Raw genomic sequence first — 57,671 nt, 5'->3', positions numbered from 1 at the left:
ATATTTAGATTCTTATTCAATCAAAAATAGACTTTCCTCTTTCCATGTTGGAAGAGGAAAGTCTATTTATTTCTAAATATATTATAGCCCTTGTTTTATTAATAATTGTTACTTATTATTTTCAGCCTTGTTCTTTATCGTTTTTACAAATTCATTTCGCCATATTTTAAAATTATGAGCAAATTTTCCTTCAATAGAATTTTTATACCCTTCAAATTTCACTTCTAAAATATCAAAGTCATTGAATAATTTATATGTCTCTGCCGTCAAACCTACTGGGTGTAATACCCCACCATAATCATAGAAAGTGTCTTCATCGAGAAGTATTCCTCTTGTAGTAATTACATACTCTACATCTTTTTCTTCCTCAGTACTCAACCTCACTACACTTCCTAAAGGCAAAACTTTCTCCATATAATCTTTCATATTAATTCACCGATCCTTTTAATACGATAATTTTCTCTTCTATTTTTTGTCGCCTTTTTTCTAATTGGCGGATACGATCAATAAAAGCATCACGTGTTTTACCTTGCAAACTATTATCAATACTACTTTCTAATCTTCTAATATCTCCTGTCAAAGATACAGCTGCTTTTTCAAGTTGCATAACAACGTTAATAATTTGATCTCGCCCACCACTGTCCGGAAATGTACTATGAACCCTCGACATTATCATATGTAAATCCATCCTCATACCCCCTTCCTTAACATTTATCAATAATAAGAAACCGAAGCTAACTCTTCATCTTTTGCTATCATAGAAATTACCGCATCTGTTACATCTTGACTTAACTCTTTTAAATCATTTGAAAGTTCGTTCACATCTCTGGAAATCTCTACTAATAATGAACGATTTAATCCTCTACTACCATCATTCATAAAATAGTTTAATAATGATTGGCGATGGCTTCTTACATAATCTCCAGCAATTGAAGCAATATTTGTATCAATTTCAAAGTCACCTTTAAATACATCTAAAATATCTTGAACAAGAGAAGATGCTACTTCTTTTGCAATTGCTATAATTTCATCACGGGATAAATAAAGAATGATGCATCCTACTAAAAAATCTACAGCTGCGTTAAATACTGATTCTAACACTTCAAGTACCTTTTCCTTACATTTTGCTAATTTATTCTCTATCCAATCCACAGCCGCATTCACCTGATTTCTAACTTCTTGTATAACTTCCTTACTAAATTTCAAAGCTTTTTTTCCTGTTTCTACACCTATACTTGCTATTTTTGTTGCTAGAGCACTAGTATCTCCCACTACTGTTATTGCAACTAGAATTGCACTGACTGGGGTTCCATTTACCACTAAATCCACTACAACTTCTTCTGTTGTACTTAATGTTTTTTTTCCAGTGATTCCTTTATATAGGTCCCCAGCAGATTCTGATATTTCTAAAAAACCAAATTTCCAATCAAATCCTGTTTCGCTAACCTTTTTCAATTTATCTATTGCTACATTCCCATTCCTAGAATAAAATTTTGGATCATATAAAAAAGAATGCCCTTCCCCATTTTCCATTTTATAAACCTGTCCAGGTATTACAAAATCTGCGGCCTTAATGGCGCCATACAAAGGATCATATTCATTTATAAGACTGCGGCAATTTTTCATATTGGTCCCGTATCCGTACTTAACCACATCTTTATTTAAAACAGGCGCAGGATTTAAAGCTAATACGTTTATATTATCTTCTTGATGTCTTAATGCAACTGTATTCGCTGCTCCGCCACCTAAGGAGTGCCCTAGTAAAGTTATCTTCTTTCCTTTATTCTTCGCCTTGACTTTTTCATAAAATTTTTCTGCTTGACTATACTGAAATTCCGCTAATGACCCCAATATAGGTGAATTAGTTAAATTATGTAGCCCAATTGCTCCATCGGTTGCTAAATCACCTATTTGGCTCGGTTGGGTTCCAACGTATACAATGAAAATTTCATGCGTGTTTCTATCCTCTAAAGCATATGCCCCAAATCCAGTTACTGAATGAATATCATCAGAAGCTATAAGATTAGCATTAAAGTTGTCTTGTAACTTCTGTTTATTTATTATTGGATCAGAATTATTATATTTTTTTTCTTGTGCATTATAATCATAAATATCTTTTGCCGATAATCTTAATTTTCCTACATCACTACTTAATTTATAATCTTCCTCATTCACCATATTCTCCCCCTTATATATTAATGGCTTTCTTTAAATTTCTTTTCATATTGTAAGTAATCTTTTTTTGATTTCCGATTATTTTCTTCTTTATTATGTAAATATGTTGTTATTTCTTGATCATGCCTAATCATATTATTTTCTTCATTTCTTTGTTTATAGCCTATCGAAATTGTTATCTCTGTTATTTCCATCGGATTTTCCTTTGTATCCTTAGCAGAATTAAATTCAATTAGTAGTGTTGCATAACTAAACTTCTCATACTCTAATCCTAAATTCCCATTAAATATCTCTTTAAATTGAATTTCTGATAAATTATAGCTTATCGTAGCTGGTTGGCTGAAGCTTTTTTTATTCACATTTGGTTTCAATTCTTTTATTCCTTGCACTCTATTAAGCATTAATTTTATATTAGACATATCTTTCCCTCGATTTGAAGCTTCTAGCTGTCCATTTTCGTATCTTATATCTGACTTGAATACAACTTCTTCTTTATATTGTGGGTTGTCACTATGTTTTTCATCCTCAACTGGAGTATTGACTTTCTTTTGTGCCTCACCAAAAAGAATATTATCTTTAATACTATAAATACCTTGCGTTGTTTGATAAACTACTCCTATTTGCTTATTATTATCCTCAATAAAAGTGCTATCCCTAACCTCTTCTTTCACATAAGCATACCCATCATCACTTGCAGACATAACAGTCTTCATGTCCCCTTCATCCAATGCCTTTACTAATCTCTCATACTCTATCTTTGTCTCCCCAAAACCACATCCACTTAATAAACTTGCCACTATTGACACGACTATCATCACCTTAGCTTTCTTCTTTAATTTCATACTGTCACCTCGTTAGTTACTCTAGGCATTTTTAGTTTCATTATGTTCCCTTTTTGATAGTAATACACTTCATCTTTACCTAATGGCGCTTCGTTGCTTATATATTTTATGTTGAAGATACTTTGATCATTTAATGGCATTGCGATAATTGCTGCTGTTAGCTTACTTCTCATTTTCATAGGTAGAGCTTCACGATTTCGGTCCATGTAGTCGTGGTGACCTGCTAATACAAAGTAAATGCCTACTGTACGAGATAGATCAATTAAAGTTGCTGCATCCTCCATTTCTAAATAAACAAATTTACTAAACTCTTCAACATTTGTCATGATAATGAGTTGTTTTGTGAATGCAGGAATTTCTCTACCTTCTTGTCTTGCTTGCGCTAATTCAAGAGCTCGTTCGCGAATTACTTCCATCCAATACTTCGCATGCATATTGATTTCATTTTCGTCTACAATGTAGTGCGTCACATTATCTTTATATTGAACGAAACTATACTCTGCTGTATCCACTAACGTCACACTTTCAAAATAATCTTTATTCAATTGAGATAGGATGCTAGATACAATTTGTTTTCTCATACTATCATCTACACTATAAATCATTAAATGATCATTCCCTGCAATATCATGAGCTACAACTTCTACGTTTGCAAAATCAAGCCCCATTGGAATTCTTGCTGCTTGTAGGGCTTTTGTAACCTCTTTATTTTTACGATAAGTAGCAATATCAATAATTTCTGGCATCATTGGAATTGCCTTCGGACGTTCTCCATCCCATTCTCGGTCCATATCATTTGCTTCTTGTTGTAATAATTGAATTTGCTGTAATTCATCTTCTGCTTTCGTAGGTAATGCAACCTGGAATAATGTAGGAGATTCTAGTTTTATTAACGCTCTTCCTGCTGTTTCTTCCACTTTTATATCAGATCTCCCTACAATACTAGCTACTTCACTTTGATCAATCATATATAGACAAGTTTGAATTTTAATATTATTGTACAATTGAATTCTAAGTGCATTTTGTCGCCCTGCACTAATTAAGGTATGAATTCCTAAACTTGCACCATCTCGGACAATTTGCATAATTAGCATTTCAAAGCTTTCATAGAACTTCGCTTCTTTTACTGCATCATAATTGTCGATCGCAATAATAATATGTGGTATTTCTTTCCCACTTGCCTTTTCATACATTTCAATATTTGCAACGTCATATTCACTTAATAATCGTTTACGATTTTTCATTTCTTGAGTTAATCTTTCAACAAACTTTAAACATTTTTCAGATTCATCAATCGTAATCGTATCCGCTACATGAGGTAATCCTTTTAAAGGTAGAAGACCATTTGTTCCAAGGTCCACTAAATACACATGCAAATGCTCCGGACTATGCTGGCGAGCTACATCCATAATGACTGATTGTAAGAATGTTGATTTTCCGTAGCCTGGACTTGAGAAGACCGCTACGTGTCCGTCTTTACTAATATCTAATGTTAATGGTGTTTGTGATTGTAATTCAGGCTGATCTAGTAGACCAACTGTTGCTTGTAATGGTTTCTTTTCTTTCGTCCATGCTTCTTTGAACTGAATAGCGTGTAAGTCTTGTAAATATACGCTTTCTGGAAGTGGTGGTAACCACGGTCTAGCTAACGCTTCAATTTCATTTATTTCTGCGTAATCGTGAATGTAGTCAATAACAGCATCCAGTTCAGATGGTACGCTTATTACTTCTTTACTGCTACCAAGTCCACTTAAGTCTTCACTTAATATTTCATATTGTCCTAGATCATTTATTGCATAGATTGTTGCGTCTAAATGTTCTTTATCCTCTTTGTTTTCTACATAGTCTGCTCCGCTCCAAGCTGATTGGAATAGTTCATAAATTTCATTATTCCCAACTTGTAAGTAAGCACGTCCTGGTAATGTAATTTCAGCAGCATCTGGTGTTTTTAAAATTTCATTACTATCTGATGTATTTTGCACTTTTAATGCTAGTTTGAATTTCGAGTTACTCCAAATTTGATCATCTACAACACCACTCGGTTTTTGCGTAGCTAATATTAAATGGATTCCGAGCGAACGACCGATACGCGCTGTTGAAACTAACTCTTTCATAAATTCTGGTTGTTCTGACTTCAGTTCCGCGAATTCATCACTAATTAAAAATAGATGCGGCATCGGTTCACTTACTAAGCCTTCTTTATACAGTTTTTGATACTGATTAATATGGTTTACATCATTTTCCCCAAATAAGCGTTGTCTTTTTTGCAATTCAGCTTTAATTGATGCGAGCGCTCTCATACTTTGTGCTCCATCTAAGTTCGTAATTGTTCCTAATAAATGCGGTAAGTTTTTGAATAAATTCGCCATTCCGCCGCCTTTATAGTCAATTAGTAAAAAGGCTACTTCGTACGGGTGGAAATTGACTGCTAGAGATAAAATATACGATTGTATAATTTCCGATTTACCTGAACCGGTTGTACCTGCTATTAATCCGTGTGGTCCGTGTGCTTTTTCGTGTAAGTTTAAGTTTACGATATCTTCTTTACCACGTAATCCAAGTGGTACAGCTAAAGATTTATGCGCTGCATTTTTCTCCCAACGACTTGTGATATTCAGTTCTTTTACTTTTTCAACGCCGTACATTTCTAAAAATGTTACGCTTTCTGGAATACTATTTTTTAAGTTTTGCAAATGATTTAATGGTGCTAATGCCCGTGAAATATCTTCTAAATTGAACCCTTTCGGTACGTGATTTAGTTTAAATTGACGGTTAACAAGCTCTCCTTGCTCTAAGATGATGTTCCCTTGTTTTGCATCTCTTATATCTATTACCGTTTTCACATGCTCCGGTAAACTTTGCATAACATCTTGTACAAATACAAGTGATACACCTAATTGACTCGGATCATCATTAAAGAATTCCATAACAACATGGTCTAATATTAGTTTTTCATCTGTAATGAGAACGACATAGTGCGGTGCAAAGTACATTTTTTCATTAGTAGAACTTTTTTCATCTAGTTTTAATTTTCGTTCTTTCAATATTTGATACAAACTATTTAACACTTGATCACGGCTACGATCATGGTATACAAATCCACGTACATTTATATCGCGAACACTTCCATGAGGTAACCAGCGCATCCAATCCCATTTTTCTTTTTCTTCTTCCGGAAAAATAGTAATAAACTGCAAGTCATAATAACTATGGAATAAAGCCGTTTGTGCAACTAATAATTGTAATTGCTCTAACACTAAAGAGCGTTGGCCAATATAACCGACTGGTCCATTCATTAAATCTGTTACAACTGGTACATCTTCCAATGATAGATAACGCTGTCTTAGTTCACGTGCTATATCGATTAATTCATCTTTCGTTTGACTAAATTCTTCTTCATTAAATTGAATTTCAAAACTCGTATTAGCTTGTCCTGTTCCAACGCTAAATGTTAAGAAATCATGATGTAACATTGTTTTTTCATAAATTCTAGGATTTACTTGAACTGCCATATTACGTATTACTTCTACATTTGGATTGTGATAATGTAATGCGTGACGCTGTTTTTCACTTTCTGCATGTAAATCTTTCGTTTTTTGTTTTATATACTCTCTATAGCTTTTATCTCGTTCAACAATGTCGACTTTATATTGCTTCAAATTTTTAATATACGATGTGACAGAAACAATGATTGTTACTAATGTCATCGCAATCGATGCGATAATAAACATTCCATATTTCATGAAAATAGCAAGTAATACAGTTACGACAATCATGACAAGTGAAGGTGCAATGATTCTTGCTAAATGCTCCGTTGGTTTTGATGGCATACTTGAAGGCTTTGCAATTGTCATTTTCTCTTCTGGTTCACGGTAAATAATACGTGGTGAACGATGATAGTCTGGATAACCACTTTGATAATTCGTTTCTGATTCTACTAAAATAGGTAACGCAGATTTCACTTTATCTTCTGAAGAAAGTACTTGAATGTCTTCACTACCAATCTCCAATAAAATACCATCAAAATATAATACGTCTCCTGATTCCAACATAACGCTATCTTTTAACTTCGTATAATTATGAAATACATCCCCGCCATACACGTTCACTTTAAAAGAATCGTACAACGTTTCGCGAGATAGCATTAAATCTACACTAGTCCCGGTAATAGAAATATCATCGTAATCGTTTTGACTCACTGTAAGAGAATGTTTCGTTCCAATATCAAACACTTTAGTTGTGCCAACAATAGATATAAAGATTTTCAAGCTCACATCTCTTGTTTTCCCAATCTCAATTTCCTTATTGAATTCTATTAATTGATCCTGTACCATCCAAGCATTTACTTCATTATTCCACTTTAACTCTACTTCTTGTTCTAAACTTGGATTCGTAATATCATTTGTCCACTCTTTTCCAATCGACACTATTGATTGCTCATTTGGATGTAATGTGCACTTATATATTTTGTCTCCATAAGTCAATACTAATAGTTGCTCCATCCGTGTTCACTGCTCCTTTTCAACTGTCTCATCAAGTGCTTACTCTTTTTTCTCTGTGTCCGACAAATTTTTATCGTTTGATGAATTGCCATATTTCTTTTTATATTCATCTAATTGTTGCTCATATGTTTTTAACTTTTGATCACGTTCTTCCCCTGATAAATCCGGATTATTTTTCAGTGATTCAATTTGTTTAACAAGGCCGTACATAATAAGCTGAGGATCATCAAGTGTCTTAGCTAAATCTAATGATTTATCAAAATTACCTTTTCCGTTATACATCCAATACAGCAAATACTTTTCATCACTTTTCAAACTAATGTTTTTCATAATCGATTTCTTTTGAGCTTCACCTAGTTTTTCAGCTGTAATGTATGCAAATGCTAACTCATATTTAGATGCAATCGGTAATGATTCAAACTCCTCTTCATTCAATTGCGTAATGACTTTGTCATAATCAGTTGCTATGAAACTTGCATTTGCTTCTAACAATTTATTTTGATAAGGAAATTTTATAAAAGTGAAATATATTAAAGGAGCAGCTAAAATAACTGTCGCCGCTATGAAGGAAAAAGCTAAGTATTTAAATGATTTATAGCTTTTTTTAGGTACTAACTGCATATTTTTTTCTGTTTTTGTTTGTTCCTTCTCAAAGCTGTCATCAAGAAACTGCAGTAATGCATCTAAGCTTTCCATTTGAGCAACGGTCTGTTCAAATGTTGTTTCTTTTGCATCTTTTAGTAACCCAGCATACAAATCATCAAAGTTATGTTTTTGGGAGAATAAAGCAATAATTAGACACTTATATTGTGTTAAAAATTGCTCTTCTAATAATGGGGTTGGCGGAACAATATCTCGAATTCCTCTATGTATAATACTTGGTATTAAATTAGCATTAAAAACTATATTGTCTGGATGTAAAAAGAACGTGATTCGTTTATTTAAATATTTACGAAACTGCGCAACATTCCGAAGTAGTCTTAATTTCTCATTTCTTCCAAAACGGCTAAGATCGTCCCACTTATATAATTTTTTATCTACTTGATATAGAAACGTAAACATATCATCCGTTTCTTCTATTGTTAATAGTACAAATTCAGATGATTCGCCCGTAATTATATCGAATTGACGGAAGTCTTTTATACGTGTTTGAGATTTGGTCATCTCCAATTTCCAATTTTCTTTTTCTATTTGAAATTGATAGTTCATTGCATCAATTTGAATTATTTTTTCCGTCATGTTTATCCTCTTCTCCTTTTCTTTATAACCCGTAATAACTTATTTTCAAATAACTAAAAGTAAAAAATATTCTTTATAAAACTTGCAAAATATCTCCATCTGTTATTTGGTGATCAATTAAACGATCATTATCTGTTAAAACAATTGACTTATTTTTCACTTTAATTACAAAATGTGAACCTTCATGATTATCAATCTTTAGCGTATCTAATAAGTTTTTTAATAAATATTTAATAGATTGATGATTCGGAATACGCAAATCATATGTATTTCCATTCCATTTACTAAAATCTACTGTCACATTGATATGTGTTTGTATTGCCATCACTTTACCTCCAACTTTTACGAAGAACCGTATAAATACCGATGCAAATAAGTAGAATGCCGCCGCCAAATAATAATATTATTGTTATACTAATTGGCTCTTCATTCATTGTTTCATTACTCGCTACTTCATCTGCACTTTTTCTGACAATGTATTCACTGCTAAATAAACTATTTTTCGTATCTTTAACACTATTATTCTCTTTTGGTTTTGTAAAAAGAGAATCTCGCAAAGCTTCCATATCTTTTTGTTCTTTCTTTTTCTTTTTCTCAATTTCTTCCTCTATATCTTTGTTAAATAACTCAATCGATGCTTTATCTAATTCTGTTTCCTTATGTTCCTTTTTATTTTTTTCTTGGTCGCTTTCTTCAAGTCGATCCACTTTAAACTTAATCTTCCCATCATCACCAAGATAACTGTCAGCCGCGCTCCTTATCGGTAGCGCGACAAACAGTAAAAGGATAGAGAGAAATGATAACTTAGCCACTATGCTCCATTGTTTGATCATTTACTTCTTTTTCCTCCCATTTCTTATGCCATACAAATAGATTACTAACCAATCCAATAATGGCAATTACAAACAATACGACAAAAATAACTTTCCCAGTATCTTTACCACTAATAAAATCATTTAGAAAACTTTCTATATACTGAAGCGGTGAGAATTGACGTATCTTTCCGACAGACGACATTTGATCTACTTTACTTCCAACTGCCTCAGTTAAAAATAGGTACATGCTTAAAAATACTAATAGTATAAACATTCCTACCATTTTTATTTGTCGTAATAAGTAGGTTGAGACCAATACAAACGCCATCATAATAAATGTGATGAACGCAATCCATAGTAAACTTTGATCCTGACCGAACTTTAAAAGACGCCCAGAAATGATACCTATACTAATCCCTTCCACAATTGATATACCGAAAGCTACTACTGTAGTTGGTACATTCATATCAATTAATGAGAATTTCTCTTCAAAATGATCTGATTGCATTCGTTTCTTTTCTTGATTCGCAATTGCGTATGCTGTAAATAATGCAACAATGAAACAAGTTAATACAATTAAGTACGGTGTAAAAGCATTACCTGCTGCAATTACTCCATCATTTTGCTTTTGAACTGGACTAGCTAAAAAGTCATATAGCATCTCATTTTGACGATCTCCAATACGGCTATTCGCTAAAATTTTCGTAAAGTTTTTGGAGAATGATTTATCATCTTCCATTTTCTTCGTAAAGTCATTTAATAATAGATCAGCTTTTGAAACAATTGTCGTTCCGCTGTCTTGAATTTCTTTTGCTTGTCCATTAATTTGATCAAATGTTTTATATACATCGTCTGAAGTTGCTAAACTATGCTTCGAACTTTCGACCAATGACTGACTTTGCATCATTAATGATTTAATACCAGAATCTAACGATAAAATAGCTGTTTGCTCACCAGCATGATTTGTTGTTAATACTTGCTGCTCTTCAACTAGCTTTAAGCTATTCTCACGCCATTTCGCTAAACCTTTTACATACTCTCCTAAATTTTCATTCATACTAGTTGCTTGTTGCGTCGTTCCATTTAATTTCTCCGCTAGTAGCATAGAATTTTGATCCGCACTAGTAATAGATTGTTGATAAGAGTTTATTTTTTGTTTTAAACCTGACATATCTTGCTTTATTTCTGTAGTAATACTTGATGAAACAAGATTTGAAATTAAATCAATTAAACTTTGTTTATTTAATACGTAGTACAAAGATTGATCCGTCGCAATTGCATCTAAACTTCCCTCTTCTAACTTAGGACCTACATCTTTCGTTCTTAAATCAATCCCATAATACATTTCGTAAAGGCTCATTAAACCTTGATAACTTTCGACTGTATCTACTGCTTCTTTTATTAATACACTAGATATATTTTTTGTTAATACTTCTGCTTTTTGATGTACTACTTGATTCGTTGTACTTTCAGTAACTTTACCGTTATCTGTTCCCGTTTCGCCTCCTGGATTTCCTCCGGTTCCGTTGTCTGTTCCCGTTCCGCCTCCTGGGTTTCCTCCGGTTCCGTTGTCTGTTCCCGTTCCGCCTCCTGGGTTTCCTCCGGTTCCGTTGTCTGTTCCCGTTCCGCCTCCTGGGTTTCCTCCGGTTCCGTTATCTTTCCCCGTTCCGCCTCCTGGGTTTCCTCCGGTTCCGTTGTCTGTTCCCGTTCCGCCTCCTGGGTTTCCTCCGGTTCCGTTATCTTTCCCCGTTCCGCCTCCTGGGTTTCCTCCGGTTCCGTTGTCTGTTCCCGTTCCGCCTCCTGGGTTTCCTCCAGTTTCGTTATCTTTCCCTGTTCCGCCTCCTGGGTTTCCTCCAGTTCCGTTATCTGTTCCCGTTCCGCCTCCTGGGTTTCCTCCAGTTCCGTTATCTTTCCCTGTTCCGCCTCCTTGGCTTCCTTCATTATTGCCTGTTGTGTTTTCCATTTTTTTGATAATAGGCGTTTTAGCATTGTGTACTAACGGCATTATGCCATACTGTGATTTATGAACCACATTTTCCACCTTGCTATTTTCCGTTTGTGTTCCTTTATCTTCTTTGTTAGGTTTTTCTTTTTCAGGACTAGTTTCTTTTTTATGAGTCCCACTCAATTCCCACTGCCACATTACAGGAGAGAAAACATCTATATTGATGTTTGGATCTTTTAACTTCACATGCAGATCAATCTTTATATCCCCTTCATTACGAGGAGCTATTGTAATTTCTCCTGCTTCGCTTTGAAGAAAATCACTTGTACGATCCTCACCATCAATATGTAAGAATCCTGTACTTCCATCTAGTTTAAATTCTTCTGGAATCTTTATCTTCAAAATTTGCGGAGATTCCATTTTAATTACTTTCGCAGTATCACTAAATGTAATTCCCTCTGTATAAAGTCTATCCTTTACTTCTTTAATAGCGTTTCCTAAAGATATTTTATTTACAGGATCATAATAAAAATTATTTTCTTTATTATATTTTTTTGTAAATTGAATTACATTTTGCAGTTGTAATTTCGTTGTATCTGGCAAATCACTTTGACCGATTTCTTCCATGTTTAAACTAGGTAATTTCGCAATTAAATTCTCGATTTGTTTCTTTATTCGAGCATCTGGTTGTTTCATTAATGTATTTATGAAGATTTCTTGCTTTCCATCATTCGACATAGATTGCTTTAACTTCTTAATTACCGTCTCTTGAATATCACTTTCTAACTTTCCTGCAAGTTCTGTATCATATTCAGATACTTGTTTTTTTACATCTGCTAAATATTTTTGAATCGCTGCAGCATCAGTTAAAATATTCGGTTCTTTCTCTGAAAACGTAAATTGATTTGAAATAATTTTATTAGCGGATTCCAATGCACTTAATTGCTTTAAAGCATCGCCTGTATTCATATCATTCATATATTGATTGAATTGATTTGTGAAATTATTCGCTAACAAATTGTTATCAGTTTGCATTTTTTGAAAGTTATTAAAACCATCTAAGTACGTACTGTTAGATTTATTCCCTTCATCTAACGCTTGACCGAAACCTTTTAAAACATCCTGAAATCCTTTGAAACTATTAACAGAAACACCTGTATAATCTTGTACTGTTTTAAATTGATTTGTGTAATTTGCTAACGGACTATGTATATCTTTTTTATACATAGTTGTTTGAACGTTTCCTTTTTCAATTATTTTACCTATATTATCTTGTGCACCTTGTAGCTTACCGATAATACTCGCAAAATAAACGTCGATTATTTGCTTATTGAAATCTTCTAAAATAACAGAAGCTGTATTTTCTGCCTCAGCTTTCAAATCCTTATTCCCAGTTGCATTTACTTTGTAGTTTAACGTTAATTTCTCTGGAATCTCTGAATCAATCGCAACTGCCTTCCTAGAAAAATCATTTGGAATAACAATCATCATATTGTAATTATTATTTTTCAATCCATTTTCCGCTACCCCGCGGCTAACTACGTACCATTCTTGTTTCGTATTTTTATTTACATTTTTAACAAATTGATCTCCAAACGCTATTTTATTGCCCTCAAATACAGTGCCCTGATCTTCATTTACCAACGCAACTGTCATTTTTGGTGTAGTATTCTCATTAGCTTTCTTAACATTTTGATTTAATGCTAAATAGGAGACCCCTGTTGATAGTACAAGAGCTAAAATAATAAACAACAAGATGCTCCATTTGAACTTTTTCACTACTTATCACTCCTGCGACTGCGAGTCTATCTAATGAAAGACTTCGTATCTTACTCTAGTTTTAAAGTAATTTAGCCATACAACGTATGGTTGCATGGCTAAATTATATATTTCTGTTTATCTGTCTTATTGTAGACCGAAATTACGAGAAAGATCTTCGTCATGTCTAGCAACAGCTTCTGCAGTTTTATTAAGCTGCATATTAATTTCTTGTAATAGCTGTGCGAAGTTTTGTACTTTTGGCTTTAATTGATTGAACTGTTGGTCAAAACCTTCGAAAGCACGACCTTCCCATTCTCCTCTTAATTCATTTTGTAAGTTTTGTAGTTGACGTAAAATGTCCTCAATTTGATTTGCACCTTGTCCATATCGAGTCGCTTTCGATTTAAGCTCCTCTGGTGACATACGAATTTGTCCTGCCATTATTAAATCCCCCTTAAAATTAAAAAATAGTAAAATTAACCAATAATCAATTCTACAAATTGATTATATCAATAATTTAAAAATTTCTAAACAAAAAAATGATATTTTTCCAAAATTTCTCTTTTACTATAATAACGATATATTGTATAATACTAATTTATTTGTTTTTTAAGCACACTCTATAAATCTACTATAAAATAAAGGCAAACCATCTATTTTATACTTATTCGCTTTAAATTCCAGCGATAAAGTAGCCACTAAATCATTATTTTCTCTTCTCTCATTCAGACTATTCTACTCACTTCAAAGTCATAATTACCTGCCTTTCAACAAACCCAAACTCTTCGTACATCTTTTTTGCAAAATTCCCAGTAAATACATTCAACCTAATTTCTGAATATTCCTCCTTTAATTCCTTAATACCAGCTTCCATCAGTTCACGCGATAATCCTCTCCCGCGATATTCTGGGAAAACGTACAATTCATATATAAATCCAAGTTTTTCACGAGAAAAATAGTCTGTATTTTCCCCTATTAATATCCATCCCATTACTTTATTTGCTTCTTTAATGATTAAATAATACGCTCCTTTTTCTACAATCGGCTTTGTAATTTCAATCGCTTTCTCTGTACTTAATTGACAATTTCCTCTCGTCCCTTCAAAAAGCGATTGAGCCGTATATTTTAATATTTCATTGGTATCTTCTTGATTCGCCTTAATTATCATTTTTCACAACTCCCCTTGAATAATAGGCATTACTATCGCTTGTTCAAGATTCTCCGCTTCCATAACAATTGCCGTTAATCCTTGTTCTGTACTTGTTTCATGAAGCTCTCCCTTCTCCCAAAACACAGCTTGTCCCGCCTCTACCTTTATCTTTTTTTTATTTGCCCCACATACATATCCTGCTCCGTCCACAATAAGAAGCAGTTGAGATACAACTGCTTCATGATTACCGATGATTCCATTCTCGTGTAAATGCATAGCACCGATATGTATATTCCCTCTATGGTTTACTATTTTCGACATGATGAAATTAGATTGAAATACTGATAGGTGCTTTCCTACTTTTTCACTAAAATCAAAAATTTTCATTGCTAGTCCTCCTTATACATATAAAACCATCCTTACTGTCTGCATCATATGTCCTTCAAAGTCTTCTTCAAATTGCTCTAATTCAGCAAAACCTTTCGCTTCATAAAAGCGTTTTCCTTTTTCATTTGCTGCTTCTACATGTATGTACAATTTACGTATCCCATTTAATTCCTTAATCCCTCTTTGTAATAAAGCACTTCCAATCCCTTTTCCTTGCTGATCTGGTAACAAATAAATCGCACCTAATTCCGCTTCATTTTGTAGTCTAACAGGTGAAAAGTTCGCAAACCCTATTACTTCTCCTTCTTCTTCCGCAACGAATAAATGCGTATTTTTAAGACGATATTTCATTTTTTCATCAGAATATGCCTCGTCTAAAAAACTGTCTTGAATTTCTCTTGGAATAATGCCTTCATATGTATCATGCCAAGCTATTTTTGCTACTGATTGTACAGCATGAATGTCTTCTTGCTTCATTTCTCTAATTATATATGTCATCTCGATGTCTCCATTCTCTTTAAATTATATTCTGCTAATATACTAGAAGAAACGGCAAAACCATTTTCATAATTCACCTTAATTAATTTTAATTTCTCAATTGAAGCTGTTGCAAAATCAAACTTTCCATAAATATATTCCATTACACTTAAAAACTGCTTTGTATGTAATCTATTTGCAATTGTACAATGCGGAACCCATTTTCCCGGTACGTAATATGAATTGGGGTTGTCATGAAAAGTTTTAAAATAATCATGATAAGAATAATGAAGTTTTAACAATTCATCGGTAACGGTCGGCGCTAGAAAGACCGTTCCATTAGTAGGAAAAATTCCAACAGAAAGAAAAGTTACTGCGTCCATATTTTCTTGAATAGCTACAAACTCCCCTAGTTTCTCAGTATACAAATGAACATCTAACTCATTATAATCCGCAATCGTTATATGAGGTTCTACTCCAGCTAGTTGATTTGTTCCAATTACATTTGTTAATTCATTTTGCAGTTCTGTAATTTTATTAGTAAACACACGATCAAATGTAGCAATAATAGCGTACAATCTTTCTCACCCCTTCGTTACACATAGCGCTTCCCATTCTTCACGAATCATGCCCATTCGAATAGAATCATAGTATGTTCCGTTATAATAACGACACTTTCGCATTCTACCTTCTAAGCTCATTCCTATTTTCTCCGCTACTTTCATCATTCGTTCATTACCAGACCAAGTCGTGATTCCTACTCTACCAATCTCCATTTTTTCAAATAGCAAATCTCTATATAATGTCAATGTTTCTGTACCGTATCCACCATTCCAGTATGTTGGGTCATAAATCACAAGCCCCATCTCTAACCAACGCGTCGGTTTGTATTCCCAATAAAACCCAACTGTCCCAATGATTTGACCGTTATTTTCTATAATTAAATTGGATAGCGGTTCTTCTTTTAAACGAGTTTGCATCTTTTCCTTATAGGATGAGTATTCTTGCATTGAAAACGGAAAATACGGTGCATCCCATTTTTTCCATTCTGGATTTTCTTCTTTAAACACGAGATTCCATAATGTTTTTATATCTGATTCTTCAATTGTACGAATTGTTACTTTATCCCCTTTTACTATTACGCTATTCATAATTTCCTCCTACACTCCTCTTTATTTCATATATAATTATAATATTTTTTCTGAAAAATCAAAACAAATATCATTTATTATATTGTATAATTTTGTTATAAGGTACGAATTATTCATGTAGAAAGCTGGTGATTCAATGAATAAACGATTTAGTATTGCTTTATTTCTTACTATTGTTACGACAAATATTATTCTCTATTTCTTCTTACCATTAAGTATTGTTACGAAATGGGACTTTAATGGAACGCCTACATCAACAATGGATAAAACCACTTTTGTAATCGTAAATATAATTATATGTTCCTTCTTATTCTTTGTATTTTTAGCTTTATCTAAAGCAGCGAGTAACCAGAAATTTCTCCATTGGATCGGCAACACAATGTTACTATTCTTATTTTTTGTCGATATTGTCATCGCCCTCATCGCTCTTGGCTTTTCACTTCCTCTTGATCATTTCATATTTTTAGCATTAGGGCTTTTATTTATATTAATAGGTTATTTCAGTTCCAAAATTGATACGACTAAATCAACCGTTTCATTAGAATGGAATGATAAGCACCTTGAAAAAAGAGCTTCAAATATTAGTAGTATTTCAATGATGATAGCAGGTATTTTTTTAGCGATACTTCCTTTTATCGTTTCTGCTCCCTATAGAGGTTATGCTATACTAGCAATTCTTTTAGGAATGACGCTTATCATTCTGCCAAGTACGATTTATTTACTTATTAAAGACAGCAAGCAATCTACTCCTTTAAAAAAATAGGAGGTTATATCCCTCCTATTTCAGCTTAATGTTTTATTTTTCACTTTTTCTATCTCAACTAAAATCCCTTTCTCTATCCAACCCTCTACGCCATCTTTTTTAATTAAATCATATCCTGAACAGCTATCATCAATGAGAGAAACGATATCTCCCTTCCTAACGCTTATTTGCGCACAAGAAATATCGGTTTTCACTGTATATTCACCTGACTTAAGTTGTTTCATATATTCATTTTTTACAGTGAGCACATTATTCGTTTCCTTTTGTTTACATACGGTGTAATCTTGCATCTTCTCGATAGGCTCTATGTAATAATACGGATATGTCACTCCGCCCTGCATTTCTGAATTCGCATTAAAATCCGCTATTACTTCGTACTCTGGAAAATAGTCTACATATGTATAAGAAAACGTATCGCCCGTTTGTTTCCTCTGAATAATAAATACGTTTAATTGCCCTGCTTCTTTAATTGCATTTCCTCCATCAATTGCAATAATTTCTTTCTCCTTATCAATAACTGGATTATTAGACGGTGCTTCTTCAGAATAGTTCACGACAGGCCAATGACCGACTATTACATACTTATTTGCTTTATGTGATTGATTGAAAAACTCCGGCATTGCTATCGCATTTTTGCGCTCAGTTTCTTTCCAATCTACTCTATCTTCTAGACCGGCATGCACAAAAATATAATCTTCTGTTTCAATCGCTGTTGGCAACTCTGTTAGCCAATATAGTTCTTGTGAAAATTCACTTAACAATGCTTCTTTCACTTCACGAATTGAAGTGCCCTCATGAACTGAAAAAACCAATTGCTCTAGCCATTCATTAAAAATTGAATGCTTCCTCGTACATAAATAATTAATAAGACCAGGATTTTCATTTAGAAGAGCATCAACTAAAACTTCACAATTCCCTTCAACAACGTGAACCTTTGAATTGTTCTTTACAAGATTCATAACGTAGTTTACTACGCCTACGCTATCTCGTCCTTTCTCGCAAAGATCTCCATTAATAATTAAATAATCTTCATCTTTAAAGTTAACTTTATGTAGTGCTTCTTTTAAAAGATTTAATTCTCCATGAATATCAGATATGACAATAACTCTAGCATCATTAGGGATTGATAGTTTCTTTATTTTTTTCAAGTATAAGCGCTCCAATCATCCTCTTTATTAAATTAAAACAATTCGACAAAATACACTATATAACCTTTTCAAGTACATATACCATAACTTACAACCTATTTACGGTTCAATAATAACTTAAAAAATAAGAAGAAGCTGTTCCCAACTTTTGCAGGACAGCTTCTTCTTATTTTTTATAATTCTTTATAAAAAGAATAACTCACCTTATCATACCCTTCTCTTTCATAAAAACGATGAGCATCAATTCTTGAAAATGCTGACGTGAGGACGATAGACTCACATCCGTTTTCCTTTCCCCAGTTCTCTATATACGAAAGTAATACTTTCCCATGTCCTTTTGAACGATGTGCTTCTGCTGTTACAAGGTCATATACGAAAACGTGTTTCTTATTATAAAAGTTCGTACAAATCGCTACACCTGCAAGGCTAACAACTTCATCATTCTCATTACGCAGCGAAAATAGTTTATAATTTTCTTCTTTCATATTTCGAAATAAAGAGCTTGTTTCCTCTTTTGAAAGTTTCATTCGTAATTGCTGTAAAACAGGTAATACTTCATGTAATTGCTCTTCTGTTACTACTTCTTTAACATTCATTTTTAACTCTCCTCTAACTATTTATTTAATTTTCTAAATGTTATATCATTATTATAGAAAGTAACTGCCCTTCACTTAAGTGACAGTTTAAGTGTTTTTTATAAGGCCAGTTTTAAAGGAGAGTTTTATATGGATTTTACTATCCCATTGCAATTACAAAGTAACACACCTATTTACTTGCAAATTTACGAATATATAAAAGCTGAAATTATACAAGGGACTATTTCTGTCGGCACACGTCTACCCTCACACAGAAATTTAGCATCACAACTTAATATTAGCCGCATTACTGTTGAATCAGCTTATCAACAATTATTAGCTGAAGGTTATGTAGAAAGTAAACCGAAACGTGGTATTTTTGTAGCAAATTTCGATATTGACGTTATCCCAAATAAAAAGCCAAATGCAGCAAAGAAGACGAGCAATTTGATAGACGAAAAATTTGAATATGATTGTAGCCAAGGACTTATTGATCAAAATGCATTTCCGATTACAAATTGGAAACGAGCATTACAAGAATCCATACTTACATACGAAAATGCACTATTTGCCAAAGAAGACCCTCAAGGTGAATTCGCTCTTCGAGAACATATATCAACATATTTATATCATTCTCGCGGTGTCCATTCTTCACCTGATCAAATTGTGATTGGCGCCGGAACGCAGCCACTTCTCTGGCTACTACTTCAACTGCTTGGCCCTACAAAAGAATACGGCATTGAAAACCCTGGATTTCACCGTATACACGCAATCATTAAAAGCTGTGATAGACAAATTCATCCCATACCATTGGATGAAAAAGGTATTGATATTTCTAGTTTATACAATACAAATTCCAATGTCGCATACGTTACACCATCACACCAATTTCCACTCGGGATTATTATGCCTTTATCTAGAAGATTAGAATTGTTAAAGTGGGCTAATGGTTGCAGCGGATACATTATTGAAGATGACTATGACGGAGAGTTTCGCTACGCTGGTAAGCCGATTCCTTCTTTACAAAGTCTTGATTCAAATGAACGCGTTATTTATATGGGAACTTTCTCAAAATCTTTTTTACCTTCTTTACGAATGGGATATGTTGTTTTACCACCACACCTTTTAAAAACATATCAAGAACTGCATGGAATTTTCAAACAAACAGTCGCTACAATACAACAACTTGCTTTTGCTAACTTTATACAAAGCGGGAATTGGGAACGTCACCTTAATCGGAGTCGTACACTATATAAAAGAAAACATCATGCGTTAGTAAAATCCATTATGAAAGAAATGGGGGCTAATGTTCAAATTCTTGGCGAACAGTCCGGACTTCATATTGTTTTATGTGTCCATAACAGTATGAATGAAAATGAACTGATTGAATCCGCTAAAAAACAAAGCGTTAAATTATACCCACTTTCTCCATATGATTTCGTGAATGATTTACGTAAGGAATCATACGTATTACTCGGCTTTGGTAGTATTCCAGAAAATAAAATTGAAACGTTGGCTAGATTATTAAAAGACGCTTGGTTTCCTAGTTGCAAGGAAACTTTTTAACAGTGGATTTAACTTGTAACATGTTAACAATTCAACAAAATAAAAAAGAAGGCTGTTCCAAAATAACTTTTTGGACAGCCTTCTTCTAGTTATTCACCTGACCTAGCTTTCCTTCCCGGACGTTTCACACCAGTCGTTTCTGTTGAATAGGAAGCTTCGATTATAGCGGCTGGATCTACAGAGAGAACGAGATCTTTCATTTTCGGATAAATGAATCGGTTTGTAATGCAATAAATGATTCTCTTATGCTCCCCTAAAAAACCACCTTCTCCATGTAGATACGTAACAGATAGTTGCAATTCTTTCATAAGTAAATCGCCTATTTCTTTATTCTTACCAGAAATAATCATAACGCTCTTACCTTGATTAATACCATCTAATATAAAATCAATCATCTTCGTAACAATATAGAAAATTGCTAATGAGAACATCGCTTGTTCGATTGAAAATAAAATGGCAACAAAGATGAAAATAACTGCATTTACTGCAAGTAAAAATGTACTAATCGGTACATTAAAGTGTTTATTCATCCAAACTGCTAACATTTCCGAACCGTCAATTGCTCCACCCATTTTAACAACAATCCCAACACCAATTCCAAACAGTACTCCACCATAAAGTACAATTAATAACTCAGAAGTCGTAATTGCTGGAAATGGTTTTAAATAAATTAATCCGAGTGTTGTAACTACATTCGCATAAGATGTACGGATAAAAAATTTCTTTCCCATTACTTTTGCAGTAAATAATAAAATTGGGATATTAATTCCTAAGAACACACCATAAAGCGGCAATCCTGCGACTTTATTTGCCATAATAGCAATAGCCGTTACCCCGCCATCTACTAATCCATTAGGTGCTAAAATAAGCTCTAATGAACCTGCTACTATAATTGAGCCAATTGTTAATAATACGTATTCAAATACTTTCTTCATTCATTACCCCCAAAACTTATATATTTTCTTAGTATTATTTTAACGTAATTTTACTACTAATTCAAAGGTATCGATTTATATACACAAAAGTTTCTCCTTTATCGCTATTTTTATGTAACACATGTAACGCGTAATACTAAAAACACACTTACAAATTAAAAGTAAGTGTGTTTTTAACATCTATTTAATCTTTACGTACGGCTTCATTTTTAATTTGAATATTTCCTCAACTGCCCTTTGATATCCACCGGCATTTCTAAGCGACTCTCCCACTTTACGACTATTCTCCTTAAACGTCACATCATCCATTACTTTCTTTACAGTCTCACGTAACAATTCAGAAGTTAACTCGTTGCGATTAAGTCTTATTCCTGCCCCTACTTCAGTCAATCGTTTTGCAACGAATGGCTGATCTCCTGTTACCGGAATTACAACTAATGGAACACCGTAATATAACGCTTCACTCGAACTATTCATACCACCATGTGTCACGAATACATCAGCATGCTGTAAAACTTCTAATTGCGGGACATAATTATACAACTTAAAGTTTTTCGGGATATTTTCAAATTGACTTATATTTATCTTCTTACCAACGACTAATACGACTGTCGCATCAACATCTTTAAACGCTTCAAAACATTTTTCATACAAAGCAGGTTGTTCATTAAAAACTGTTCCCATAGAAATGAAAATCACTTTTTCATTTTTTAAATCTTCGGTAGGAAAACTCCCCACTTCTTTTCGAGTAGCAATTGATGGACCTACAAATTTATACGATTCATCAAATACCTCTGAACGTGGCTGATATTCTTTTGAAGTATATACAATCGTAATATCACCAGGATGGTTCATAATATCATACATACTATTACATTTCATTCCATACTGCTTATTCCATCTTTCCATTCCCGCTAAACAAGATTGATATAATGGATCCATTTCATCTACTTGTCTCGCTTCTTGCTCATCATGAAAATTAATGTACTGATTAACAGCAAACGTTGTACAGGATGAAACGCTTGGTAATTGTAAAATATTCGCTATAATACGTCCTACTGGAAAATGATTATCATATATTAAATAATCATATTTTTCCTCTTTTGTTTCTTCTACAATTTGAGTAACAATACGCTCTGATGCTTCAATCATATGAGATAGCATCGTCAAAGGGCTCCCACCTTCATTTACTCGTTCCATAATATTAATTTGAGAGAGAAAATTCTCAAACACTCGGAATTCCGCACCTGTTGCTTCAACCTTCTTTCTATAATCTTCAATACAATAAGAAACAACTGTTTCCCCTCGCTGAATTAACTCACTTACAACAGCTAAAGTCGGATTAATATGACCTTCCCCAGGAAAATTTATTACGAGTACATTTGCCATAACATTCTCTCCTATCCAATTAATATAATAAAATTAACAATTAATTATATTAATTAATTTAAGTCTATTATAAATGAATGCATTCTACTTCTTCATGCTTTTCTCTTCATTTTATTATTGAGAAATATTTTCTATAGTCTACATTATTGTGATTCACAATCTTATAAATGAATGCTTAATTTTACTTTTACTCTTCATAGATTTAAAGATACGAGTCTTACATTCAAGTATTACCACCATTATTTTTAGACAATTCATACAAAAATAGAGAAATATAATATTTTTAATGAATTTTCACTATAAATGTAAGTATGCTTTCAATCTTTTTATCTTTATCCTCATAACACATCATCTGTTATATAATGAATTTATAGAATTTACAGAAAAATAAGCACATGCCTTTAAAAGTGGTTACGAATTATGTCTATTCCTCACTTAGAAGAATATAGACAGCCTTATCGTTATTTATACCGACTGTTATCTGTGCAAGGTAATGTGGAATTAAAAAAATGGTTAAGTCACCCATCCTATTTTTAAATACGAATGAGAGGGAATATACAATGGATATTCAGAAAAAGCGTTCTGTAACAGAAAGTGAAATACAGCAAATGAAGGATTTGGCTTATATTTGTGGGCAACAAGACAATCTTGATTACTCTTCAGATTTACATATCAACTTTTTAAAAAATCGAAATGAAGATTATATAAACGATTTTCTTCTTTATAACGGTACTCAATTAATTGGCGCTTTAAATATGTATGATTTCGAAAGACCAACAAAGCTTGAACTAATAGGCTTTGTACATCCTCATTTTAGAAAACAACGCTTCGGAACTATCCTTTTACAAACTGCAATGAAAGAAATACAAAATAGGGAGACAGATGAAGCTCTTCTTATTATTAATGGGGATTCTATTTCTGGGAATGAATTTGTAAAACATATGAAGTTACCATATTTATATAGTGAATATAGTATGGAGTGCAAAACAAACGAAATTCAAAAAACAACAGATAATAATATACAGCTTACTCTTGCACCTTCAGAATCACTTCTTGATCTTATTAAAATTTCTAGTAAAGCTTTTGGTGATTCAGTAGAAAATACGACTACATGGTTACAAAAAATGATGAATTCATCTTCCCATCAAGTTTACAGTGCCCTTATTGCTGAAAAAGTGATAGGAACAATTACAGTTTCTAAACAAGAGCAATCTACTACACTATCAGGATTCGCCGTTCATCCTTCTTATCAAGGTAAAGGATACGGAAAAGATATTCTTTGTAATATAGTACATACCCTTATTACAGAAGGAGTTTCAACAATTGAATTAGACGTCGAAACGAAAAATATCCACGCTTTAAAACTATATACACAATGTGGTTTTGAAATTAACACGAGGCATGACTATTATAATTTAATTAATTTTTAGGTGAATACATATGTTAAAAAAACAATTTATTCTAATTATGATATTTTAGCAGACATCTATAATAAACATTGGGGACATTTTGTTGAATACTCCCATCCAGCCTCGTTTTACAAGATGCTCTTCCCTACTCTCGTATATTAGATCTTTGTTGCGGGACTGGTCATCTCTGCCGGTGATAGTTTAATTTAGTTGAACTAAAAAGTGTGTTTCACAAAGTTTACTCCGTATTACATAACGAGGGTATATTCGCATTTGATATGAATAAAAAAATAAAAAAACTGAATCGAAATGATTCAGTTTTTTCTTAATATATTTACAACTGCAGTTGTTTCGTCATTTTCTTTATAGACACGCGGAATTCTTCTATCTAGCATACATGTAACTTCATAGTTTATTGTACCTAACATATCCGCTATTTCTTCTACTGCGATATTTTCTTCACCTTGTTTACCGTAGAATACTACTTCGTCTCCTACTTGTACTGGCATCGCTTTTGAAACATCCAACATTAACTGATCCATACAAACACGGCCAATAACAGGTACTCGAACCCCATTAATTAACGCATAGCCTTTATTAGATAATTGACGATTATAACCATCAGCATAACCAATTGGTACAGTCGCAATCCATTCTTCACCAGTTGTTACATACGTATTCCCATAACTTACACCACGATTCTTCTTCGCATGTTTAATATGAGCTACTTTTGATTTTAACGACAACGCAGGCTGTAAAGAAACGACTGAATGATCCACTTCTTTTGATGGATACATACCGTACACTCCTATTCCAACGCGTACCATATTTTGAAATGTGTTACTTAATTCCATTGATCCCGCACTATTTGAACTATGAATATATGGTATTTGAATTCCTAATTCTTTCGCTGTATTAACAGCTTTTTCAAATAAACTTGTTTGCATATTCGTATATGATTTATCGATTTCATCTGCCGTAGAGTAATGCGTAAACATCCCTACTACCTCTACATACTCCATACGGTTTAATTCTTCTAAAAATGGTTTAACTTCTTCTTCTTGTAAACCGATACGACTCATTCCTGTATCAATTTTCACTTGAATTTGTACTTTCTTTTGAAGACGGTTTGCAATTTCATTTATACCATGTAAATCTTCTACTCTATAAACAGTCATCATAACGTCATATTGAATTACATCTTCTACAGCCGCTACTGGTGTGTATCCTAAAATTAAAATTGGTACAGTAATTCCTGCTTCTCTTAATTCTATTGCTTCATCTACAAATGCAACTGCAAGTTGATGTATTCCCGCTTCAATTGCAGCTTTGGCAACTTCAACTGCCCCATGGCCATACCCATTCGCTTTTACAGCAGCCATCATCTTAATTTCTTCATCATTTACATGTTTTTTAAATTCTTTTACATTATGTTTTACAGCATTTAAGTCAATTTCTACAATTGTATCTCTTCCATATTTCAAACTCATTGGTCTAACTCCTAACTCAATAATTGCATTCCATTCTATTTCACGTTTCATATGACCTTTTACAATATAATACTTTTCATTATGCTAGTCAAACTACTAGAATTTTCGGAATTTTGAGTATGATATAATATCCTCAAGAAACTATTATATACGGAGACGAGGAGAATTACAATGTTTGTTCAATCTGCATTGCATCAACTAAAAGTTGCTATTGATACTTCTATTTATATGCTTAACCAATATAGTGAAAACGATTTAAAAATACAACCGATTCACTCAAAACGATCATTATTTGAAATGTGTGCACATCTTTCTCTTATTTGTCATGCTGATTTACTCATTTTAAATGGTATTTCAGAAAAAGAATTACATACCTTTTATATAGAACATACACCCGTAACAGTTGCTCACATGCAACAAACGATGATTGAAGGATACAACCTTCTCTCTAAAACATTTCTTTCCTACTCCCAAATAGAATTAGCAAAAGTTATGACTGCCTATTGGGGGATTTCTTATTCGCGCTTTGAATGGTTACTTGAAATCGTTGCACACTTTTATCATCATCGTGGACAAATTCATATTTTATTATGCGAGCATATGAAAGATCCTCGCATTCCTTTATTTGAGTGATTTTCCACTCATTCATTAATTAGCTACAAAACCAATAAAAAGTATCATTCCTAATAAAATAAATGTTTGAGCATAACCTCCTATTTTCATAAGATAAATAGAAATGATAGGTCCTATACTAGTACCTAAAAATAAAATAAAAGTATATTCCCCTTGCTTTCCCTCCTAATTGACCTCCAAGAGAAACTAAAGACGGAACGGATATAGCAATACCTATTACAAAACAGACACTCATCATTACAAGTAGAGATAGATCCGAAACAAAGCCCATTGAACTTAGACTAAAAATAACAATCAACAATCCTCCTTGAAGAACTTTCCTTACTTCAAACCTCTTTGTTAAAAGACCTGCAAGTGGTGACAGCAACATACCAAACAGCCCTGCTAAGCGAAAATAAAGGATTTGTTCTGCAGTTAAATTGTAAGTAGGAGAGCTCAAATAATTCCCTAAAACAGTATACATATTAACAAAAGCCATTATTAAAACAGGATTTTTCACACTGACTAACTATTAGTTTTAAATAATTCGCAACTTCTTTAAGGCATAAGAAATTCCGCCTTCACTCGCCTTCGTTGTAACGAAATCAGCCCTTCTCTTCAACTCCTCTCCACCATTTCCCATCGCAACTCCTAATCCTACATACTGCAACATCTCAATATCATTTCCACCATCGCCAAAAGCAATGGCTTCTAATTTACTAATGTTTAAATGTTCCAATACTTTTTGAATTGCAGTTAGCTTCGATACTTTACTATCTTCCAATACATTTATAACGTAACCATGAAAACGCTCAAACGTAAGTGCTGGATATCTTTCAATGAATTTTTGAGCTTCTGTATCATCAGCATACAGACATATGCAATACATCTCATCTGATAAGTTTCTAACTTTGTCAGGATACCGCTCTAAATTTAAAGTTTCATTTAACGCTCGCATGACACGTTCATCTTTGGAAGCAATATTATTCATTGCAAATTCTTCTGTAAAGTAAGAAACACTGTGACCATCTATTATGTATAAAACTTTAATTTCTTAAAACTGCACAAAATGGCTATATTACGCAGTTTTGTACTGCATCTAATTTTATAAATGGCAACATATTTCTGGTCATTTGTGACCAAATTCGTTACCGAAATAATTCAAAATTAAACTAATAAAAAATAAAAGAGCACAGCGTGTATAAAGAGTGCGTCAACACCCTTTATACCGTCCGCCTACACCAACTAGGCAAACACTTGCTGTAACTCTTTATGTACTTTATTTTACCGTACGTAAGGGTTCTTCCGCAACAGTTTGCTTACATTTTGTGGCATACTGTTGCTTTTTTATTTTCAAAGGAGACGAGCCCTTATGAAAAAGAAACAAGCCATCACCATTCTTGCTAGTATAGAAACATATGAAAACTTAGTATCTTTTCAAAATCTCAAGGAGCTAAATGACACTGTACGCGCATATAAAGAACAATTTGCTGATCGATTAAATAAAAATCAATTGGCTGTACTCAATCACTTACACACCCATTCTTGTAAATATTTTGGCGTTTCTTTTAAATCCAAAAAGAAGATTGCTGAAGTACTTCATATTAGCCGCAGAACAGTTATTCGTGCATGCCAACACTTAGAATCACTTGGTATCATCAAACAACTAGAAATGAAACGTAAAAGTGATATGAGACAAACAAGTAACATTATTGTAATCCAACCAATCTTCACAAAAGACGAGTTTGTCACAGAAGCCCCTACTAAAACTGTGGAAATTTGTCACACCAAGAAAACAACTACTAAAACCTTAAAACAAAAGATAAAAGATATAAATAAACGTAAGGTAGATTCAGCTGACACAACACCTGAAAAGAATGTACAACAAGCAAATTTTATTGCACACTGGGTTCCAGAACGTTTTGCTTCTCTAGCCTCTGCTTATTATTCAAAAGCGAGAACTATTCAAGAATTTTGGAAAGTAGTAAAACAGTGTAATTGTGTAGTAAATCATACAACAGGGGAAACTGCTTTTGATAAAGAACAAGAATTACATATTGGTGTACAGGCCATGAAAGAATTTGTGATGAAAATAAAAGATGGAGCCCGCATGAAAAAAGGATGGTTCTCCTATTTCAATGGTATCGTAAACAACTTGATGAACAAATATTATTTTGACCCCGAATTTGGTATGTGATATCTTCTTTTACACTTCAGGTACCACATATACCTTTGCATATACACTATGCTGCACAGCAAATTGTTCTAGCGTCTTTTGCCTATATGGTGTGATTGTAAAGAAGTGAACAATAGGAACTTTCCCGTTATATTTATTTTTATAATACAAGGTGAATTCACCATACTTATTCATTTTTTCGCTGTTCACATTCATCATTTGTGTACGATCTATTTCAACTGCGTTTAAAATCCCGTCACTATCACGGTACTTTACATCTGGAATAATCGTTCTCTTATTTTCATGCACTTTATAACGTATAGGGGCTTCTATCTGCCAATCTTCAGGACAAAATAGATACAACCACGCTTCGTTCCTCATAAGGCTGTGTGCTAATCGAATGGTAGGTACAACCTTTTCTGTATCATCGAATAGCGCACGTCCTTGTTTATTGAGGTAATATACATGCTCTTTTTTATAAACGGTACTATTCACATATGGGCTCAAATCTTTTAGAATACGATTTGCATTCCGTATTCCTCCCATATCGTGAATGGCCATCAAATGTCTTCTTGTCGCAAATTTCAGCTTTCTAATCGAGGTCAAAATCATCATCTGACGATTCATTTTGATATGTGTCTGCATATGCATCTTTTTTCACCTCGTATTGTTTTAATACGTCCCACATTTGTTCATTTGAGATATAAGGGACTTGAACTTCTGTTAATCGATCTGTTTTAAAAAGCGCACGCCCCGGTATACTTTCAATCAATTCGAGACCAGTTTCATCGATGACAACTTGAGAAGCCGTTTGAGTTGGTAACCGAAATCCTAATTTTGCATCACTGTTTTGTTTGACTTGACGTGGTAAAGTATCGCCAGTAGGGTATTGCGTGCAAAAAATCAATCGAAATCCTAATGCTCCACCAATTCGCGCTATATGAGAAAGCATCTGTTGACAAGCTCCTAATAACTTTTGTTGTTCCCGATTCATACTTTTATCAGGACAAAGTTCTGCCCCTTCATCCACGATAATAAAGTAGCGTTCTCTTATATTTGTTTCCACCACATTGGTATAATGGTGTTCTTTCATAAAAAGCATTTTTTCTTCCATCTTTTTTAGAATCGCCCTTAATACCTGAAAAGCTTCCATTGGCTTTTCTGCAATCGACTCAATCTGTTTTACATTTTTGTATGGTCCGAACTCTAATCCTCCTTTTAAATCAATAATAAACAAGTGCGTATATTCTGCTTGTGCAGTAATAAGAGATGTCATCACATTCTTTAGAAATACAGTCTTTCCCATACGTGTTAAACCACCTAATGTCATATGTGGTGTTTTATCAAAATCGTGATAAATCAATTGTTCTAAACTTTGCCCGATTGGCACAAGCCATTTTCCAACTTTCATTAAATTTTTCGACCATTCCCACTTCTTCGGTATTTCTTGATCGAATACACGAATGTTCAATCTATAATTGTCATACTGAATTCGAACAGGTTTATTTAACCCTTCACTTACAACATCTTCAACCTTTCGAATAATTTTACTTGGCATACCAACAGGCAACTCATACACGTATGTTGTACTTCTATCATCATGAGTTCGTTTCTTAAATTTTGGATAATGAATCTTATCATCTTTTTTGATTGCAATTCCTGACACTTCAAAAAACACTTGTATCTTCTTTTTATCATCTATTTTCCTTTTAAACCGATCACTTACGAATGCAAAAGTTAAAGCTGTCATCGGGACCCATAGTAATTCCAACATAAACATTTCTCCTTTAGATATCCTATAAGGATATCATTGCACTTTATTGGAAGCGAACAGGACTAGCATTTTTGCTTGTGAGGTCTATTGTCCCTCTCTTCCACATCGTATTCCTTCATAGAAACATAACGAGAACGTAACGTAGAAGATATAAGAACGAGCCCGTAAGCGTTGTATACATAGTCATACGTGGAAGCCAATATGGAACACTCTTCCCCATTTTTTCAGCTACACTCATCGCAACTACAGACAAGCCTGTTGCCGTCCAAATAATAACGACTTCTCCTGCAAGTGTCATAGCCATTCCTCGGTCAATTCATCTTTCTCACGAAATTTAATCCCCGATTTGGTAGCTACAATCTGATACCGCTCCATTAAATCTTGCCAATTCAATATATCTTCCTCTTCTCCATATAAATCTTCTTCAATTACTTGTGATAAGCTGAAATATCCTTTGTACTCTTTGTTATCAAATACTTCATGGTTCCTCATGTGAGTAAGAATTGATTCCGTTTCTTTTCTAGATCTAGATTCGTTATACATGTGACGTAGTTCTTTTGATGAATATAAATAAGGCGTTGTATTGAGGTAACTATACTGAGAACGCATGTAACCCTCTCCTCTCTTGATATCTACAATGCCATACGGAAGTCCAAGTAGAATTCTTCGTGGGCTTCCGTATGGAAGTAATATAGGTATATGAACCAGAAGGAGGATTATTGCCTGTACACCTGAAATTTATTTTTTAAGAGGACAAAAATGATTTCACTAGAATATACATACTAGGAGGTGGAATAATGCTTCAAAGTAATTTAAAACAAATTGTAGATAAAAAAGGCTTGCGATATGGATTTATAGCGAAGAAAGTAGGTATAGCAAACTCAACAATGACTAATTTGCTGCAAGGCGGAACACCGACACTTTTAGTAGCAATTAGAATAGCTAAGGTTCTTGATATGCGTGTTGAAAATATTTGGATTGAAAAAAATAAGGAGGATACATAATGAAATTTAAGCTTCGTGTTATTTTATTTTTAGCGACTATTTTTTTAGCAATCATTACCTTTTTCGCATTGACTACTAGGGATGATAATAAAATATCTAAAGATGAATTTAAAAACATCCATCAAGGAATGTCTATCCAGGAAGTTCGAAAAATTATTGGCGGTGATGGAGAAGAAAATAAATTAACTGATACTATTACTGAAATTACATATAAATCAATTGACGGTATAACCAACGGAGAGGTTAAATTTTCATTTAAAGATGATAAATTATTTTCTATTGGAGATTTTGCCTACGCTTCATCTGAAAGTAAAACTTATCAATCTGATCAAAATCAAAACTCAAATAATTCCAATGAAAGTCTTTCCACAACAACACTTCCTACAAATAATAATTTAGAAAAAAGGATTAAGGATATTGTAAAATCGAGCATTGGTTCAAAATCATTAACAAATTTAGAAATCAACAAAAATATGGGGACAGCAACTGAAGATGATAAAATTGCTATACTTACTATCCACGCAAGTGATAACCTTACAGATAATATGTTTAAGCAAGGAATGTGGATGGACACACAAAAAATCTTAAAAGGTATAGCCAATGAAAAAGAAATAAGTGAGATTGCTTTCTTTTGGCAATTTGAAACAGTTGATCCATACGGTACTAAGAAAGTTGATAATGTGATGAAAATAATTTTTAATCGCGAAACAATTGATAAAATTAACTTTAGTAATTTTATCTTTGAAAATATCCCTAAAACAGCGACCACTTATTGGGAACACCCATCTTTAAAAAAAGAATAAATTCAAACAAAAATAAGAGCCGTCAAATGACGGCTTTTATTTTTTATAAAACTATTCTTTTGTAGAAAATCACTTCACATACACATAGGCTTCATTTGTTGTTACATAGTATGTTTTGCCTTTACTATTGTGAACTTTATATTGTGGTGAACCATTTACATTTACTTTTGCATCAATTGTAAATCCTAATCCTGCATCTACAGAACCAGCCACATCTTTATCCTGCCAAGATGGAGCATCATAGAATCGTAGGTTATTAACTTTAGAAACAACACGCTTACCTACAATAGAAGAATCCACTGTACTCTTTTTATTAAACTTCACATAAGATGGGTCGTTCTTAATCCACTGCTCTCCACCAAGATTTAACCAACCATCCTTTTCAGCCCATACAACATAAGATTCTGGTTTGTTTAATTGACGAATCTTAGAATAGCTTGTACCCGGTCCTTTTCGTAAGTTAACGTTGTAACCTTCAATATAAGCAATACCGTCTGTTACAGCTGTTGGTACTTCTGCTGGTTTAGATGGTTTTTCAGGTACAGAAACATCAACACTAGAATTGTTATAAGCTCGTTGTACATCAGCACGGAATTGAGCTTCTGATACGCCATGAGACTTTAAGTAATCAAGTGGATCTTCATGATCTGTTCCGCCAAGATATTTCGTCACATCGTAGTGAGTCCATAATCCTTTTTCCACAGATAAACCACGATCACGTAGGATTTTAGCAAGTAACTTCACATATTTATCATAACTGCGTTTGAATTTATCGTAATCTGCTGTTTCGCAAAGTTCAACATGTACAAAGCGTTTATTTGCTCCTGGTCCACCACCATAAGCAATATACTTTGTATCAGCAATTTGGATTGTTTCATTCCAGTCAACTGCATAGTGAACAAATGCGTTTCTCCATGTACGAGACTCATATTTTTGAATATTGATAGCTGGTGCTTCTGGAGTCGCCGTAGAATGAGCTACAACTCCCTCATAAGCGCCAACACCGTAACGATATGGCTGTTTAGGTAAATCTGGAATAATAAGTGTTCTATCAGCAAAAGCGCTTGTTGCAATGGATAAAACTAAAATAACCGCAAAGATTACAGAAGAAATATGTTTTAATGTCTTTTTCATTTTTCATCACCATTCCCCATGATTTTTTGTTTAATATCTGATACATCTTTTGAAAGTGAACCAAATGCTTTTGCCTGTTCTTCGATGACCGCTTGGTTTTTTTCAATCACTTTTTGGTACTGCTCTTCACGCTGCTCATTCTTTTTTTGCGTAGTAAAAAGCATCCACACGAATAACGCTGCGAATGCTCCTTGTTGAACCATTGAATTAAAAATTGCATCCTCCACTGTTCTCATCTCCTTTTTATCAATAAAAAAAGAAGCATACATATGCTCCTGATTAAGCTGCAAAGCAACTTGGATCCATCCCAAATATCTCTGCAATATCTTCTTCACTTCTATCCTTCAGATAAGATTCCGTTGTAGAAATATCAGAATGATTAGCAAGCGATTTTAATTTTTCGAGTGGTACACCTTGCACCTTTAAATTATCTAATCTGCTATGCCGGAAACAGTGGGGATTGACTTTAAACTCTTTCCCTTCCTTTTCGTTCAGCATCTTAGCAAATATCTTGCACCAATAATTAAATACACTTTTGTTTAATTGTCTTCTCTCACCATTCTTATAAACTCGTACAAACAAATCCGGAATGGCATCCTTACCTCGTTGATCTATATATAAACGAATACATTTCTGTACTCGTGGATTGTAATATAATCTAAACTTCTTACCGCGCTTTCCTCTGACCACATTTGTATAATATTGTTCTGTCAGTCCTTCCTTCTGAACCTGGTAAACTTCATTTTTTCTCGCTGCACTGTAATAAGAAAGAGTTAAATACGTTGCCAACATATATTTCTCTTTTTCCAGTAATTCATCAATTAACCAATTAATTTGGTCATCATTAATAAATGTAATTTCTCTAATTGGATTCTTAGGTAAACCACGTACCCTTGAACCTACATTGAATTCATACTCATAGTCATCATCATCAGCGCAAAATTCAAGAGCTGAACGTAATGCGCTCATTAATCCATTCACACGTGCATTTGACATTCCCATCTCCTGAAAAATAATAGATAAATTTCGGATGTCTTTACGTGTTAACTCAGTCAGATTTTTATTTTCGAAGTGTTGATGTATTAGAAACAAAATAATTCGCAAATCCCAACCATATTGTTTTAAAGTGCTTGCCGCTTTCCCTTGTGCTTTCTTTTCAATAAGAAAATCTTTGACTAGGTTTTTGTTTTCTTGGCTAACATGCTTTTCATAAATTACTTGGTCTACTATTCGTTTCACACTGATCATCTCCTCAAAATAAAAAGAGAAGCGAAATCACTCCTCTTGATCTATGAATTGAATTGATTCAAAGCCGTATTTTATGCAAAATAAAAAACAGCTTATGGCTGCTCTGGTTTCTCATTTATTAATTGTTGTACTAATACCTTTAATTCATAAATTTCAGCTTTCATTGAAACTTTCTCAAGTTTTTCTGCTTCAAGTTGTTCTTTAAGAGTGTCAACTTCCTGCTTCCACATACCGTGGTCAAATTGAAGATTTTTAACTTTAAAGTCAACTTCTTGTATTGCTTGAATAGAAATTGCAAACGAGCTATAAAGTGTTACAGCGTCTTTCTGTGGTGTGGTGAATACATCGTCAGAGTCCTCCGCAATCATACCGTAATTAATTGGAAGTGTAATAGACTCCCCTGACTCGAAGCGTTCAACATCTCTTATAAAGTGATACTGTTTGATGTTTACAGAGTTGATTTTATCTAAAGCAGAGAATGGAAGGTCTTCTATGTCCGTTTTAAGCGTACGAGAAGAATTAGGGATAAATTCTTGCGCCCACATACGCCCTGAAGCAGATATATTTTCTTTAGCTCGCAGTGTTCTTAACTCTATATCTCGCCATCCATTACCATACACATCTTTAATTTGTAAATTCATATCATAGCCTGATACAAGACTCGCTCTTAGCATTAATCTTCCCATGTTTAAATCATGATCATTAACGCCATTGGCAAAGTATATACTGTTACCAGTACTTTTTCTATCAAAATGAAACTCACCATAGTCATTTTTAAAATAATGTGGCTCTGTGGTTGTCACTATAAACTTTCCGTATCCTGGAGCCCATCCCACTGAGTTAAAAACAATGTCATTCAAATTATCAAAGTATAATCTTCCGGCTGCATATGCATACAGATGTCCACCGTCATTCTGCATTTGAATATATGATGACCATATATTGGTGCCTTCTGCATTTTCTCCTTTAGAAATCCCAAATTTCGCATACGCTTTAGAAGGTTGATCGACTCCATTAATTCGTGGCATGACTTGATAAATATAAAACGATCCTGTACCAGCGTATTTTCTATTATCAGAACCAAGGACTAATGAAGGTTGAATACTTCCATCATTTGCTTCCATAAATCCTATATAACCACGCGGCCTATCTGCATCGAAAATCTTCATGTCTTGCTTATTTATTTCAACAAATCTGTTTCCACTTGTTTTAAGTGTTACCCCTTCTAAAACCTGTCCTTTAATATGATTCGCTGTAATAAAACCTACTAAGTTAATCCTGTTCGCATTCAAAGTAATGTTTTCTTTACTCATATTGAATGCTGCAATTACATCGTTCTCTTTTACAGATAGACTAACGCCCTTTTCAGTTAACTGAAGACGGGTTTCCATATCTCTTACATAAGAATCTTTTGCAAATTGTCCATTTGCTTGCTCTATTGTGTATACTTCTTTCTTTTTTGCTGCGGCATTGATACCCTCTTCATTTATAGTGAAACGGTTGTCGACCATAGTCATTTTCTGATTAAATTGTTCCGTTGCAAGTTTATTAGCTAGTTCGCCCAGCAAATCTTGTTTATTTTTATCGACTGTTTGCTTCAACTCAGGTATCTTAAATCCAGCAACATAATTCTCTACTTGTTTAAGCTCAACTTTTGCACCGATTGCTGTTGCCTGTTGTTCAATTTTTGTATTTGCATCAGTAAGCTTTTTCCCTTGATCTGATACTACATTATTTAAATTGCCCACTGTGGAAGATAATCCAGTTGCTGTTTGCTCCACTGTAGTCATGCGCTTTTCGAATCCATCTTGACTATTCTTCACCTTAGATACAGTATTTGTTACACCATCCACACTTTTTTCAATCTCGGTTGTTTTTTTAGTGAATTCATCATTCGTTACTTGATTTTCTGGAGCTGGTGTCCAATCCTGTGGCTTATTACCTTTATATAAAGCTACCCATTCTACAATGGCTTTTGTAGTGTTACTTGGAAAGTTATATAGGCTCAACTTCCTTTCATTTCCACTCGTTACTGCTACAGCTTTAAAAGTTACATAGGTAACTCCATTCGCATAAACACTTGTTGCATATCCAACATTACTAGACCCACCATTCATCCAAATACCAAACTTTTGACTTGCAGGTACACTCCCTTTAATTACAAAAGTATATTCTTCACCTGCAACAAAATTTTCAGTTAGCGAAAATACATTGATTAAATAATCCGTTTTTTCGTATTTAGCATTTGAATCTAATAACAGATTACGTCCACCGGCTTTATCGCTATTAACCTTTGTTTCTACAGTTGTTAACTTTTCACTAATCTTTCCTGCTTGTTCTTTAACTTCAGTTGTGGTCTTCTTTAGATCATTAGTTGTTTGCTCCACTTCAGAAATAGTCTTCTTTGTACCTTCTACAGTTTGTTCGACCGTATTTAATTTATTGCTGATATCATTATCTTTTTTTGTTAACGATTCAATAGATGTTTTAAACCCATTAGAATCCTGTTCAAACTTAGTTACTTTTTTATCAATTTCACCTTGTTTATTTTCGATATTAGAAATTGTACGACTGACACCTTGTAAACCTTCCTGTACTTCATTGAATTGTCCTGTAGCTTGATTCTGTGCTTCTTGTACCTTTTGGTTTAATTCTGCTTTTGTGGACTCAATATTTTTATTAACCTGCTCAAGTGTTTCTTTTTTAACGGATTCAACATCTGGCACAACCGATTCCCAAACTGTACCTGTCCATATTTTTAAAATGCCGGGCTTTCCGTTACTCATATCACGCCATAGCGTTTTATTAGGTTTAAGCCCTGTTGTTGGTGGATTCTTAGCTTCTATAATTTCAACAGTATTGTTTTTAATATTCTCTTGTACCTTTTCAGCAAGTGTTTTCGCTGCTTCTGATTCTTTCTTAGCGTTACTTGCTGTTTCATTCGCTTCTTTCACCAATTTATCTAGCTGATCCAGCATTTCTTGTTTCTCGCCGAATTTACTAAGGATTCGATTGTAAATTTTTCGTAATTCTTCGTTCGGATCAGTAATTTCACGATAATCACCAAACACATATTTATCTTGTGTAGGATCCGTAAAAGATTCATCACCGGCAATTACACGTGCTTCAAGGTATAACTTAGGTGTGAAGCCCGTATCTTTAATTCGGATCGTATCGCCCTCGTTAATGAGTTCATGTGCTAGTCCGAAAATACGTCCAATCGATTGTGCCTCTACTTCATACGAAACGGAAGAATTGACACGCTTTTTTAATTCTATTTCCATTAACGTCATTAAACGTTGTGGCGTCATATTTAACTCTTCTGTTTCTGGCGTATAAAAACCAAACTTATGCTTACCACGTTCATTCCATCGTTGAAATGCATCATTATCTACAATATAAGGAAGTCCCCTGTTGATACTTTCGATGGTAATTACATTGTCGCCTTCACCTTTCACAAATCCAACTAACGCTGTACAAATATCTCTTGAATGTTCAATACGTGTAACACCTATCAAATCTTTACCCAACTCTATTTCTTTACCAGTATCTCGGCCACGCCTTTGAATCATATCGACATACCATCCAACTATTTGTGACCCTTGAACCTCAACGCGGTATTGAATTTCTAATTTGAACAAGGAAGCTATTTTCTTTAAAAAAGTTAACGGATCCATAAATTCATCAATGGTCATAGTATGAAAACCCGCATAATCTGTTTTCCCACGTTTCCATTTCATACCTACAAGAGCCATATCAATAAATTCGTTTACTGTTTTGCCTTCTATCCTTTGTGGTTTTATAATGCCTGATTTAGCAATTTGAACCCAAGCTCCTGAAGCATATGTGGTAATAGATCGTTTGGCTGAATTCTTCTCTGTTTCCGTAATAACATATGGTACGATTCTTCCATCACGTACTTCTTTTAGAACAAGATTTTGTTGTTGTAATGTAGCTGAATGTGTAGTTCCATCAAAAACAGTGAAATCCAACATATCAACATTGTTTTTCAGTTCCCAATGCCTTTTGTCATCCCAATAGTCATTTGGCTGGATAGCTGCAACGATTTGATCTGTTTTAAAATCCACAACATGCAAAATGCCGCTTGGTGTTCTCATCTATATCTCTCCCTATAACTAACGGTCGCTTTAAGATCTGGTGGCATTATTTCGATTAAATTTTCGCCACGTATTACAGTTGGAAAATTACTAAAAATGTCTTTTAAATTAATTGCATTCTTACCGTTAATTGTTACAAGACTTTTTTCTGTATCAATAATAATTTTGTCTCTTGCATCAAAAATGTAAGGCGGATCGTTTTTGGTATTTAAATTTACTTTCCAAAACTTTAAATCACTAACTGACATCGCTTCTACGGGCGGAACATCTTGCCATTGCATAATACTAATCTGAATTTGTGCAGCTTTTTCCATATGGTAGTTATTTTCATCTGTCCACCGCGCAAAACGTTCTGAATCATCTTTCTCTGTCCCTGGTAAGAATTTTGAAATATAAGCTTCCCATACATTTCCTGTTCTAGCTATCCACAATCGACCAAAATACTGATTCCATGTATTCGGATAATCACCACTCTCATAAATCAGTCCTGTTTTTCCCGGCTTGTTATCATATCCAATAACCATCGTTCCGAAATTTTGTTCAGCTTGCCAAAAGAGGTCGTTCATAGCAATTTTTGAAAGAACCTTGCTATTTTCATCAAGTATCGCTATCTCCACTCGGCCCATTTCATTAATCTTTTTACTCTTACATGTAACATAAGCTTGCATAATGAAATCTTGTACTGGACCGCCAGGTATATTTTTTTTAACAGCTGCACCATGCCATCCTTTGCTTGTACTGGTACCAAAATCAGAACAATAGAATTGGTATTTATCGGACTTCATTTCACCAACCGGATCACCATCTTCCATTGAACTGACTTTACTCCAACCTACAGTGGTAGCCATTTCATCCCATATAAGCCTTTGATTTCTTTCGACAGGTAGTTGCTCTATTTTTAAGGGATAACCGATTCTGAAGTAATCACGATTATAAGGGGACTCACCAAACCACACATCTAAAAATGTACTTGGTTTCTGTGCTTCGATTTCAATAATTGGAGGTGCTTCTATATTCCCTTGATTAATAAAAGAAGTTGTAACTTCAGTATCACCTTTTTGAGAGAACGTGTGAATATTTTGTTTTCCTAATTTATATGGCATTGGACAAACAAAAGTAATAACGCCTTTACCTCTATTAATTATTTCATCCAAGTCAGCAGAACCATCGATTAATGCTAGATAAGTCCTATCTAATTCATCATCAAAAACAAGTTCAGCAGGTTGCTCTGTATAAAGCCAATCCGCTAAATCTTCTTTTACCTTTTGTAAATCAGCCATATCTTTTTTCGCTTTAATTACAAGAGGAACATCAATACGACGTTCCTCCGTTTCTGTATGAAGAAAAAGAGCCCCTGCGCGATGAGGGACTCTTACTAATTTTCTTTTAACTGGAGCCCAGGAAGGGCGTTTTCTTCCAACTAGCATTTGAATATAATCTTTTCTGATCTTATTAAAAGTAAAACTGAGTTTCCCCACCATGCTCACCACCCTTAAAATTCCGCTCTTCTTTTTTGGTCACGATCTTGAAGCTTTGTCGTATATGCGTAACTTCCGTTCGCTAGTTCTTTTCCATCTAAAACGTTTGTCATATTCACCGTTACATTCAGTTCTTGTTCTCTACCTGATCTATCCGAGAACATAGTTTTTGCTGTAGGTGCGTTGTTATAAGGTGATTGTAGTTGCGTATAACCATTGAAATCAGCAAGTGTATTATGCGGGATACTATAATGCGAAGTTTGGAATCCAAAATCAAAAACAGATGGCATATTCCCCATCTGCTTCTTAACGGTTCCGACTACATTTTTTGCTGCATCGACAACAAATCGTTTCCCTTTATCCATACCAACTCCAACACCCTCTGGAACTGCGCTACCGACTGGAATCATCACTTTAGATGGACTGTTAATTTCTAACGCTCCAGAAATAGTCTTTTTAATCTCTCCAGCAATGCTTTTCGCCTTACTATATAACCCACCTGTCGCATCATCCAAACCTTTTTCAAGACCTTCTATAATTGATTTACCGACGGAACGTAGATTTATAGTGCTGAAGAATTTTTCAACTGTATTCCACTTATCTTCAATATCGCTCTTTATCTCCCGCATTTTATCATTAACAGCTTTTTTCTGCTCTTCAAATTTTCTTGAAACTGTATTTTTTATTTCTTCCACCTTGTTGTCGGCTGAAGTTTTGGTTTCTTCCCACCATTTCGTTATACCTGACCAAGTTTCTTTCATCTTTTGAACGACATCATCTTTCATTACTTGGTATTTGGATTTTATCTGACCAGTTTCCCAATCAACTTGATTTGCATGTTCTCCTGCTTGCGCTTTTGCTTCACTTACAATTTCCTTATGCTTATCTCTTGCTGTAGAAACCGTGCTATTATATTGACGATTTGCTTCTGCGATAGCTGCATCCGCTTCTTCTTTATTAAGTGTTCCTGACTCATCTCGTAGACGTATCGCATATGCGATTTTATCATCTCGAGTCTTTTTCGCATCTTCAATAACCTTATCTCTTGCTTTGGCACTATTTTCAACAACTTCTGCTGCTTGTCTAGCTGTAATTTCACTAGCTTGTACTCGCATATTCTCATAAATAACCTTTTGTTCCATTTGATTTTTAGACATATGTTGGATAGCTGTCCTATCCATTTCGTCTTGTAAAGCTTGTAAAGAAATCCTTTCAGATGTAGTAAATTCACGCTTTTCATTTGCTGCTGTTTGAATGATTTCTTTGATTTTATTTTCTTTTTCTTGTGTTTTTAACTTTTCTTGTTCGTAATGTTGATTCATTTGTTCAATCCGCTTATTTTCTTCTTCCGCGGTTAACACATAAGAATCCGCAAAGAACTTTTTAAGTCCCTCAACTTCTTTTTGTTGTCTTGCGTTTGTTTTTTCTATAATCGTGTTACCTAACTTGTCATATTGGCCAATTAACTTCTGCGACTGTTCTTCTGTTATTACTTCATGGTTCAATCTAATTTCAGTCAACTTTTGTCTAATGCCATCAGACAGCTTGAAATACTCACCAAGAACTTTCTTTGTAGAAGAACTTACTTTCCCTTCTGTATTTGTAGCAAAGCGATCTACAGAAGCAATACTGTCTTCAGTTGCTTTTTGATACCCTTTATATGCTAATACCCCAACACCAACAGCGGCCGCTACCACACCTAAAGCAATTGCTACTGGTCCTAAAGCTGCGGTTAATATTCCTAAAACTGCGCCCGTTACACTAGTAGCCGCTGTAGCTACACCCATTGCTATTGCTAAAGAACCAATGCCAGAAACAACCATACCGATTGCCCCCATTATTACTCCGATAACAGTAGCAACCGCTGTTAGCGCAAGAACAATACCACCTGTAATTGCAATGGCCTTTTGTACTGGCCCTGGTAATGAGTTAAATCCATCTACAAGCTTCTGCAATCCAGCAACAAAAACACTAACCACAGGGGCAAGCGCATCACCAATTGTCTTTTTCATTGTCGAAAACGCTGAATCTAGTAATGTAAGACGTCCCTTTAATGTATCAATCTTAGTGGCTGCAACCTCAGCTGCTGTCACTTTTGACATGGCATCCCACATGCTGTTTACCCCATTCGCACCTTCTTTGAAAAGAATAGTTGCACCACGTACAGCATCCGAACCAAAGAGTGTCTCTAAAGCCATACTACGTTGCTGGTCTGTTAAATCTTTCATCGATTCATGAAGGGTTCCTGAAATATTTTCTAAACTTTGAATATGCCCCTGTTGATCATAGAATTTCGATGATAGGAAAGCGGAGCTTGTTGCTAATTCACGAAATGTTGTTTCACATTTTTTATTCCATTTCTTCGCTCCTTCTGTCTTCATTACATATCCTTCAAGAGCTGTTTCAATGTCTCCCACACTTCTAGACGCTGGTGTAACTCCATTTTTAACCAAGAAATCAAATCCTGCTTGCGCATTATAAGTGATGAGCCCCAGATCTTTCATTTGGTTATATGCTTCTTTAGTAGTGGGGTTCAACCTCATCAGCATCGTTTTTAAAGATGTACCTGCATCTGAACCTTTTAAACCATTCTGCGCAAATACAGCTAGAGTTGTAGCTGTATCTTTAAACGTCATCCCTGCTCCTGCTGCTACTGCCGATGATGCCGCTAAACCATATTTCAGCTCACGTACATCTGTAGCTGAAGCATTAGCGGCTCCAGATAAAATGTTTGCTGCATCCGCAACAGAAAGATGATCTGCTTTAAATGCATTTAAGGCTGTGGATGCAATCTCTGCCGCTTCACCTAATTCTAGTTCTCCTGCTGTCGCTAAGTTAAGAGCACCTTCTAAACCACCATTTATAATATCTGTTAAACTAACTCCAGCTTTTATTAATTCCTCTATACCTTGTCCTGCTTGAACACTAGAGTATTTTGTTGTTTCTCCCATGTTGACAGCTAATTCGCTTAATTTCTTCATTTCTTCTCCAGTAGAGCCAGATACAGCTTTCACATTGGCCATTTGTTGCTCGAAATTCATGGATTCTTCTACAGCTGATTTTAAACCCCGACCTATTGCATAAGTCATTCCGCCAAACACCATACCGATTTGCATTCCTGCATTTTGCAAATGATTACCTAATGTCTCCATACGATTACCAAAATTCAATAAACGATTACCTTGCTGCTCTAATTCACGATTTGACTGCTGTAACCCAGTTTCAAATCTATTAAGTTCAGCTGTAGCACGATGAATTTGTTCAGCATAATGTTGTGCCGATTGACTCGCTTCGCCTTCTTCAGTTTTTGCGCGATTATAGGCTTGTTGAAGTTCCCTAATCTTTTCTTTCTGCTTATCCACCATGCGAGTGAGAACATCAATTTTTGCCCGTGTTTGCTCTGTTGCATTAGAAAAACCGCCCATACCTGTTGTAATAGACTGAAATTCAGCCTGTAAGGATTTCAAAGAGTTATTTAACTTGTCCATCCCTTTTTGTTCAGCTTGACGGTTTACTTGCTTTAATTCATTTTCAAATCTATTTAAATCCGCAACTGCTTTATTCACTTGCGAAGCATATCGCTGGGTTGCTGCATCATTTTCACCTAATTTAGCCTTATTTTGATCGTAGGCTTGTCGCAAAGCTCTAACTTTTTCTTTTTGTGCTTCAATAAGCCTGCTGAGTGTATTCATTTTCGCTTGCGTTTGTTGACTAGCATTTGCGAAGCCACCCATTCCTGTACTTACAGATTTCAGCTCATTCTGTAATGTTCTAACCGCACGTCCTGAGTTTGCTATACCTTGACGAAAATTTACATTATCAAGGGACAGCCTAACGACTAAATTATTCATTTCATTCGCCATCATCTTCCCCCTTATTAGATAATGTTTTCTGCTGGAACTTCAATTTCATTTGAATTCTGATTTCCACTATTTGAAGGATCTTGTTCACGATATTTTTGGTTTAGCCTTAAATAATGCCAGATATCCATTTCGTTATCGATATGATGGTGTTTATACCCCATGCCCATCAACTTAAGGATAGAAACTCTACGGTTTTCCATTAATTGAAATGAACAAACTTTTAAACAGTATAATCCTCTTAAAAATGAGCATACGAAATAAACCCTAACGGGTTTCATTTTTTTCTTATGCAGCTTTCTTTTGTTTTCTCAATCCATTATACTCATAGACAACACCCATAATATCAAAGATAGTTTTCTTCTCATATCGATGGGATTTCCGGCCATTTTTCTTTAGTAGGGTAAACAGGCGGATTAAAACCTTTGTTATTATACGGGTGTTTCTCTGTATCGCTTGATATAACAGGGATAGATGATCTTGAATCATCCCAATTGCTTTATATTCGCTTAGTTCTCTTTTGTGCTTTTGCAACAGAAGTTGGCGCATCTTAAACATCGTGGAAGAACATATAAAAATGGCAATGAGTTTTCCATACACATGGCATTCTAATCGCTCTTGTTTGATAGTTTGCCAATGATGAATTTGAAATAGAGATTTCCACGTTTTAAATATGATTTGTCGGGTAAAAGACTGGCGCGGTATCAGTTGTGATCCGTTTCCAGCCTCTCCCCATAAGAACTGCTCGTGAGGTTTTCCCTCAAGCAGCTCACCCCATAAACTTCATCAAAAGGGTTATGAGACCTATCAAATGGCAGACACTTTCATCGGAAACTCTCTGCACTTTTCAGGGGAAGGACTTTCCAGTCCCAGTAAAGCCCCAGTACACCATAGAGATATTCGTTACTCCATCTCTGCCATCCGATGCTACGCTTTCGTCGTCGTTTCCTTCTCGTTAACAGTGTGCGAATTTTCATCTCCGTATAATCACGTACTTCACTGAAAGCTTGACTAGAGTTCCCAACCCGGAAGTAGTTCACCCATCCAGTCAGTACGGCATTGATTTGTTTTATTAAGTCTTGTGCTGGCTTCGCTCCTGCGTTTTGAATGAGTTCGCGAATTTTTGCTTTCACTGTCGTGCGAGCTTTCTTCTTCGGGATCATGAAAACGAAGAATCCATTCTTATTTCGGTTCGGTATTCGTCTCAGGTCAAATCCTAAAAATCCGAAGGATTCTCCTTTTAGGACATTGACCATCTGAGTCTTCTCCAGATTCAGTTCAACTCCCAAAGGCTTTAACTGTTCCCACAGTCGTCGTAATGCCAGTTCAGCCCATCCACTTTTACTGGAGTGTCCGCTTACAGCGATAACTATATCGTCGGCAAAACGGTGATAGTTTACAGCTTCGTAATTGCCATCAGCTGTTTTACGTCGAATGGTATCAAATGTCCAATCCACTTCATTGAGGTAAATGTTCGCGGCTAGTGGAGAAAATGGTCCCCCTTGCGGGACACCGATCTTTCCTGTTGCCTTAATTACCTGTTTTACAAGATGCATAACCTGTGGGTCTTGGACACGTTTCGCGATTTTCTCCAATAATATGTTGTGTCGGATTGTATCAAAGTAGCGTGACAAATCAACATCAATTATTATGGTCATACGGCGCAATATACTGCGTCGTACTTCTGCCAATGCCTGATGTGGAGAGCGTTTCGGCCGAAACCCATACGAGTTTGGACAGAAATCAGCTTCAAAAATTGCTTCTAATATGAGTTTTAGCGCTCCTTGTACTACACGATCTCGTATACACGGAATTTGCAGAGTTCGCATTTTGCCGTTTGTCTTTGGGATTTCTACTTTTCGATTGGCTTGTGGTTGGTATATTCCAGCTTGTAATTCTTCTTGAATACCCGTTAAGAATGGGATAACTCCTTCTAGTTCTATATCAGCAAAACTTTTTCCATCAATGCCTGGGGCACCATTGTTTTTCCTCGCCTGTTGATATGCTTCGTGAAGGGTTGTAATTTTGGTAATGTGGGTAAATATCCCCCAAAACCGGTGCGTAGGTTCAGACTTCGCCTTTCGATAGATTCGTTGCCTTAGTTCCTGCAAAGTGATGGGTGTTTTTGTCATAGCACCCTTGCCTCCTTTAGTCATACGAAATGTTTACAGGTTCGGATCCTTTCCTCCCCGCGTGTTTTGCTGCACGCAGATCTCTGGTACTACGATCCGTTCCGCCACCCTGACACCTACCGTTCTCACTTCCCGATCGCGGTTATAGAGACGGTCTCCTCGATGAGATTTCTTCATCGGGTGTCGAGGGCTTCTCCAGTTTCCACATTATCTTTCTCTCCATGTCGCCGCTGATACCCCGCCGGTGAGAACTGCCGTTCCAGACTCGTTTCGGTCAGTTCTTGTTGCTTTCGCACGTTATCGACCGTCTCAGCCACCGGAATTGCGTGTAACGAGGCTACATCTACGTTCACTGTACGTTACAACCTGGAGATTTGCCCACATGCCTTTTGCATGTGATGTCAGAGGGCTTCGCCATGTCGCTTTCACTTCATGGCGCCTCTCAGGCTACGGGAGTGGAGTCTATTCTCCCGATTGGACTTTCACCAACTAGATAATGTGTCCTTATCTGGACACGCCGATCTGCCAGCGGAGGGAGTAAAAATCATGGATTTGTTCCATCGGAACCACTTCCCAAGGCGTATTCGTAACATATATGTTGATACCCGTTAATCGTTTACTCTTTTCTGAAAATGTAATCCCCTTTTTACTTTCGGTATAGCTTTGTTTTTTTCTACGTTCCAGTATTTGTTCCTCTGTTAATCGGTAGATAATTACTCTTGTAAATAATCTTTGATTCTTGCCAATATACGACTCTTTTATTTCATACGTTTGTCCTGGTTTTAACGTGTGCATAATGTTCTCTAAATCAACTTGGATATACTGTGACTGTTTTTTGATTGTCCCATTTCGAAAGTATTCTGGAAATGGATTTTTCGTATAGACGGTATGGTTTAACTTAAGTCTTGATATATAGCACACGCCACGTTGATCCATTTGATCTAAGTCTTCCAATGAAAAATATCCTAAATCACGAATACACAGATCACCCGGCCGTAAGGTATCTAAGCAATCTGTTCCAAATGTTTTATCATTATTTTTTCCAGGACCTACCTGGAAGTTTAAAAACTGTCCGCTGTGTAAGTCATATTCTAATTGAATCTTGATACCTGCAGTTTGTGCACAACCACCTGACCCAGGATATACATGTGCTAAATGTTTCGGTACTTGGAAAATCGTCGCATCTAAAATACGGATTCGTTGAAAATACGTGAGTGCTGCACTTGAAATGGCTGATGTTTTACAAAGTTTACTTTTCCATAATGCAGAAAAAATATATTTCAAAAATTCAACCGCTTTTTTATCAAAGCGTTTATTGAGTCCTTCTGGACTCATAAGAGTGCCTGTGGCGGCGTGTAATTGACTGCATAGTCGAACGAGAGAATCACTCGCTGTACGTTGACTGACCCAGATACATATGGTAGCTAATTCATTTCCTGAAAACTTTCGTTTTCTTTTTACAAAACCTAATTCTTTAGCGAGTTCTTCCAAAAGAGAAGGGGTTAAATGACGATACAGCTCTTCAGAAAATAGTTGTAATTCATCTTGAATTGAAAGATTCATAAAAAATGTCATCCTTTCTAGCTAGCTTTTTAGAAAGAATAACGTTTTTTGACACTTGGGGGTAGTGCAAATTCTTAAGTTGATGGGCATGTGTTTATACCCCTGACGTAATAAAGAGAGGTAGAGCTCGTCCATAAACTCACTGAACGTTAGCCCCCCTCCCTCTACGCGTTTGGGTTTGTTTCTTCTCCAGTTCCTGGTGTGCCACCAGCCGCTCCCACAGTTTCATTGATGATCGCATTAATTACATCGGAAGTTGTGGATAAAAATTTACGAGCATCCACACCGTCCCAATATTGATCTAATGTAAATTGTTCCCCGTAAACTTTTACTACATATTGAACCATTTTATCCATATCCTCAGGACCTGGATTATTTGGAATATCAGCAAGTTCAGGTGCTTGACGAATTAAACGTGCTGGAATAAACTCCGGTAAATGAAAATTTTTCTTTTCTTCCTTGATTATTAGTGTTAATTTCATGGCTTTTCCTCCTCGTTAATAAAAAAGAGAGAGAGCTTTTGCTCCCCCTACTTTCCTGTTGGTGGTGTTACTGGTTTTTCATATACCTTTTTGAACCAGTTATCTCCAACAGATTTTGTAAATGTAGGTTCATCTTCATCCGCTGTAAACTTCGATCTGTTATCAAAATCACGTTCAATGAAAGAACCTTTAAGTTTCGTAGTTTGGAAGTTCGGTTTATCCTTTTTAGTTTCAGCTTCTTCCTCTTCTTGTGAAAGCTTCCCTTTTAACAACCAAACGTATCGATATTTACCATTTGCCTTCAAAAAGCGCCATCCGATTGCTACATACGGTTTTTCGCCCTCACGTTTTTCATCTAATACACCGTCTGTAACTTCTGGATACCCTTCAATATCAGCTTTTGTGGATAATGGAAGACCTCGAACCTCAATTTCAACTTCAACTTCACCATCAGACTCAGCGATTTCTGACTTTTTATTATCACTCCACATAATTTCAGAAGACACCTTTTTAGAAGTTTTAACTTTTACAGCACCTTCTAACTTCTTAACGGTTGCATAATCCACTCCAGTTGCATCGTCTTTCACCGATTTCGCATAAACAAGACTATCTACACCGACAGTCGAACTAATTTTAATAACTTCTCCAGCCATCTATAACTCCACTCCTTTCACGAATCGCATCGCGTAATGAAAAATTTGTGTATCATCTTCATATAAATCAGCAACCGCATAGCGTGAAAAACCAATACTTTTCATGATTTCATTCACTTTTTTATGGATTGCTGTTGTACTGCCTTTTGACCAAATATCGATTTGAAATGTAATTTCGCTTTCGCTTTCCTCGTTATCTGCAAAACGATCTGGTCTATTGTCTAGTTCGAAAAACGTAATACGCGGAAACTCTTCAGCATTTTTAGCTTTACGATAATAAACACGTTTTCCACCCAATAAAGAAACAAGCTCCTGATTATTTTCAAGAGCTTGCACAATTTCGGGGCGTAAATTCATCATATATTCAACCTCATTTCATTCTTCAAGATGTCTGTCATAGCACGAATTGCCGCTTCTTTTGAAGAATTAAATCCAGGTTCTATAAATGGCTCTGCTGGCATTTTAGACGTTCCCCATTCTAAGAACTTTCCGTAGAAATAAGGGGAACGATCCGCTTTATCTATACCAATTTTGATCGTTTTTATGCCGCCCTCCATTTTTGCTTTTGTAACCCGTATATTATCAGCCAAATGTTGTCCTGTTCGCCACGGCTCGCTTTTTGTTGCTTTTTTAGGGCTATCACTCCTTGGGGCTATTTCAGAAATAGCTTTTCGAATAGGCTCGCCACCTGCTGCAAGGGCTTTATCTTCAATCTTTTCTCCACGTAAACCCATTTGCTCTAATTCAGATATCAGGCGATCAAAACCTAAAAAATCAACACCATCAGCCATTCATTCCACCACGCTTCCACATGATTGATAAAGTGTGTTTTTCAGTTGGAATAACTGAAACAATGTCATAAATTACGTTCTTATATTTAATCTTCATATCAGCATTCACATCAGAACGATATCGGATTTCTGTTTCACCTTGAATTTCGCTATTAGCTGTCGCGGCTTCAAAGTATTTTCTTCCCTTTAAAAAAATAAAAGAGCCCCATACAGTAAATGAATCCTTGTAACCTTCTATTGGATCACCGTCCGGGCTCTTTGCTTCCTCGTCTTTCACTTGAAAGGTAAGACGTTTATCTAATTTACCTGGATTCACTTGAATCACCACCACAATATTGCAACTGAACTAATATCGACTGCAAACTAAATGCCAATTGTTCAGCTTTTCCAACCGCTTCACGGTTTTCATGCCAATGAGCAATTAAAATACGAGCTGCTAATTTAGCAAGCTCGCTTTTTAAATCCACATTTTTACTTGTAGCATTTTTAATATATATTTCAGCTGCTTCTACGAAAGATGTAATGAGATCGTCCTCCTCATCCCCATCCACACGAAGATACTTTTTTGCTTCTTCTAATGTTAGTACCAAGAAGAACCCCTCCTACATCATTAAGCTTTGGCCGTAACTGTAATTTGACCATATACAACCGCTTCTGTATCCCATAACGTAACGTCTTCACGTTCAATTGCTCGGAATTCTGTTGTATTACCTCTCCAAGCACTTCCACCCTCTTTTGTCATATCAAGCGATAACTGCTGTCTATCCCATAACACAACTGCTTCTTTCAGGTCCCCAACAATAAATGGTGCTTTACCATCTTTATCTGTAGCAATTGTCTTATTGGATAAAACAATAACTGGCTTTCCTGATAATAGCTTACGTGTTGGATTTGTTGGATCTGGTTGAAGAAGTGGGCGACCATCTTTATCTTCTAATTGATCTAAGTAATTGAATCCATCTTGGTTTGTAATAATGTTTGCTACAGCCGAGAAAGCTGGGTCTAATGTGACATTTAATGCTGTTTTAATGCCTTTATAATCCTTTAAATCAACTTTTGTTAATTTATTGATTTCTTGTAAAATTAAATAATTACGAGTTGCAATAGATTTCTTCGCAATCCACTGACGTAAATAAGCTTCTAGCGCTTGATCCGTATCGTTTAATAAATCATTTGGTACAGGTAGAAATCCTGCATAATCCTCAATAACATACGGTAAACGATCAAATTGTGGTGAAGCAATTTCTTGCATTGCATTTGGGTTTCCATACTCAGATAATGGAGCGAAAGGTGTAGATGCTGCACGTTTTTCTAATGTGCGAGCTCCCTTATTCGTTGAAACAGGTTGCACATTTACATATTGCTCTAAGTTATCAACCGTTTGTTTTAATTGATTAATCGTTGTCGTAATATCTTCTGGAACAATATAACCTCCGTCTTTACCTGTATTCTCAGATAATGCTGCTTTGTATTCCTGCATAACGCTTGCTTCTTCATGACTTAAATTTTGACCACGGATAGCTTTCATAAACACTTCTTTGTACGATGAATCTTCATTTTGAACTGATGATGGGGGCAAAACTTTTGCTTGTGAATTTACAGGGTCAGAAACTTGAATTTGCATCATTGCTAGATAGTTATCCAATTCATTTTTCGCGTTTTTCGCTTCCTCAATTTTCACCTTTGCATCTTCATATTTACCGCTGTTATTAAACCCTTCCGCTTTCGCTTTCAAATCAGCAACTTTCTGTCTTAATTCTTGTTCACGTTTATCCATTCCGTATTTCCTCCTTTTTTTGGCACAAAAAATAGACCTATAGCTCTAACAGGTCTAGTGCATTTTGTATTTTTAATTGTTCGTTATTATCCTTCTTTGAAATAGAAGGAGCCTTTGCTACAATCTTATTTGGTGTTTTTTGATATTTATCAAAGTAATCACTGCTACAAGCTGCGACTTCTTTTGCTTCCACAACTTCAATATTGAAGTATTTTTCAGCTTCTTCACCACTTAACCAAGTCTCAGCATCTACTAATTGCTGAATTTCTTCAATTTCGATACCTTCTTTTAAGTTCTCTTTGTATACATTCATGATTCCTGTCTCGATGTTATCAAGGTCCTCTGCTGCTTTTCGTAAATCAATTGCATTTCCAGCTGCATATGTCCAGGGCTTATGAATCATTAAGAAAGCGTTAGAAGGGACAACAACACGATCACCAGCCAAGGCGATTACGGAAGCGATAGAAGCTGCAACACCATCCACATAAACAGTTTTTTGCGCTTTATTACGTTTCAACATGTTATAAATAGCTAAACCAGCGAATACAGAACCACCACCACTATTTACATAGATATTTAAATTACTTTTATCATCCAACTGCCCTAAAATATTTTTCACATCATCCGGCATCACATCGGAATCGTCCCATTTCCATCCGGTATTGTTTATGATGTCACCATAAATGAATAGATCAGCTGAAGAATCTGTTTGATTTTTAATTGTAAATACGTCTTTAATCGTCCTCATCTCCCTTCTGTAACACTCCTCCATTAGCTTTTGCCAATTGATATTCGTCTGCGATTTCAATAGATACATGGTTTAAGTCAACACGGTGTTTATCACCGTATTCCCCAATCCCGTCCATATCCTCCAGTTCCAGCACCTGATTAATTGAAAATGCACCAGCATCTAACATAATTTTGTAGAATTCTGCTCGTGATTTAGAATCAGCACGTAATAAGCTTGTTAGGTTAAACTTCAAGTAATATCGTTTTTGCTCATGAAACGAAAATGATTTATAAGAAAACTCTTCTTCATATTGAATAAGAATTGGACTCAATGTATTTTGAATAAAATCCAACGCTTGTTGCTCAATATTGGAGAAAGTAGCACGATCTAACTCATTAATCATGTGCAAAGGAATATTAAAGATATTTGCAATCTCGCCCTTATCAAATTTCATACCTTCAATAAATTGGGCATCTTTTAAAGGCATTCCAACCTTCTCAAATTCTAAACCAGCATCTAAAATGGCTATCCTTTGCGCATTATTTAGACCTGTATTTGCTTCTTCCCAGGCATCACGAAGTTTATTTTTAGCCTCTCTATTTAACGGTTGTTCTGTTTTTAATATCCCACTATGCGCTGCCCCGTTTGTGAAGAACTTACCTTTAAACTTTTGAGCTGCTTGTGAGCTCCCTATAGACTCTCTTGCAATTTGAATAGGAGGTTTCCCCCTTAAACCATCAGTAGACAATGTAGTAAGATGGATTATGTCATCATCAGGTATTTTTATAGGTGTACCGTCTGGCAAACTCGTAAAATACCATAGTTTATTGGTCTTTAAGTCCACAGTGGGCGTTGTAACAGCCGGATTTAATACCCATAATTCTTTTGGTCTTCCATCCACACCCCAATGAATATTAATATAGGCGTTTCCCCATGTATTACGATGTGTTTCAATTAAATGTTTAAATTTAAATGGGCTTTGATAAGGATTTGGTCTTCTTTCTAGAACAAACGATACTTGATGTGCCTTATCCCGTTCTCTTCCCTTCGCTGTCTTTTTAAATGTTTGAAACGGAAGCATCGCAACACTATTTGCAAGGATGTTAATACACCGATAAACCGTCGGAACACCTAAAGAGGACTCAACCGTTACCTTTTCACCGCTTACGGCTTGATAGCCAAATAAACTTTTAAACCAGGGAGAAGGATTTTTTAAATCTGTCGTATCCTGATTTCTAAATAATTGCCGAAAAATCAAAAATTTCACCTCCCTTCTATCTTCTTATCATTACCACCCCCAACATTGTGAGAATAACCCCTAACAGATACCAGCCGTAAATCGGATTCATAAAAAAAGTCGTCCCAACAATAATGGACAACCCCGTAATCAATAGAATATCTTCTAAAATACTGATGAAAAATAATAAAAACCGCATGTCATTCCTCCTAGAATGAGAAATCTTGACTTAAAATATAGGAATTTAAGTCTACCTCACCAGAATTGAGCATACAACGAACATGTGAGTTAATGACAGCCGCAATCGGATCGATTCTTTCTGTTGCTTTTGACTTGTCCAACATAATATTTTCGTTCGCATCCTGTTTTGTTATAGCGTTACTTGTTGCCCAATTTAATACAGGATTGTTATTGTGGATGACTTTCTTTAAATACACTTGTTCTCTAAAATCTTTTGTAGGACCTGATAAAGTTGCCATCCCTTGGCGTATTTCTATCATCGTATACCCTTCTGCTTCCATGTCTTGCATGAATTGCGTTGCATTCCAAGGATCCGCACATATTTCTTTAATCTTAAATTTATGGTCTTTTTCCATATTTCTAATATGTGTTTTGATAAATTCATAATCAACTACCGCACCAGGTGTTGTGGTAATCCATTTTTGTTGTACCCACAAATCATAAGGCACTTTATCCGTTTGTCTCTTTTCAGCTAACGTATCTTCCGGCATAAAGCTATGACTTAATACGATATACTTATCATCCTTTTTAAACTCGAATGAAATACTTGTTAAATCAATTTTTGCTGATAAATCGACACCTACTGTACATTCCAATCCTTTTAATTCGGATAATTCCACAGTTTCTTTACAATTTTTCCATTTTTGCATGTCCATGTACCCATTTTCTTTCATGTCCACCCAACGATTCATGTTTTTAGTCAGGAAATTCCGCATTTTTTCTGGGACATCTAATGCTGATTGCAATTCTCCTTTTAAAAAAGATTGTCCTTCTTCATAACTACATAAAATAGGATTCGCTTTCTCCCAGACTTCAGGATTCGTAATTTCATCATCCTTATCTAATTCATTGACCATCACAAAATATTCTTCATTTTCAATATCAATGTTCGGGTCTAAAATCTTAGAAACATATTGATACTCCACACGATAGCAAGGATGGCTCAAGTTGAAACCAGCTGTTGTAATAATCATCATGAGTGGATTCGGACGAGCACCTGAACCTGACACCAGAACATCATAAATTTCAGAGGTAGGATGGGCATGATACTCATCAATAATCCCGCACTGAACATTTAGTCCATCCCCGGATTTTCCCGCATCTTTTGAGAGCGCGGAAATAAAAGAATCTGTTTTGAGATGCTCAATTTTCCCATACGCAATATTGAATTTTTCTTTTAGGTCTTCGCACCCATTCATTTGCGCTTTAATTTCGTTCCAAACAATTTTACTTTGCTCTGTTTTTGTGGCACCAACATATACTTCCGACATGTTCTCACCAAAGGCCATTGCTTCATATGAGCCCACGCACGCTAAAGATTGTGACTTTGCATTTTTACGCCCTACTTGCCAATATGCCTTTTTAAATCGACGTAACCCTGTATTTCGGTGCACCCATCCATAAATATTGCTAAACACGAAAATTTGTATGGAATGTGGTTCAATTCTCTGACCTGCTAATTTTCCTTTTGTATGTTTAAAAAGAGACATCCACTTTAAGAAACGGAGAGCTTTTTCTTCCTTAAAAACATATGGAAAATCTTCAGATCCTTCACGTTCAATATCTCTTAAAAATCGCTTACAAGCTTGTTTATGCTTCTGACAAGCAACAACCTCGCCATTTAGTACATCATCACAGTAGTCCAGCATCCATTGTCTGATCATGTTATACGTCAAACTCCTTTTCTACGTTTGTTTTCGGACCTTGTTTACTATTTGGAATGACAATTTTCGCTCTTGCACTCGGTGTAAGACCAAACTCAACAGCCAAAGCCTTCATTTGTTCATGTAACTGTTTCTTCTTTGTAAGTAGTGGATGGGGAACTTTATTCGTTTCAGCTGCCTTATTGGTATATTCAACAAGAAGTCCTTCTTCTCGGATAATTTTGGTGCATTCAACATAGTCAGAGTAAGCATCGCAATATGTTGCTAATGCATTCACATCTATGTTCGTGATTACGTCTAGCTCCAATAATTCACCAGCAATTCTCCTAAACTCTTTCTTTGCAACTGAATCTAACCACGTTGGTGGCTTTACCTTGTCCTTTTTTGCTTGCAACTGTTTTTCAGCTTTTAATCGTTGTTCAATTTCATCTTTTGTCAATCGATTTGTATTACCTTCTAACAAATGCAAATGAATCGGCTTCGCTTTCCTTCCTATGTGAACCACCTCCCTTGGCTGAACCCCCTTTTATGGAATAAAACGAACTTTTTACACGGAAAGCTAGGCGGCGGTCTCCAGGAATTCGCCTTTTGCTTTTTCATGGTGGGGGGATGTTTATAAATTTTTTCTTTCGAATTATTTTTTGTTTTTCTTCTCATCTTCTTTTGTTTTCTTGTTATGGCAAGCATGGCAAAGCGTTTGTAAATTAGATGGTTCTAATCGTTTCGACCAATCAACACGAATAGGAATCATATGATCAACTACATCACCTATCTTAATGATATCCTTGCTTCTACATTGAACACATAAGCCATGATCTCTACGATAAATAAGCCCACGCATCTCTCTCCATTGTTTGGAGTTGTAAAATGAACGTGAACTTTTGTTTCGAATATGTTTATCGTAATATTTTACGATTTCTTTTTCCTTTTCGATATGTTTAGCACAATACTTATCCCGTGTTAGTTCATTGCAACCTAATGACTTGCACGGCTTGAATGGTTTACTTGGCACCTTCCATCCTCTTCCTCAATCGTTTCATTTCATCCTCGATGGCCAGATTCTTTTTATTAATCCGTTCATGACACTTAGCTATATCCGCTTGATGCTTACGAATCTTATCGTTCACATATACAGGGACATGCACATGTTCGCAATGAGGACATGTGAAGTAACACTTCTCAATGCGATTAGAAAGCTGTGCTACTTTTGGTTGCATATTGTAATCTTCATTGCAGTTAGAACAGTAGACTTTCATCTATCCTCACCTCATTTAAAAGAATATTCTAATTATATATTTACAAATAAATACAAATTGTTATAATAGAATTAACATTGCCATTTGGAAAAGTAATTTGCCCCCCAAGCGAGTGGCTTTTCCTTTTTTTATAGCTATTTTTCTAAGAATTCATCCACCGCTTTACCAAGCAAACTAATCATTGCTTCTCTCTTTTGCTTTGGTGTTGTATTATCTTGCATTTCATTAAAGATAGGAAGTACTCTTTCTAATTTCTGTTTATCGATGCGTTCATTTACAAGGTCTTGTCCTAGCATTGAAATGAATGTACCAATTGCAACCGCTTGCTCTTGTTTATTTAGTTTCATTTTTTATCACCTCAGGTTAAAGCCTTTCTCTAGTTTCAGTAAACTCACTAACTTTTTTAGCTATTGCTTTACCATTTAAAACAACTGGAACTTCTATAAATAAAGAATCCTTTTTATTTGTAAGTCTACCCATAACCTTTTCTAACTTCTCTAACGCTTCCGCACATTCATTTGCAACTTCTGTTACTTCCTTAATCCCTTCTAATGCTTCAGTTGTATCAGCAGTTACTTCAATAATCAATTTGTTATTAGCCATTTTGTGAATCCTCCTCATATTGTTTAATTAATTGTTAAACATGAGTTATACCAACTTTCGTCGCTAACGTTTCTTCTAACATATTGACCTTTCTATTCAATGCTTCTACATTCGTTGAAACATTAAGTAAAGCTTGTTTCATACCATCATTATCTCTTTGTAAATCGTTAACGCTTCTTTCTAAATTAGCAATTATTTTTGTTATAGATTCCATCCTTCATCCTCCTCCGAAATAAAAAGCAGATACTCAGCTACTTGATCAATCACAACTTGACGAACTATCAAATGAACTTCCTAAATCATACGATGAATGCGATGAACATGAAGTTGAATGATTACTATTATAGCCACCATAATCTGAACTAGAGCTTATTACACTTGCTGTTGTCGTTTGGATTAACAAATCATTATTTGTACTTTCAGCATTCTTTTTTATATTGCTTTGAGCAACTGCCTTCTTCCGTTTCTTTCTTTTGAAAAAGAACATATTTTTTCACCCCCTTAAAAATAAAAAAAGCACCTGCTATGGATGCTTTCCCTTCAATCTTTCATTATTTGTTTCCACTCTAAATACGGAAGGAACGGTCTTTTGTCTTCTTATACTAAATTCTTCAATT

Annotated in this window: 56 protein-coding genes and 7 pseudogenes (1 of these 63 cut by a window edge); 9 read left to right on the top strand and 54 right to left on the bottom strand. The window is 35.1% G+C overall.

Going from position 1 to position 57,671, the window contains the following annotated elements; genetic code table 11:
• Window positions 1–108: 108 nt before the first annotated feature.
• The 16 genes and pseudogenes from ACXKY9_RS09885 to ACXKY9_RS09810 all read right to left on the bottom strand — a co-directional run bounded on the left by ACXKY9_RS09885 (window position 109) and on the right by ACXKY9_RS09810 (window position 16,444).
• Window positions 109–426, bottom strand: a complete 318-nt coding sequence (locus ACXKY9_RS09885) for a DUF4176 domain-containing protein (RefSeq protein ID WP_000656387.1) — start codon at window positions 424–426, stop codon at window positions 109–111.
• A 1-nt stretch (window position 427) separates the two neighbouring features.
• Window positions 428–688, bottom strand: a complete 261-nt coding sequence (locus tag ACXKY9_RS09880; RefSeq protein ID WP_000363091.1) for a hypothetical protein — start codon at window positions 686–688, stop codon at window positions 428–430.
• Window positions 689–714: 26 nt separating this feature from the next.
• Window positions 715–2,178, bottom strand: coding sequence for a lipase family protein (locus tag ACXKY9_RS09875; RefSeq protein WP_000245873.1), 1,464 nt, complete (start codon window positions 2,176–2,178; stop codon window positions 715–717).
• A 17-nt stretch (window positions 2,179–2,195) separates the two neighbouring features.
• Window positions 2,196–3,017 carry a DUF3952 domain-containing protein gene (locus ACXKY9_RS09870; RefSeq protein WP_000768474.1) on the bottom strand — a complete coding sequence of 274 codons (822 nt, stop codon included), beginning with the start codon at window positions 3,015–3,017 and terminating at the stop codon, window positions 2,196–2,198.
• Window positions 3,014–7,243: pseudogene (gene essC / locus ACXKY9_RS09865) on the bottom strand (type VII secretion protein EssC); the annotation flags it as partial. The pseudogene essC and the gene ACXKY9_RS09870, both read right to left, overlap by 4 nt.
• A pseudogene (locus ACXKY9_RS09860) lies at window positions 7,238–7,519 on the bottom strand (FtsK/SpoIIIE N-terminal domain-containing protein); the annotation flags it as partial. The pseudogenes ACXKY9_RS09860 and essC, both read right to left, overlap by 6 nt.
• 39 nt (window positions 7,520–7,558) lie before the next feature.
• Window positions 7,559–8,758 (bottom strand): type VII secretion protein EssB, encoded by a 1,200-nt coding sequence (essB, locus tag ACXKY9_RS09855; protein ID WP_000136608.1) that lies wholly within the window; start codon window positions 8,756–8,758, stop codon window positions 7,559–7,561.
• Between the two features lie 73 nt (window positions 8,759–8,831).
• Window positions 8,832–9,083 (bottom strand): EsaB/YukD family protein, encoded by a 252-nt coding sequence (locus tag ACXKY9_RS09850; protein ID WP_001007571.1) that lies wholly within the window; start codon window positions 9,081–9,083, stop codon window positions 8,832–8,834.
• A 4-nt stretch (window positions 9,084–9,087) separates the two neighbouring features.
• Window positions 9,088–9,591: a type VII secretion protein EssA gene (essA, locus tag ACXKY9_RS09845; RefSeq protein WP_000595655.1), complete on the bottom strand. Its 504-nt coding sequence runs from the start codon at window positions 9,589–9,591 to the stop codon at window positions 9,088–9,090.
• Complete coding sequence (gene esaA / locus ACXKY9_RS09840; RefSeq protein WP_252597803.1) at window positions 9,563–13,297, bottom strand: type VII secretion protein EsaA; 3,735 nt, start codon at window positions 13,295–13,297, stop codon at window positions 9,563–9,565. Before esaA ends, essA begins: the two co-directional genes overlap by 29 nt.
• Window positions 13,298–13,423: 126 nt before the next feature.
• Entirely contained in the window at window positions 13,424–13,720 is a 297-nt protein-coding gene (locus tag ACXKY9_RS09835; RefSeq protein ID WP_000918601.1) for a WXG100 family type VII secretion target, read from the bottom strand.
• Between the two features lie 298 nt (window positions 13,721–14,018).
• The gene (locus ACXKY9_RS09830; protein ID WP_000584247.1) at window positions 14,019–14,447 is read right to left on the bottom strand and encodes a GNAT family N-acetyltransferase; all 429 of its coding nucleotides are present in this window, start codon (window positions 14,445–14,447) and stop codon (window positions 14,019–14,021) included.
• A 3-nt stretch (window positions 14,448–14,450) separates the two neighbouring features.
• The gene (locus ACXKY9_RS09825) at window positions 14,451–14,816 is read right to left on the bottom strand and encodes a hypothetical protein (RefSeq protein WP_000688081.1); all 366 of its coding nucleotides are present in this window, start codon (window positions 14,814–14,816) and stop codon (window positions 14,451–14,453) included.
• Window positions 14,817–14,828: 12 nt separating this feature from the next.
• Entirely contained in the window at window positions 14,829–15,314 is a 486-nt protein-coding gene (locus ACXKY9_RS09820) for a GNAT family N-acetyltransferase (protein ID WP_000221051.1), read from the bottom strand.
• Entirely contained in the window at window positions 15,311–15,871 is a 561-nt protein-coding gene (locus tag ACXKY9_RS09815) for a 2'-5' RNA ligase family protein (protein ID WP_000270885.1), read from the bottom strand. The genes ACXKY9_RS09820 and ACXKY9_RS09815 overlap by 4 nt, the downstream gene beginning before the upstream one ends.
• Before the next feature lie 6 nt (window positions 15,872–15,877).
• The gene (locus tag ACXKY9_RS09810) at window positions 15,878–16,444 is read right to left on the bottom strand and encodes a GNAT family N-acetyltransferase (protein ID WP_001089593.1); all 567 of its coding nucleotides are present in this window, start codon (window positions 16,442–16,444) and stop codon (window positions 15,878–15,880) included.
• A gap of 136 nt (window positions 16,445–16,580) precedes the next feature.
• On the opposite strand from ACXKY9_RS09810, the gene ACXKY9_RS09805 reads away from it, so the two are divergent.
• Complete coding sequence (locus tag ACXKY9_RS09805) at window positions 16,581–17,207, top strand: DUF1648 domain-containing protein (protein WP_001042101.1); 627 nt, start codon at window positions 16,581–16,583, stop codon at window positions 17,205–17,207.
• Window positions 17,208–17,227: 20 nt separating this feature from the next.
• Here the strand turns inward: ACXKY9_RS09805 and ACXKY9_RS09800 are convergent, their stop codons facing one another.
• Both ACXKY9_RS09800 and ACXKY9_RS09795 read right to left on the bottom strand, forming a co-directional pair.
• On the bottom strand, window positions 17,228–18,355 hold the full coding sequence (locus ACXKY9_RS09800; RefSeq protein ID WP_002100929.1) for a metallophosphoesterase: 1,128 nt from the start codon (window positions 18,353–18,355) through the stop codon (window positions 17,228–17,230).
• Window positions 18,356–18,528: 173 nt separating this feature from the next.
• Window positions 18,529–18,951: a GNAT family N-acetyltransferase gene (locus ACXKY9_RS09795; protein ID WP_001101112.1), complete on the bottom strand. Its 423-nt coding sequence runs from the start codon at window positions 18,949–18,951 to the stop codon at window positions 18,529–18,531.
• A gap of 129 nt (window positions 18,952–19,080) precedes the next feature.
• Here ACXKY9_RS09795 and pdxR point away from each other — a divergent pair, with 129 nt between their 5' ends.
• Window positions 19,081–20,496 (top strand): MocR-like pyridoxine biosynthesis transcription factor PdxR, encoded by a 1,416-nt coding sequence (pdxR, locus tag ACXKY9_RS09790; RefSeq protein WP_000348034.1) that lies wholly within the window; start codon window positions 19,081–19,083, stop codon window positions 20,494–20,496.
• Between the two features lie 89 nt (window positions 20,497–20,585).
• Here the strand turns inward: pdxR and ACXKY9_RS09785 are convergent, their stop codons facing one another.
• Window positions 20,586–21,431, bottom strand: a complete 846-nt coding sequence (locus tag ACXKY9_RS09785) for a YitT family protein (RefSeq protein ID WP_000755125.1) — start codon at window positions 21,429–21,431, stop codon at window positions 20,586–20,588.
• Between the two features lie 180 nt (window positions 21,432–21,611).
• Window positions 21,612–22,820 (bottom strand): macrolide family glycosyltransferase, encoded by a 1,209-nt coding sequence (locus ACXKY9_RS09780; RefSeq protein ID WP_000024486.1) that lies wholly within the window; start codon window positions 22,818–22,820, stop codon window positions 21,612–21,614.
• A gap of 391 nt (window positions 22,821–23,211) precedes the next feature.
• Between ACXKY9_RS09780 and ACXKY9_RS09775 the strand changes: the two are divergent.
• From ACXKY9_RS09775 to ACXKY9_RS09765, 3 genes and pseudogenes are all read left to right on the top strand, one after another.
• A pseudogene (locus tag ACXKY9_RS09775) lies at window positions 23,212–23,357 on the top strand (nitrate reductase); the annotation flags it as partial.
• A 23-nt stretch (window positions 23,358–23,380) separates the two neighbouring features.
• Entirely contained in the window at window positions 23,381–24,250 is an 870-nt protein-coding gene (locus tag ACXKY9_RS09770) for a GNAT family N-acetyltransferase (RefSeq protein ID WP_000354418.1), read from the top strand.
• Window positions 24,251–24,513: pseudogene (locus tag ACXKY9_RS09765) on the top strand (class I SAM-dependent methyltransferase); the annotation flags it as partial.
• 30 nt (window positions 24,514–24,543) lie between these two features.
• Here the strand turns inward: ACXKY9_RS09765 and alr are convergent.
• A complete protein-coding gene (gene alr, locus ACXKY9_RS09760) occupies window positions 24,544–25,719 on the bottom strand; it encodes an alanine racemase (RefSeq protein WP_021727885.1) in 1,176 nt (391 codons plus the stop codon).
• 171 nt (window positions 25,720–25,890) lie between these two features.
• On the opposite strand from alr, the gene ACXKY9_RS09755 reads away from it, so the two are divergent.
• Window positions 25,891–26,352, top strand: coding sequence for a DinB family protein (locus ACXKY9_RS09755; protein WP_000498004.1), 462 nt, complete (start codon window positions 25,891–25,893; stop codon window positions 26,350–26,352).
• Window positions 26,353–26,470: 118 nt separating this feature from the next.
• Here the strand turns inward: ACXKY9_RS09755 and ACXKY9_RS09750 are convergent, their stop codons facing one another.
• Both ACXKY9_RS09750 and ACXKY9_RS09745 read right to left on the bottom strand, forming a co-directional pair.
• Window positions 26,471–26,830, bottom strand: a complete 360-nt coding sequence (locus ACXKY9_RS09750; RefSeq protein ID WP_003284084.1) for an MFS transporter — start codon at window positions 26,828–26,830, stop codon at window positions 26,471–26,473.
• A gap of 39 nt (window positions 26,831–26,869) precedes the next feature.
• Window positions 26,870–27,364 (bottom strand): annotated as a pseudogene (locus ACXKY9_RS09745) (HAD-IIB family hydrolase); the annotation flags it as partial.
• A gap of 339 nt (window positions 27,365–27,703) precedes the next feature.
• Here ACXKY9_RS09745 and ACXKY9_RS09740 point away from each other — a divergent pair.
• Window positions 27,704–28,528 carry a helix-turn-helix domain-containing protein gene (locus ACXKY9_RS09740; protein WP_000730123.1) on the top strand — a complete coding sequence of 275 codons (825 nt, stop codon included), beginning with the start codon at window positions 27,704–27,706 and terminating at the stop codon, window positions 28,526–28,528.
• A 9-nt stretch (window positions 28,529–28,537) separates the two neighbouring features.
• Here the strand turns inward: ACXKY9_RS09740 and ACXKY9_RS09735 are convergent, their stop codons facing one another.
• The 4 genes from ACXKY9_RS09735 to ACXKY9_RS09720 all read right to left on the bottom strand — a co-directional run bounded on the left by ACXKY9_RS09735 (window position 28,538) and on the right by ACXKY9_RS09720 (window position 30,890).
• Entirely contained in the window at window positions 28,538–29,158 is a 621-nt protein-coding gene (locus tag ACXKY9_RS09735; protein WP_000551102.1) for a replication-relaxation family protein, read from the bottom strand.
• Window positions 29,100–30,281, bottom strand: a complete 1,182-nt coding sequence (locus ACXKY9_RS09730) for an FtsK/SpoIIIE domain-containing protein (protein WP_000891545.1) — start codon at window positions 30,279–30,281, stop codon at window positions 29,100–29,102. The genes ACXKY9_RS09735 and ACXKY9_RS09730 overlap by 59 nt, the downstream gene beginning before the upstream one ends.
• Before the next feature lie 115 nt (window positions 30,282–30,396).
• Complete coding sequence (locus ACXKY9_RS09725; RefSeq protein ID WP_000170790.1) at window positions 30,397–30,579, bottom strand: hypothetical protein; 183 nt, start codon at window positions 30,577–30,579, stop codon at window positions 30,397–30,399.
• Entirely contained in the window at window positions 30,576–30,890 is a 315-nt protein-coding gene (locus ACXKY9_RS09720) for a hypothetical protein (RefSeq protein WP_001257568.1), read from the bottom strand. The genes ACXKY9_RS09725 and ACXKY9_RS09720 overlap by 4 nt, the downstream gene beginning before the upstream one ends.
• Window positions 30,891–31,078: 188 nt before the next feature.
• Between ACXKY9_RS09720 and ACXKY9_RS09715 the strand changes: the two genes are divergently transcribed.
• Window positions 31,079–31,285, top strand: coding sequence for a helix-turn-helix transcriptional regulator (locus tag ACXKY9_RS09715; RefSeq protein WP_000941958.1), 207 nt, complete (start codon window positions 31,079–31,081; stop codon window positions 31,283–31,285).
• Window positions 31,285–32,088 (top strand): hypothetical protein, encoded by an 804-nt coding sequence (locus ACXKY9_RS09710; RefSeq protein ID WP_000669561.1) that lies wholly within the window; start codon window positions 31,285–31,287, stop codon window positions 32,086–32,088. The genes ACXKY9_RS09715 and ACXKY9_RS09710 overlap by 1 nt, the downstream gene beginning before the upstream one ends.
• Before the next feature lie 69 nt (window positions 32,089–32,157).
• Here ACXKY9_RS09710 and ACXKY9_RS09705 read toward each other — a convergent pair whose 3' ends face one another.
• The 27 genes and pseudogenes from ACXKY9_RS09705 to ACXKY9_RS09575 all read right to left on the bottom strand — a co-directional run.
• Window positions 32,158–33,222: an N-acetylmuramoyl-L-alanine amidase gene (locus tag ACXKY9_RS09705; protein WP_000751888.1), complete on the bottom strand. Its 1,065-nt coding sequence runs from the start codon at window positions 33,220–33,222 to the stop codon at window positions 32,158–32,160.
• Window positions 33,219–33,449: a BhlA/UviB family holin-like peptide gene (locus ACXKY9_RS09700; protein ID WP_000389067.1), complete on the bottom strand. Its 231-nt coding sequence runs from the start codon at window positions 33,447–33,449 to the stop codon at window positions 33,219–33,221. The genes ACXKY9_RS09705 and ACXKY9_RS09700 overlap by 4 nt, the downstream gene beginning before the upstream one ends.
• Window positions 33,450–33,501: 52 nt before the next feature.
• Window positions 33,502–34,461 carry a tyrosine-type recombinase/integrase gene (locus ACXKY9_RS09695; protein ID WP_000822831.1) on the bottom strand — a complete coding sequence of 320 codons (960 nt, stop codon included), beginning with the start codon at window positions 34,459–34,461 and terminating at the stop codon, window positions 33,502–33,504.
• A gap of 101 nt (window positions 34,462–34,562) precedes the next feature.
• On the bottom strand, window positions 34,563–38,588 hold the full coding sequence (locus tag ACXKY9_RS09690; protein ID WP_038413468.1) for a phage tail spike protein: 4,026 nt from the start codon (window positions 38,586–38,588) through the stop codon (window positions 34,563–34,565).
• The gene (locus tag ACXKY9_RS09685) at window positions 38,585–40,069 is read right to left on the bottom strand and encodes a distal tail protein Dit (RefSeq protein ID WP_038413466.1); all 1,485 of its coding nucleotides are present in this window, start codon (window positions 40,067–40,069) and stop codon (window positions 38,585–38,587) included. Before ACXKY9_RS09685 ends, ACXKY9_RS09690 begins: the two co-directional genes overlap by 4 nt.
• Before the next feature lie 11 nt (window positions 40,070–40,080).
• Window positions 40,081–43,929: a phage tail tape measure protein gene (locus tag ACXKY9_RS09680; protein ID WP_038415467.1), complete on the bottom strand. Its 3,849-nt coding sequence runs from the start codon at window positions 43,927–43,929 to the stop codon at window positions 40,081–40,083.
• 285 nt (window positions 43,930–44,214) lie between these two features.
• Window positions 44,215–44,607: pseudogene (locus ACXKY9_RS09675) on the bottom strand (IS4 family transposase); the annotation flags it as partial.
• A 143-nt stretch (window positions 44,608–44,750) separates the two neighbouring features.
• Window positions 44,751–46,058 carry a group II intron reverse transcriptase/maturase gene (ltrA, locus tag ACXKY9_RS09670; RefSeq protein ID WP_000169371.1) on the bottom strand — a complete coding sequence of 436 codons (1,308 nt, stop codon included), beginning with the start codon at window positions 46,056–46,058 and terminating at the stop codon, window positions 44,751–44,753.
• 513 nt (window positions 46,059–46,571) lie between these two features.
• Window positions 46,572–47,621: pseudogene (locus ACXKY9_RS09665) on the bottom strand (IS4-like element IS231C family transposase); the annotation flags it as partial.
• Window positions 47,622–47,785: 164 nt separating this feature from the next.
• Window positions 47,786–48,103, bottom strand: a complete 318-nt coding sequence (gene gpG / locus ACXKY9_RS09660; RefSeq protein WP_015382186.1) for a phage tail assembly chaperone G — start codon at window positions 48,101–48,103, stop codon at window positions 47,786–47,788.
• A 47-nt stretch (window positions 48,104–48,150) separates the two neighbouring features.
• Complete coding sequence (locus ACXKY9_RS09655; protein WP_000896775.1) at window positions 48,151–48,756, bottom strand: major tail protein; 606 nt, start codon at window positions 48,754–48,756, stop codon at window positions 48,151–48,153.
• The gene (gp17, locus tag ACXKY9_RS09650) at window positions 48,757–49,116 is read right to left on the bottom strand and encodes a tail completion protein gp17 (RefSeq protein ID WP_015382185.1); all 360 of its coding nucleotides are present in this window, start codon (window positions 49,114–49,116) and stop codon (window positions 48,757–48,759) included.
• Complete coding sequence (locus ACXKY9_RS09645; protein ID WP_015382184.1) at window positions 49,113–49,547, bottom strand: HK97-gp10 family putative phage morphogenesis protein; 435 nt, start codon at window positions 49,545–49,547, stop codon at window positions 49,113–49,115. The genes gp17 and ACXKY9_RS09645 overlap by 4 nt, the downstream gene beginning before the upstream one ends.
• Window positions 49,540–49,863 carry a phage head closure protein gene (locus tag ACXKY9_RS09640; RefSeq protein ID WP_015382183.1) on the bottom strand — a complete coding sequence of 108 codons (324 nt, stop codon included), beginning with the start codon at window positions 49,861–49,863 and terminating at the stop codon, window positions 49,540–49,542. Before ACXKY9_RS09640 ends, ACXKY9_RS09645 begins: the two co-directional genes overlap by 8 nt.
• A complete protein-coding gene (locus ACXKY9_RS09635; RefSeq protein ID WP_000244586.1) occupies window positions 49,850–50,137 on the bottom strand; it encodes a head-tail connector protein in 288 nt (95 codons plus the stop codon). The genes ACXKY9_RS09640 and ACXKY9_RS09635 overlap by 14 nt, the downstream gene beginning before the upstream one ends.
• Before the next feature lie 20 nt (window positions 50,138–50,157).
• On the bottom strand, window positions 50,158–51,324 hold the full coding sequence (locus ACXKY9_RS09630) for a phage major capsid protein (RefSeq protein WP_000361137.1): 1,167 nt from the start codon (window positions 51,322–51,324) through the stop codon (window positions 50,158–50,160).
• Window positions 51,325–51,361: 37 nt separating this feature from the next.
• Complete coding sequence (locus ACXKY9_RS09625) at window positions 51,362–52,072, bottom strand: head maturation protease, ClpP-related (protein WP_001259159.1); 711 nt, start codon at window positions 52,070–52,072, stop codon at window positions 51,362–51,364.
• On the bottom strand, window positions 52,059–53,312 hold the full coding sequence (locus tag ACXKY9_RS09620) for a phage portal protein (protein ID WP_000577489.1): 1,254 nt from the start codon (window positions 53,310–53,312) through the stop codon (window positions 52,059–52,061). Before ACXKY9_RS09620 ends, ACXKY9_RS09625 begins: the two co-directional genes overlap by 14 nt.
• A 188-nt stretch (window positions 53,313–53,500) precedes the next feature.
• Complete coding sequence (locus tag ACXKY9_RS09615; RefSeq protein WP_000621131.1) at window positions 53,501–55,195, bottom strand: terminase large subunit; 1,695 nt, start codon at window positions 55,193–55,195, stop codon at window positions 53,501–53,503.
• Window position 55,196: 1 nt separating this feature from the next.
• Window positions 55,197–55,700, bottom strand: a complete 504-nt coding sequence (locus ACXKY9_RS09610) for a phage terminase small subunit P27 family (RefSeq protein WP_000233390.1) — start codon at window positions 55,698–55,700, stop codon at window positions 55,197–55,199.
• 129 nt (window positions 55,701–55,829) lie between these two features.
• The gene (locus ACXKY9_RS09605; RefSeq protein WP_001139454.1) at window positions 55,830–56,207 is read right to left on the bottom strand and encodes an HNH endonuclease; all 378 of its coding nucleotides are present in this window, start codon (window positions 56,205–56,207) and stop codon (window positions 55,830–55,832) included.
• On the bottom strand, window positions 56,197–56,451 hold the full coding sequence (locus ACXKY9_RS09600) for a hypothetical protein (RefSeq protein ID WP_176887160.1): 255 nt from the start codon (window positions 56,449–56,451) through the stop codon (window positions 56,197–56,199). Before ACXKY9_RS09600 ends, ACXKY9_RS09605 begins: the two co-directional genes overlap by 11 nt.
• 134 nt (window positions 56,452–56,585) lie before the next feature.
• A complete protein-coding gene (locus ACXKY9_RS09595) occupies window positions 56,586–56,798 on the bottom strand; it encodes a hypothetical protein (RefSeq protein ID WP_000773601.1) in 213 nt (70 codons plus the stop codon).
• A 16-nt stretch (window positions 56,799–56,814) separates the two neighbouring features.
• Window positions 56,815–57,054 carry a hypothetical protein gene (locus tag ACXKY9_RS09590; RefSeq protein WP_000002725.1) on the bottom strand — a complete coding sequence of 80 codons (240 nt, stop codon included), beginning with the start codon at window positions 57,052–57,054 and terminating at the stop codon, window positions 56,815–56,817.
• Window positions 57,055–57,088: 34 nt separating this feature from the next.
• Window positions 57,089–57,268 carry a hypothetical protein gene (locus tag ACXKY9_RS09585; RefSeq protein WP_000443965.1) on the bottom strand — a complete coding sequence of 60 codons (180 nt, stop codon included), beginning with the start codon at window positions 57,266–57,268 and terminating at the stop codon, window positions 57,089–57,091.
• A 45-nt stretch (window positions 57,269–57,313) separates the two neighbouring features.
• Window positions 57,314–57,541, bottom strand: a complete 228-nt coding sequence (locus ACXKY9_RS09580) for a hypothetical protein (protein ID WP_000464752.1) — start codon at window positions 57,539–57,541, stop codon at window positions 57,314–57,316.
• Window positions 57,542–57,577: 36 nt separating this feature from the next.
• On the bottom strand, window positions 57,578–57,671 hold the end of the coding sequence (locus tag ACXKY9_RS09575) for a hypothetical protein (protein WP_000017440.1). The gene runs 194 nt beyond the window's last position; 94 of the gene's 288 nt are visible here — the last part of the coding sequence; its start codon lies off the right edge, out of view — the gene reads right to left on this strand; it ends in the stop codon at window positions 57,578–57,580.

This window comes from Bacillus sp. 2175 (assembly GCF_057812155.1).
This window is presented reverse-complemented; position numbering and strand designations above follow the sequence as displayed.

Bases quoted from the DNA above. Each gene is read 5' to 3' on its own strand.
- ACXKY9_RS09885 (WP_000656387.1), bottom strand. From the start codon at position 426: ATGAAAGATTATATGGAGAAAGTTTTGCCTTTAGGAAGTGTAGTGAGG.
- ACXKY9_RS09880 (WP_000363091.1), bottom strand. From the start codon at position 688: ATGGATTTACATATGATAATGTCGAGGGTTCATAGTACATTTCCGGAC.
- ACXKY9_RS09875 (WP_000245873.1), bottom strand. From the start codon at position 2,178: ATGGTGAATGAGGAAGATTATAAATTAAGTAGTGATGTAGGAAAATTA.
- ACXKY9_RS09870 (WP_000768474.1), bottom strand. From the start codon at position 3,017: ATGAAATTAAAGAAGAAAGCTAAGGTGATGATAGTCGTGTCAATAGTG.
- essB (WP_000136608.1), bottom strand. From the start codon at position 8,758: ATGACGGAAAAAATAATTCAAATTGATGCAATGAACTATCAATTTCAA.
- ACXKY9_RS09850 (WP_001007571.1), bottom strand. From the start codon at position 9,083: ATGGCAATACAAACACATATCAATGTGACAGTAGATTTTAGTAAATGG.
- essA (WP_000595655.1), bottom strand. From the start codon at position 9,591: ATGATCAAACAATGGAGCATAGTGGCTAAGTTATCATTTCTCTCTATC.
- ACXKY9_RS09835 (WP_000918601.1), bottom strand. From the start codon at position 13,720: ATGGCAGGACAAATTCGTATGTCACCAGAGGAGCTTAAATCGAAAGCG.
- ACXKY9_RS09830 (WP_000584247.1), bottom strand. From the start codon at position 14,447: ATGATAATTAAGGCGAATCAAGAAGATACCAATGAAATATTAAAATAT.
- ACXKY9_RS09825 (WP_000688081.1), bottom strand. From the start codon at position 14,816: ATGAAAATTTTTGATTTTAGTGAAAAAGTAGGAAAGCACCTATCAGTA.
- ACXKY9_RS09820 (WP_000221051.1), bottom strand. From the start codon at position 15,314: ATGACATATATAATTAGAGAAATGAAGCAAGAAGACATTCATGCTGTA.
- ACXKY9_RS09810 (WP_001089593.1), bottom strand. From the start codon at position 16,444: ATGAATAGCGTAATAGTAAAAGGGGATAAAGTAACAATTCGTACAATT.
- ACXKY9_RS09805 (WP_001042101.1), top strand. From the start codon at position 16,581: ATGAATAAACGATTTAGTATTGCTTTATTTCTTACTATTGTTACGACA.
- ACXKY9_RS09795 (WP_001101112.1), bottom strand. From the start codon at position 18,951: ATGAATGTTAAAGAAGTAGTAACAGAAGAGCAATTACATGAAGTATTA.
- pdxR (WP_000348034.1), top strand. From the start codon at position 19,081: ATGGATTTTACTATCCCATTGCAATTACAAAGTAACACACCTATTTAC.
- ACXKY9_RS09785 (WP_000755125.1), bottom strand. From the start codon at position 21,431: ATGAAGAAAGTATTTGAATACGTATTATTAACAATTGGCTCAATTATA.
- ACXKY9_RS09780 (WP_000024486.1), bottom strand. From the start codon at position 22,820: ATGGCAAATGTACTCGTAATAAATTTTCCTGGGGAAGGTCATATTAAT.
- ACXKY9_RS09770 (WP_000354418.1), top strand. From the start codon at position 23,381: ATGGATATTCAGAAAAAGCGTTCTGTAACAGAAAGTGAAATACAGCAA.
- alr (WP_021727885.1), bottom strand. From the start codon at position 25,719: ATGAGTTTGAAATATGGAAGAGATACAATTGTAGAAATTGACTTAAAT.
- ACXKY9_RS09755 (WP_000498004.1), top strand. From the start codon at position 25,891: ATGTTTGTTCAATCTGCATTGCATCAACTAAAAGTTGCTATTGATACT.
- ACXKY9_RS09750 (WP_003284084.1), bottom strand. From the start codon at position 26,830: ATGGCTTTTGTTAATATGTATACTGTTTTAGGGAATTATTTGAGCTCT.
- ACXKY9_RS09740 (WP_000730123.1), top strand. From the start codon at position 27,704: ATGAAAAAGAAACAAGCCATCACCATTCTTGCTAGTATAGAAACATAT.
- ACXKY9_RS09735 (WP_000551102.1), bottom strand. From the start codon at position 29,158: ATGCATATGCAGACACATATCAAAATGAATCGTCAGATGATGATTTTG.
- ACXKY9_RS09730 (WP_000891545.1), bottom strand. From the start codon at position 30,281: ATGTTGGAATTACTATGGGTCCCGATGACAGCTTTAACTTTTGCATTC.
- ACXKY9_RS09725 (WP_000170790.1), bottom strand. From the start codon at position 30,579: ATGACACTTGCAGGAGAAGTCGTTATTATTTGGACGGCAACAGGCTTG.
- ACXKY9_RS09720 (WP_001257568.1), bottom strand. From the start codon at position 30,890: ATGCGTTCTCAGTATAGTTACCTCAATACAACGCCTTATTTATATTCA.
- ACXKY9_RS09715 (WP_000941958.1), top strand. From the start codon at position 31,079: ATGCTTCAAAGTAATTTAAAACAAATTGTAGATAAAAAAGGCTTGCGA.
- ACXKY9_RS09710 (WP_000669561.1), top strand. From the start codon at position 31,285: ATGAAATTTAAGCTTCGTGTTATTTTATTTTTAGCGACTATTTTTTTA.
- ACXKY9_RS09705 (WP_000751888.1), bottom strand. From the start codon at position 33,222: ATGAAAAAGACATTAAAACATATTTCTTCTGTAATCTTTGCGGTTATT.
- ACXKY9_RS09690 (WP_038413468.1), bottom strand. From the start codon at position 38,588: ATGAGAACACCAAGCGGCATTTTGCATGTTGTGGATTTTAAAACAGAT.
- ACXKY9_RS09685 (WP_038413466.1), bottom strand. From the start codon at position 40,069: ATGGTGGGGAAACTCAGTTTTACTTTTAATAAGATCAGAAAAGATTAT.
- ACXKY9_RS09680 (WP_038415467.1), bottom strand. From the start codon at position 43,929: ATGGCGAATGAAATGAATAATTTAGTCGTTAGGCTGTCCCTTGATAAT.
- ltrA (WP_000169371.1), bottom strand. From the start codon at position 46,058: ATGACAAAAACACCCATCACTTTGCAGGAACTAAGGCAACGAATCTAT.
- gpG (WP_015382186.1), bottom strand. From the start codon at position 48,103: ATGAAATTAACACTAATAATCAAGGAAGAAAAGAAAAATTTTCATTTA.
- ACXKY9_RS09655 (WP_000896775.1), bottom strand. From the start codon at position 48,756: ATGGCTGGAGAAGTTATTAAAATTAGTTCGACTGTCGGTGTAGATAGT.
- gp17 (WP_015382185.1), bottom strand. From the start codon at position 49,116: ATGATGAATTTACGCCCCGAAATTGTGCAAGCTCTTGAAAATAATCAG.
- ACXKY9_RS09645 (WP_015382184.1), bottom strand. From the start codon at position 49,547: ATGGCTGATGGTGTTGATTTTTTAGGTTTTGATCGCCTGATATCTGAA.
- ACXKY9_RS09630 (WP_000361137.1), bottom strand. From the start codon at position 51,324: ATGGATAAACGTGAACAAGAATTAAGACAGAAAGTTGCTGATTTGAAA.
- ACXKY9_RS09625 (WP_001259159.1), bottom strand. From the start codon at position 52,072: ATGAGGACGATTAAAGACGTATTTACAATTAAAAATCAAACAGATTCT.
- ACXKY9_RS09615 (WP_000621131.1), bottom strand. From the start codon at position 55,195: ATGATCAGACAATGGATGCTGGACTACTGTGATGATGTACTAAATGGC.
- ACXKY9_RS09600 (WP_176887160.1), bottom strand. From the start codon at position 56,451: ATGAAAGTCTACTGTTCTAACTGCAATGAAGATTACAATATGCAACCA.
- ACXKY9_RS09595 (WP_000773601.1), bottom strand. From the start codon at position 56,798: ATGAAACTAAATAAACAAGAGCAAGCGGTTGCAATTGGTACATTCATT.
- ACXKY9_RS09590 (WP_000002725.1), bottom strand. From the start codon at position 57,054: ATGGCTAATAACAAATTGATTATTGAAGTAACTGCTGATACAACTGAA.
- ACXKY9_RS09585 (WP_000443965.1), bottom strand. From the start codon at position 57,268: ATGGAATCTATAACAAAAATAATTGCTAATTTAGAAAGAAGCGTTAAC.
- ACXKY9_RS09580 (WP_000464752.1), bottom strand. From the start codon at position 57,541: ATGTTCTTTTTCAAAAGAAAGAAACGGAAGAAGGCAGTTGCTCAAAGC.